Genomic DNA, 57671 nt, shown 5'->3' with positions numbered 1-57671 from the left:
CAGAAGCTCTGGCTGGTTCTGGATGCTGGCACGATCGTTGATCCGGGTGGCGCACTGGCACAGACCGAGGGTGCAGCTCTATGGGGCCTGAGCATGGCGCTGTTTGAAGGCACCGAGATCGTCAACGGTACGATCAAGGACAGCAACCTCAACACCTACACGCCGGTACGCCTTCCGGACGTGCCGGACATGGACATTGAGTTCGTCCAGAACACCGAAAAGCCTACGGGCCTTGGTGAGCCGGGTGTGACGGTCGTGGCTCCTGCCATCGGCAATGCCGTGTTCAACGCCATTGGTGTGCGCCTGCGCCATCTGCCAATGCGTCCGGCAGATGTGCTGCGTGAACTGAACGGTCACAACAGCTAAAATCCGGCTTCACCACCGAAAAAAAGAAACGCCGCGCCCCGGATTGGGACGCGGCGTTTTTTATGGCTACATCAGCCGTTGCGGTAATAGTAGCTGTAGCCGTTCAGGGCCGGTGCGCCGCCCAGATGAACGTACAGAACCTTTGACCCGTCCGGGAAATATCCCTTCTTCGTCAGATCAATCAGGCCCTGCATGGATTTCCCTTCATAAACAGGGTCCGTCATCATGGCTTCCGTACGGGCCGCCAGTCGGATGGCTTCGTTCGTTTCTTCGGAAGGAACGCCGTAAGCAGGATAGGCGTAGTCCTCGAGGATAACGATCTCATCGTCCCGCACTGTCCGACCAAGCTCTACTAGCTCGGCTGTACGGTCCACGATCTCCCGCACCTGCTCGCGCGTCTGCTCCGGCGTTCCGGAGGCATCAATGCCAATGACCCGATCTGCACGGCCCTGCGCTGCAAATCCGACAATCATTCCCGCCTGCGTCGAGCCCGTCACGACACAGACGATAATGTAATCGAACGTGAAGCCGAGTTCCTTTTCCTGCTCCGCGACTTCTTCCGCAAAAGCAGCGTAACCAACGCCCCCATATTGATGAACGGATGCACCAGCCGGAATGGCATAGGGCTTGCCGCCAACATCCTTCACGGACTGGATGGCATCTTCCCAGCTCTGGCGGATGCCAATGTCAAAGCCATCTTCCACAATGCGTGACTCAGCTCCCATGAGGCGTGTCATGAGGATATTGCCCACACGATCATAAACAGCGTCATAATGCGGGACCCATTTCTCCTGCACGACAACGCATTTCATACCTAGCTTGGCGGCTGTTGCTGCGACCATGCGGGTATGATTGGACTGCACACCGCCGATGGAGACCAGTGTATCTGCGCCAGAGGCCAAAATATCCGGAACAATATATTCCAGCTTGCGGAGCTTGTTGCCGCCCATCGCCATGCCCGAATTGCAGTCTTCGCGCTTGGCATAGATCTGCACTTTGCCACCCAGGGCTTCGCTCAGACGTGGAAGATGCTCAATAGCCGTTTTTCCAAAAGTCAGCGGATAATGCTCAAATTTCTCAAGGTTCACAGACAGCCTCCCAAGGTGTTCACACCCGAAAGCAGTAATAAAATATTCTTCGAAGGTGCTTTCTAATTCAGGCAATAATTTCTGTATTTTATCCCTAAAATAGAATTTTAATGGATGTTTCTCTTATACTTTGAGGAAATAATGAAAGATTCCATCACACCAGATCTGGACGCGATCGACCTGAACATTCTTCGCCTTCTGCAAGGCAACGGGCGTATGTCCAATGCCGAGCTGGCCGAGCGTGTGAACGTGAGCGCCGCGACATGTCATCGGCGCACCCAAAGACTTTTTCAGGACGGTTATATCCGTGGCGTTCGCGCCGAGATTGATCCCGTCAAAGTCGGGCTGGGAACGATCGCTCTGGTCGGCGTCGTGCTGGACCGGTCCACTCCCGAGAGCTTCGCAGAACTGGAAGAGGCTGTGAAAACCATGCCCATGGTGCTGGACTGTCATCTGGTCGCGGGCGATTTTGATTATCTGCTGAAAATCCGTGTGGAAGACATGGCGGATTTCAATCGGCTTCACGCAGAAAAGCTCATTGCCTTTCCAGGGGTGCGACAGGCACGGACGTTTTTTGTCATCAAGGAAGTCAAGGACAACGGGCCACTCGCGTTCTAGAATTGCGTTCGCATGGAACGTCCTGTTGCCTCTGTGCAATGATTTCCTTTGCGGTATTGTCACGTCCTTGCCTGCCACCAGCTATGGAACCCTCTGCCCATGCCCCTTCACCCCACTGTCCCGAAGCCGGAACGTTTTAGAAAAACGCGGAAGGCCCTGCGCCGCACGCTGGCGCTTGGACTGGTCGCTGGCGGCCTGCTGGCAGCTTCCGCGCAGGCCAAAGCTGACCCACGCCTTGTCATTTTTGATGATGACGGCTTCAGCATCGCCCAGTGGATGATCATCAAGGCCCCCAATGTCCGCGTGCTTGGCATCACGACTGTCACGGGTGACGTTTGGCAGAAAGAAGCGACGAATGACGCGCTGCGGGGCGTGGAAGTGGCAGGCCGGGCAGACATTCCCGTTGTTCCGGGCGCAACTTACCCGTTCCTGAACTCGGAAAAGCTGACGGACCGCTGGGAAGCCCTTTACGGAAAGCTGATCTGGAAAGGGGTGTGGATGAAAAAATGGGTCGAAAAGACCGAGCAGCCACTTCCCTACTATCATGGTCCGGATGTTGTTCCGGACCTGCCATATGGCAATCCGGTCAAAAAGCCAGAAACCGAGCGCGCAGCTGACTTCCTCATTCGGATGGTTCACCAATATCCAGGACAAGTCAGCATCATTGCAACGGGTCCGATGACCAACATCGCACTGGCCCAGACGCTTGATCCGGAATTTGCGGGCCTTGCGAAAGAACTCGTTTACATGGGCGGTGGCCTGAACCCGCGCCAGACACGGCCCGGCGTAGTGGCACATCAGTTCGCGCGGGAATTTCTGAACAGCCCCCGTCGTGAATTCAACTTCCGTCTGGACCCGGAAAGCGCAAGTGCAGCTCTCCGCGCACCGTGGAAGCACATCGTGATGGTTCCGGCCGATCCGTCGACAGATACGGAACTGACGCCTGAATTCCTGAAGAAGCTGGAAGCGACCGGTACGCCCGTCGGACATGTCATGAAGTGGCATCTGAGCGGCTTTCCGCTCTGGGATGAAATTGCAGCATCCGTCTGGCTGGACCCAAGTATCATCACGGAAAAGCAGGATCTGTTTGTGGATGTGAACAGCCAGTTTGGCCCCGGCTACGGAGACGTTGTGTCCTGGACTCCGGGCTATGAGCCAGGTCTGGGCGAACGCAAGAACGAAGTTGTCCTGCGCATCAATGTTCCGAAACTTGAAAAGCAGATCCTTGATCTGATTGGCAGCCCACAGGCTCCTGTCAGCGGACATCCTCTCCCCTGAAACACAAAAGCCCCGCTGCCATCCGGCAGCGGGGCTTTTTTCAGACGGCGGGAAGAGCGACCTGCTCTTTGGGCCAGCGGCGATGAAGCCAAAGCCACGCTCCTGGCCTTTCGCGGATCCACCGCTCCAGCGTCTCGTTCATGGCGACGCAGATTGACCGAATATCCGCATGACGATCGCCCGTTCGTTCAGCCTGAAGCGGGGCTTCACACACCATACGGAACCGACCGTTCCCCAGTCGCACGATATGGACGGGTATGATGGGCAAATTAAAGCGCAAGGCCAATTGCGCCACCGCTGGCGCCGTCATGGCATCCCGTCCCAGAAACGGAATGGCGAGCCCGTCATTCATTTTCTGATCGACCAGAAAACCTAGTGAGCCACCGCTTTGAAGATGCGTTAAGGCCTGCCGGGCCCCTTTGGGTCCTTTAGGAAACATGGTCCCGGTCGGGCCTAGAGCCTTCTGTCGCATTGTCTGCGTCACAAGATCGATGACCGGATTGGACGAGGCCCGATAAAAACCCGCAACTGGCATACCCAGACTAGTTGCGATGGGCAGAATGAGCTCCCAGTTCCCCAGATGCCCTGAGAAAAACAAAGCCTGTGAGCCGTTCTCCTTCAGGGCATCAATATGCTCTTCACCCTCGATCTCCCATCCCGGTCCCATTTCCGTACGGGTAAAGGATGCAAGATGGGGGAGTTCTGTCACGTTCCGCCCCAGGTTCGTCCATACATCCCGGATAATCTGCTGTCGTTCCGGCAAGGATAAGTCAGGCAGAGCGAGTTGAAGGTTTCGATCCGCAATGCGGGTTGCCCGGAGCCTCATTCCGACATTCCGCATCAACCAGCCGCCCGCTGTCGAGGCGTATTGCGGCCCCACACTGCGCAGGAGGCCAATGACGCTCCATAGCGCTGCCGATTGCACATGCTGAGACAGACGGGACAGAACAGGAGCGATTGGTGCCATGCGACGATAGTCGCTTTAAAAGAAAGATAATCAATTCTTGTTTTGTATCTAATTAATACCTGAGTTTCTTAATTTATACTTTATTGGTAATTTTTCAGAAATAATAAAAAATATTTGAATTTTTTAATAAATAATAATCCCTGATTTTATTTTTAAACTTCCAGATTTATGCCCTGCGGCAGAGGGCATAAATCTCGGGGAAGTCGCTTTGCTCCACGTTCAGGATGACATCTCAACCCTATGGTTTCGCGCGAATGTTTCCAGTGCGTCGAGATAAAGCGCCCGCTCGTCGTCCGAAATCCAGGCCGCCTGAAAGGCATTTCGGCTAATCTGTATGAGTTCGTGCCGCGTCAGGTCCGCTGCACTTTGCGCCTTGGCGAAACTCTCCGTCATATACACGCTCTGCATGTAACCCGGGTCGTCGGAATTGATGGTAATTTTCAGTCCCGCTGCCAGCATGTCCCGAATATCCTGACGGGACCGCCCCGGCCTGATGACATCGTTCGGAGACGGACACAGCGTGAATGTCACGCCCTTGTCCCGAGCCATCGCAATCAGTTCGGGCTTTTCCAGCACATTCAATCCATGATCGAGGCGTTCGCTGCCCAGATCCTGAAGAGCCTGCCGGATATGCTCATGCGTATTCTGCTGATCGAGATCACAATGCATGGTCAAGTGAAGGCCCAGCGCTCTTGCGCGGGCGAATGTTTTCGCAAATTTGGCTGGCGGATTACCCTTCTCGTCTGAATCCAGACCCACACCAATGATGCGGCTCCTACCCGGTCTTTCAAGATAAGGAAGAGCCTGGGTAAAGGTCTCGTCGGCAGAATCCGCACTCATTTCACGTATGAAGCACATGATAAGGTGAGAGCGGATGCCGAAGTCCTTCTCTGCTTCCTCTTGAGCTGCATTGAAGCCCCGGATGACTGTCCCGAACGCTATCCCGCGACGGGTGTGAAGCTGCGGGTCAAAGAACATCTCAGTATAAAGAACATTCTGCTGCGCAACTTTTTTCAGATAGTCATAGCAGAGATCATGAAAATCCTGCTCGGTCTGCAGAAGCTCGACGCCTTCGTAATACAGCGTCAGAAAAGAGGGCAGATCATGGTAGACGTAACCCTGTCGAATTTCTTCAGCAGAGCTGGACCTGAGAGGATGATTATTCCGCTCAGCCAGCTTGATTTTCAAGTCCGCTTCCAGCGTTCCTTCCAGATGAACATGAAGTTCAGCCTTAGGGAGCTTTTCAAGAAATTCCTGCATGCAGACAACGGACATGACCTGCTTTCCTTATCAGTCGTGATAAGCCCGCATCATGCATGTTTGCTGGAAAATTGAAACGATACCGACATGATATCTTTATTTTGAAACGGCATGGCATGTTACAAGTGCTTTGTCGTCCATCTCACTGGAAAAGAACGCGTCATTTCCCTTGTTCCACCAGACATACTGTGCCGCAGCATATTTGGCGCCATCCGCAGCAATTACGTTTGAAAACACCTGCGTGTGCCCTTCAATTGGCAGGACAGCCAAGCTGACGGCATCTGCATTGATATATTGAACCGCAACGCGTTTTTGCGGCAAGCGTGAGAGAAGCTCCTTGGCCGCATCACCGTTTCCCTGACAGGTATAAAGCACTGTCTGGCGGTCAACTGTTGTGGGAGAAGCGAGTTTAATCTGAAAACTAGTGACCTTTGATGCAAAAGCCGGGTTTATCCCCAGACAAAAAACAGCCATTAAACCAAACGAATATTTTCTCATCACTTGACCCTTCCCAGCAGATTGAAGCCTTCAGTATTGCCTGAGACATCTCTTTCAGTCAGATTGAGCCGCCATTCTGTCAGCATGATGACAACTGCCCAAACCAAGGACGGACTGTGAGCTGGTTTTACGAAGAACACGGAAGCCGCAAAGGCCCGCTTTCTGAAGATGGTATGCGTGCCCTCATCTCGACCGGCAGTATTGAGCACTCAACTCTCTGCTGGACCGAGGCCTTCGGTGCGGAATGGCATCCGGCAGGCAGTTGCGCGTTCTGGCCGCCTCAGCCCGAAGGGGTCCCGCCTGCTCTGCCCCCCAGCAGGGTCTCGAACCGCTGGGCTTGGCTGAGTATTCTTGGTCCCTTTGTCAGCAGCATGATCGTCAACGTTCTGGCCTGGTTCGGCAACATCCCTGACCGCCAGTCCAGCATCATCGCCGTTCTTCTCAGCTTTGCGATCATCTTCACGTCCATGCTGACAGATCGCCGCGCCCTGATTGCTGCAGGATTCCGTCCCGGCTCTGCATTCTGGATCCTGATCCCGCCACTCTATTTCTGGCGGCGTATCCAGTTTGTCGGTAAAGGAATGCTGCTGTTTTTCCTGTCGCTGCTGGTCTTCCTGTTCCAGTTCGTGCCATCTTTTTCAGAAAGCTGGCACATCATGCACAACCCGAATGGCCTCTCCAGCTACGTCTCCAAACACTACGATCTCTGATCGCGATACTCAGCAGAAACGGCGGTAGAACTGCTCTGTCTTGAGGGCCTGCTCTTCCAGCACATGGAAGGACAGGTCCCATGTTCTGCCAGGCTGCTGCCTCAGGCGCACAAGCCCGGCGGCAAGTGCGTCGATACAGTCTGGCTTAACCAGACAGTCGGATACATTTTCAAGAATATCCAGAACACCGCCTGCTGCTGTCGCGCACACCGGTAATCCTGCCGCCATCGCTTCCAGCAGTACCAGCCCGAACGGCTCCCGTCTGGAGGGCAGAACAAATCCGTCAAAGGCACAGAACACGTCCGGCACATCTGACCGGTAGCCCGCGAAAATGATGCGATCCCTGTAGCCTGCGCAGACGTTTTCAAGCCGCGCACGTTCTGGGCCGTCACCAATCAGAACAAGATACGTGTCAGGTGGCAGAGCGGCCTGTCTCCAGGCCTGAAGGAGACAATCAAACCGTTTCTCTTCCACCATTCTTCCAACGGCACAGATCACAAAAGCTTCCGATGGAAGGCGATGCTCCTGCCGGAAGCCTTCCCGAAGCTTGGTACGCTCCGGATGGCAGAGGACGGAAGGAATGGTCCAGTTTGCAATCACTGCGCTCTGGTTTCGACAACCTGCTGGCAGGCTGGCCTGTTGCCACCGGGCGATGCAGATCAGGCCGTCATGTTTTCCATAAGTTCTGGCACGATAAGCATTGTGGAGCGTACCGATGACGGGGGTCTCACCCATCAGTCCCAGAGTCTTCAAAACCCCTGCCCGGATCGACGCCTTACCCAGATGAGTATGGATGATATCGAAGGTCTCGTTCCATACCAGCGCCGTCAATGTCGGCAGATATCCTGCGCGATAAGCCCTTACGATACGGACTGAGGATGAAAAGTGATGCGCAATATCTCCGCCTGTTCGAAGATCAGCGGTATGGCGCTCCAGAAGCACCGTCACGTCATGTGTCAGAGCCTGCTGGTTCGCGAGCTCAGCAACGTGACGCTCAGTGCCCGCGAACTCCCGCGTTAGAAGACAGTGAAGGATTCTCACTGCCCGTCTCCTTCAGCGAATACTACCGTTCCCGGCCCAGACGCCTTCAATGATAGGGCCTCTCCGCGAAGACATCCGCTGTCGGGGTGGCTGAGGCTGGCAGGCCACAAAATACAGACCGATCACAAACGTCAGCTGAGACAGCGTCATGAGCTGGGACAGAATCCAGCCAATTCCAACCCCGTCCACGCTGCGGAAAAGCTGATAGATGAGGAATGCCATGGCGATCATCCTCATGCTCAGCATCATGGGGCGAAGGGGATTCAGCATGTTTGGCCGAATCATCGGGATCGTTTTTTTCATGCCCAAAAAGAATGCAAGGTTCATGAACCAGATCAGCGATGTATCCACCACGCCGCCCATCGTTGCGCCAAACAGCACAATCGGCAGAAGCAGCGCTGCGCCGTTCAGCATCAGCGAGCCAAGCTGAAAGCTCATGCCCAACTGCACGACGGGAAGAACTGACGGCAGTCTGTTCGCGACGGGCTGAAAGAGCCGGTCAATCAGCCAGTCATCAAAGCGGACGATAAAATTGGAAGCGGTCATAGTAGTTTTGTTCTTAGCGGCCTCTGATTGACCGCGTCACATGATTTTTTATTCATCCTTCAGCAATCCTCCCTCGGTAGACAGCATCCCTGACAGTCGATTTACTGCCTGGCAGAACATTTTACCCGTAGGAAGTTAATAACCTATGCCCGGTTTCTCCCGCCTGACCCGTGTGACACTGCTCGCAGCCTCCATGCTGGCCCCGCCTCTCCTGACGGGCGCACATGCTGCCCCTGCGGTGCCTCAGGCTGCCACGGCAGCACCGGCCTCCGTCACCCGTGCCACCTTGCCCAATGGCCTGCGTGTCGTGATTGTGCGGGATACTCTGGCACCCGTCGTACAGACGATGCTCAATTATGAAGTGGGCTCCGTCAACGCACCCAAGGGTTTTCCGGGAACGGCACACGCCCTTGAGCACATGATGTTCAACGGCTCCGAAACACTCTCCCGGGACCAGCTTTCCACCATCAGCGCCCAGCTCGGCAACAATGATAACGCCGACACAACGTCTGACGTCACCCAGTACTATTTCAAGGCCCCCGCTGCGGACCTTGATGTTCTTCTGCGGATCGAAGCCGGTCGTATGCGCGGGCTGAACATCACAGAGAAAGAATGGGCCCATGAAAGAGGCGCCATTGAGCAGGAAGTCTCACGCGACCTGTCGAGCCCCATCTACCGCTATCTCTCTCAGGTGCGTGCCGCACTTTACGCCGGCACACCTTACGAGCATGACGCACTCGGGACGCGTCCCTCTTTCGATGCCACGACTGCCCCGCTGCTGAAGCAGTTCTACAACTCCTGGTATGCTCCCAACAACGCCATCCTCGTCATTACGGGCGATGTGGACCCGCAGGACACCCTGAAGAAAGTTCAGGCAGCCTTTGGCAATATTGCAGCGGCTACACTTCCTGCCCGCGCTGCTGTCACACCCACGCCCGCCAAGGCACAGTCCCTGTCGTTGGATACAGATCTACCGATCGGCCTTGTCACCATGGCCTGGCGGATGCCGGGACAGCGTGACCCGAACTATGCTGCCGTAACCCTGCTGGCCGATGCCATTGCCAGCCAGCGCAGTGTCCTGTTCGGTCTGGTTCCGGACGGTAAGGCTCTGGACGCAGGGTTCATGTATGACCCGGATGCGCAGGCTGGCCTCGCTGTCGCCTACGCAGGATTCCCCAAGGGAGCAAACCCGGACGAACTCCGCCGGACGCTTGCGTCTCTCATGGATGGCTTTCGCAAAGACGGAATTCCCGCGGATCTGATCGAAGCCGCCCGTCGCAAAGAGATTGCGTCTCTGGAGTTCAATGCGAACAGCATTTCGGAACTCGCAGAGAACTGGTCCCAGGCTGTCGCCATCCAGCATCTTGAAAGCCCGGATGATATGATCGCGGCGTTCCGGAACGTCACGAAGGCACAGGTGGATGAGCTGGCTAAAACGCTCCTTGATCCACAACACGCCATCAGCGCCACCCTGACGCCGAGTGAAAAGGGCAAAGCTATTGGCGGTAAAGGATTTGGTGGCGCAGAGTCTTTCAACACGCCACCATCAGGCAAAGTCAGCCTCCCCGCATGGGCGGAAGAAGCCCTCGCACGGTTGAGCATTCCGGCCGCCGCACCTCTTCCCAAGGCCTATACGCTTTCGAATGGTCTGCACCTTCTGGTCCAGCCCGAGCATGTCAGCCATACGGTCGAGCTGATCGGCTCCATCCGGCAGAATGCATCCCTGCAGCAGCCTGCTGGCAAGGAAGGCGTCGCGGGCCTGACATCTGACATGTTCCTGTATGGCAGCACCTCCCATGACCGTCTGGCCCTTGCCAGCGCGCTTGATGACATCTCGGCAGACGAAAGCGCTGGCCCTGGCTTCAGTCTCAGCACACTCACCCAGAATTTCAGCAAAGGTCTGTCCCTGCTGGCAGAGCACGAACTGCACCCTGCCTTCCCGGAAAAGGCCTTCCATGTCACGCAGATGGAAGCCCTTCAGGCCCGTGCGGGTGAGCTTCAGTCTCCAACCTACCGCTTTGGCCGTGCCACGCGCCGGGCACTCGTCCCTGCAACTGACCCGACCCTTCGCGAGGCCACTCCAGCCACGTTAAGCAAAATTACGCTCGCTGACGTCAAAGCCTATTACACGGCCACATATCGCCCGGACCTGACGACGATTGTGGTTGTCGGGGACATCAGCCCTGAAGATGCTCATGAACAGGTTGAAAAGGCTTTTGGTAGCTGGAAGGCTGAAGGCCCTGCCCCTGTCGTTGATCTGCCGTCCATTCCTCTCAGCAAGGCCTCTCAGGCTGTTGTCGCAGATCCAGGACGGTCACAGGATGACGTGAAACTCGTGGAGACCATTGGCATGAAGGTCACGGACCCGGATCGTCATGCTCTGGCTGTCGGAAACGAAATTCTTGGGGATGGGTTCTCTTCCCGCCTGATGCAGGATCTGCGCGTTCGCACAGGCTATGTGTACGGGGCAGGAAGTGCCTTCAGTTACTCCCGGACCCGCGGCTCCTTCGGCATCAGCTTCGGTGCGGACCCGGACAAAGTGAACAAGGCACGCGCCCTTGCAATCAAGGATGTGGAGGATATGCGCAGCCAGCCTGTCTCTCAGGAAAGTCTGGATCTGGCCAAGGCGTCTCTGCTGCGTCGCCAACCCATGGCACGCGCCAGCTTTGGCGCTCTCGCTGGCAGCTATCTGGATCTGATTGATCTGGGACTGCCTTTGAATGCGCCAGCAGAAGCAGCTCAGGCGATTTACGACATGACACCTGCGCAGGTGCAGGCCGCGTTCAGCAAGTGGGTTCGCCCAGATGATCTCGCGCAGATCGTCCTTGGCCCACAGCCGAAGTAAACACTCTAACTTCAGGCCGGGATATTATTTTCCGGCCTGATCCCTTCAACGCCAGACGGTCATCAGAACACCGCCTGAGACGATCAGCAGTCCACCGATGCAGACAGGTAAGGTCAGGGTCTGACCAAAAGCAAAATACGCCACGACCTGAGCTGCGATAAAAAACAGTGCAACATAGACGCCCATCAATCGCCCGAAGTCCCAGTCGGGAAGATTGACGGTTATTCCGTAAATCAGCAGCACAAGCGCACCGGCTGATATAAAGCCCACACGCCCCAGACCGGCTGTATGCAGGCCAGTTCGCACGAGGGCATCACCACCGACCTCCAGAAATGCAGCGATCAGCAACAACGCCATAAGCCAGATGGTTTGCATTTCCGAATATCCTTACAAAAAAGCCGGGCACAACAGCCCGGCTTTTAATAAAATCACAAATTCCAGTCGCTTTTCAGCCAAGGAAGCCCTCAGCCTGAAGAACCGACAGGGCCTGCTGGATACGGTGCTTGTAAAGATGCTGCTCCATCGTTCTGGCCTGTGCCTTACGGCTCATAGCCAAACGGGCTTCATCATCTCCGATGTACTTCTCCACAAGCCGCTCAAAATCGATCCGGTTTGAGAAGACCGGAATTTCGTCTGCATTATAATACCGACGAAGCTCATGCGTATCTTCATGAAAGACCTGGAACGCGCCTGCCAGAGCAGCCTCGAACGTCCGCGGGCCAGGCGTGGAAGGAGCAATCACAAACCGCTTGTTCTCGAAGTGGAGTGAACGGCCAAGGTTCAGCACCAGCTTGGAACGGCGATACAGCTCAACCAGCTGGGATTTTTCAATACGGGCATCCGAGAAGCCAATGCCCAGCTCGCCCCAGCCAGGACCAACAATCTTGATGTTCAGGTTTCGCAGAACCGGAAGCAGATTGCGGACAATGTCCTTACGGCTCGTGAACGCCACACCACAGAACAGAACATCGATCGTCTTTTCGACATTCTCTTCAATCGGCATGTAATGCAGGCTCGGGCTTGCAGCCAGCGGCAGATGGAACACCAGATCACGCTGATAGAAGTTATGGCCCCAGCGATCACAGGAGAAAACGACATCGAAGTCATCGGCGATGCGATAGTTCGCATCCTGCTCATAGGGATCTTCTGTGGCCCAGAAAACCGTGACAGCGCCAATCTTCTTGGCCTCACGGCAGACCTCACCAAAATAGGTGCTTTCCGGCAGATATGACCCGATGGCGAAAACAATCGTTGGCTTCAGGATCTTGATGGACGCTGCTGCCGCAGAAATGTGAACAGCCGTAACGTTCTCTTCGCCAAAGCACTCACCCCATCCATCCATGATCGATTCACGGATCTGGGCATTGGCCTGACTTTCATAGCGGCCGCCACTGCACACCAGAACACGTCCGGTCAGGCCAGACACTTTCCGCTCCGTTTCAGAGGAACGATCTTTCACTTCTGTCGACATAGCCTCACCTGTTTCCTTAAACTTCATGCCCCGGGTGCGTGGCGTCTTCAAGCTATACACGCCTCAAGGATCTTGGACAGATCCTGTCGGAACCGCGCCGGTGCGCAATCCCGCTCCACCGCCTTCAGCGCTTCACTTCTCAGTCGGGCCCAGAGTGTACTGTCCTGATAAAGACGGGCGACATCAGACGCAAATTCTTTGGCATCATCCGCAGGCGCAGACAGCAATTCAACATCGTCTGTCCAGCCCACCTGCCCCGCCAACAAGGTCGTTACAACCATCGGCACGCCAAATGCGGCAGCTTCCTGCACTTTAAACGGTAAGCCACCGGCAAACCGCGTAGGCGCAACGAAGACGCGATGCCTGTTGAACAGCGGCGCAAGATCATGCACCGGACCAACAATATCCACACGAGGATGCCGCGCAAACGCACTCACATCCACCGAGGGATGAATGAAGCCCGCAATCGTGAACCGAACATCTGACGGCAGAAGATCATCCAGAGCGGGGAGAACCTCCCCTAAAAACCACTCCAGACTGTCATGATTCGGCGCACCTTCATCATGCAGTGCACCGAGGAAAAGAATATCTCGCCGGGCATCGAATGTGGCCTTCGTCGGACGGGTCCGCATTTCATGTCCCAGAACGGAAACATTTTCGTACCCGGCGCGACGCACCAGATCTGCGTCCTGCTCAGTGACCGCGACGATCTGCTGGCAGTAATGAGCGCATTCCAGTTCCCGGCGTAGCATCTCATCAAAGCTTAATGCCGGCTTCGGCAGATCGAGCACCTTGATGCGCTCCAGCGTGCGTGGCGTGGAAATCACTTCCGTATCCAGCACCGCACCCGCTGTCGGCAGATAGCGGCTGGCCTCGTTCATGATAGGCAGGAGGCGCGCCATGTTGTGCGTGCGGCCAACCCATACCAGATCGTAATATCCAGCACGCGCCTGAATAAAATCTGGAAAGGTGGAAAGATGCTGATCCGCGATCAGCTCTACCGTCTCCGGGAAATCTCCAAACAGGTCCAGTTCACTCTGGTCCCTTGGGAGAAGGGGAAACACAGTGACCTGATATCCCAGCCCCGCCATAGCCCGCACCACGTCATTGGAACGGACATACCCTGAACCCAGACGCCTCAGAGGAAGGCGATCTTCAATGAACAGGATATGCTTGCGATCTGAACGACGCTCCCGCGCCTGCACAGCATTTCGAATATGAGCCGGCTGCTGATGTCGCAGAAAATCCTGATGCACACGCGAAAAAATGCGCAGATTGGCGTGGATCAGCGTCTGAGATCCCACAGAGCCGGAACTGCCGTACTCAAGGTGCTCCACCACGACATTAGGATCATAAACAATCCGTGCGCCCATTTTGAGAATGCGGACACACAGATCCGTATCTTCAAAATAAGCAGGACGGTACCGCAGGTCGTAGCCACCCAATTGAATCAGAATGGACGACCGCACCATCAGAAATGCTGCCGAACAGTAATCCACGTCCCGGACAAAGTTTGCTTCAGGAAGGTTCGGACTGTCTTCCCGGCGATATCCATAAGTTGCGCCATCACGCCAGATGATGGAGCCTGCTTCCTGCAAGCGCATATTCGAACGAATGAGCTTGGCACCAACCGCACCAATATCATCACTTGAACGCAGACGCTGCAAAGCGTGTGCAACACTGTTTGGATAGAGCCGTAGATCGTTGTTCAGATAAAGAACAAACGGCGCATCGACTTCTGCAAGACCAATATTGCAGCCTTCCAGATACCCAATGTTATATCTGAAGCGCAGGATTTTAGCGCCATGAACCATTTCGTCGAGACGACGTGTCTGATCGTGTGACCCAGAGTCCACGACGATAAGCTGGATGGCCCCGGAATAATTTGCGCGCAATGAGGCCAGAGCCTGCATTGTCAGCGCGATCCGGTCATAGACCACGACAATGACACTGAGTTCCGGCACGCCCACGACGGTGAAATCCAGCGGATGGCGAGCCAATGCCGGAAGAAGTGCTTCTGCTTCCCGCTCGAACACCTGCCTTGACTGGCTTTCCTCAATCTCAGGGGTTTCGACCAGCGAAGCACGTTGCCCCTCGCCCATTCTGGCCGCAACCAGATGAGCAAAAGGGCTGTCATAAAGATGGTTCCGCACGTCGTTACGGACCTGCGGACGGCTCAGATGAGCGGCGAGATCCACATCGGCTTCAGGCGCACGCCCCTCATGTGCCCCGAACAGCAAAAAATGCTCATAGCCATTGCGGAAAGAGCCCATGTCCAGACAGGCAACCACATCTGGATGAGTGTCTGCGTAGAAGCGTTCAGAGAACATTTCCTGCGGATCAAAGAGCCGCGGCGTTTCATTGGTGAGATAATGATGAAGCGCACTGCTATAGCGCCCTTCAGCAATATCACGCCGAACGTCCGGATAGCGCTCCAGATACCAGACCGGATCAAAATACCAGGAGACACGCCCAGCATCCGCGATATCGGACGGGAGGCTGAGCCACGATGCAAACAGGCCAATCCGGCTGTCAAAATAATCGGGATAACGTAAGGCAAGCCGGCGACAGAGTTCATCGTCGAAAAAACGATGCCCGCTGTAGTAGCGCGCTTCGCCAACTTCAAGATAATGATCATAGCCGTTGGAGAACCCCTGCTCCTGCAAGGAGCGTCGGGTCAGTTCCGGATAACGGCGAAGATAATCGACTTCGTCAAACAGCCAGTGTGCCGAATGACCATGATAGCCCTCGGCACAATAGTGCTCAAAGCCTGACCGGTATTTTTCCTGGATCAGGTCCCGGCGGACATCCGCATAGGTTTCCCGATACCAGATTTCGTCAAAATACCGGTTAGGAGAATGGCCGTAGCGCTGGCCCGTCTCAAGATAAAACGCATGAAGATCCTGATGGCCTTCATCGCGCATCCAGTCCCCAACCTCCGGATAGCGCAGCAGATACCACTGCGCATCAAACTGGCGCCAGCGAGGCTCGCGCGCAGCGGGAGAAGACTCAGGAACCGGATCGGACATGGAAAAACTGACCCCCAGGTTCAGGCTATGGCTTTCTCATTCAGAAGCCGCTCCGAACGCTCAGCCTGTTCCGGTGTTAGACCTTCACGGCCTGTCGATACAATCCGTCCACCATCAAACGTCGCAACCAGATCCGTAATATGCGTGCCGAAAACATCCCCGGTCACATTGATCAGCGCGACACGATAGACGCCATCCATCGGGCGAGCATACCCCTGCATCGGGCTTAGTGTGCCCGAGAAACCTGCGCAGAGCGGAGCATCACGATGCACGCCTGCCACGTCCTGACGCGCAATACGGTCTGTCGCAAACAACGTCACTTCGTCACGCTCCGTTTGAATCAGGCCAACATAAATTTGCCCTGCGCGAGACAGGCTCTTCAGGAAAGCCCAGCCGCGAACATAGATGCTTCCAAACGGCTCAATCTCCTGAACCGGCTCTCCAATGACGCCTGTAAATTCGTCAATGAAGTTTTCCAGCATGCCACTGCCATACGGATGCAGTTCATTCTTCTGGAAACCAGACAGCTTGATACCGCGAAGCAGCCCATCACTGTGAGAAACACGATTGAAGTCAGAGAGGATCACGTCGTTCGAAGGCGCTGAGCGATGAATCGCGTCAATCTTGCCGCCCTCAACTTCGATCTGAATAGACGTCAGCTGGAAAGCTGCCTGACCGTTGATGACATTGATCAGACCAACACGGAAACGACCTTCACACCATTTTCCACGCAGGGCTGTCTTACCAGAGAACCCTGAACGACGCGGAGATCCGTTGAACATTTCAACAATGTCGCCACGAATTTCACGTTCGCATTCAAGGAAGATCAACGGACTGTCCGCGCCTTCTTCAATCAGCACAGTCAGCATACGTCCAGCAGTGCTGACGCCTGGAAGCAGGAACCAGCCACGAATATGGAACTCATTGGCGCCCTTGAAATCTTCGTCTTCGTTCGTGGCAAAGACATGATGACAAACGTCGTCAATGTAGCATTCGGCGCCCTGGATGGAGAACCAGTCCGATACGGGAATGGGGAGCTCGACAGAGAGATCACGCGTGGTCGGCGGATCAAAAATATGACGCGGCGGAGCCTGATGACGCCATGATGCGTGCGGCAGAAGATGCACCTGCCCTGCATCCAGGCGAAGATCCGCAACGCCCATCGGACGACGTGGCACGACATCCTGATAAAGTTTCAGCAAGCCGTCCGCATAGTCACGGGCATGCGTCCAAAGATGCGGGCCAATGTTTGCCATAATCTTTTTACGCACAGGCTCGGAAGAACGCAGAAGTTCGAGACGTTCCAGAACCATGCTTGGGCGATTGATGGGGACCTTGAAACCGTTGACACCGTCTTCAACACGATCCCCCAGAGCGCCAACATCGGTCACAATGGGAATCAGACCGTTCTGCCAGGCCTCAGACAGGGAAATGCAATATGTTTCCGGCCAAATCGACAGGTTGAGCGCGACATCAGCCTTTTTCAGGGCCTCGATGTCACCCATGTCATAACGGCCATAGAGCTTCACATTCGAGCGGCTGCTTGCGTTCAGAACAGCTTCATACTCGGGGTGCACATAACCGAAGATGTGGAAGACAAAATGATCTGGGTGAGCGATCTCGATCAGGCTCAGGATCGTATCTGCACCCTTGGTTCTCAGGAAGTTACCGACAATCGCAACGTTCAGAGGCGCGTCACCCAACGGAGCATAGCTCTTCGGCTTGACGGGCACAGTGTTCTCAGGGCTCGGGATACCCGTGATCAGACTGATTTTTTCGTTGAGGATCGGATAGATCTCATGCGTCAGATCACGAGAATGTTGCGTCCCGAACATGATGGCATCAACAGAGTGAAGCATCTTGGCGACAAAGGCCCGACGCGTCTGTTCACCACCATGATCAACATTCTCAGAAGCCTTCAGCGTGATATCTGCTGACAGGACTGACCGGACCTCATCTTCCACATAACGCAGTTCGTGGTTCAGCAGGTTGTAACGAGCCGAGACCAGCCAGAAGTCATGCGCGGAGAAAACCACGCCCACACCATTGGCCTTGGCGATGATGGGCAATGACAGTGCGTGATGTCCAAGATGCTGGAAATGGACAATGTCCATGTTGTACTGACTGATTACGCTCGAAAACGCCATTTCTTCAGGCGCGTCGCACATCGCGTCCTGCCAGCCCACTTCCGGCACGTCAAAGCGCTCGAGCTCCTGTCCACTCGCAGTCGTCAGACGGCAGAACGTGCCACGACGCAACCAGTAGAAAAACTCAACGTCGCGTCCAAGCAGGGAACAAAGTGCCTGCTGGTAGACTTCAACACCGCCCCACGCCTGCTCATGAATTGTGGAATGCGTGCACATCAGCACCCGCAGACGACGGCGACGCTCGACCGGCACGATGTCGGCGGATTTGCGGCGGCCAAAATCAGCCCCCGTAATATCACGCATTTTCTCGAGACGATGCTCGTACAGATGATGCGCCAGTACTGACTTCTGGGACGCCTGCGCCGCTTTGCGGCGCGTGTTCTTGTTGTTCAGGATACGGGCAACGGCATCCACGACGCCATCGGGATCACGCGCAAGGCTAATTCCTTCGACCGTATCGAAATGCTCGCTGCCCATGCTTTCCGGCGCTTCGACAACCTGTGCCGTACCGCCCAGAGCAAGTTCGAAAAAGCGTGGCCCCGGAGCTGTCGCCTGGCTGACGTCGCCATGACTGGCGTAATCACGGAACATCGTCAGAGTGACAGCACTGACATTCGCGAAGTCAATAAACGCTTCGTGGCTGATCGGGCGCTGGATCGCAAGAGCCGCAAGATCTGCGGGGAGCGGCGGCAGATATTCGTTACCAGGGCAAACAAGCTTCAGCTTGGCATCCGGAAAGGCAGCAATCACGCGTCGCAGGGTTTGAACGCGGTTCGGCCACATCGTGCCAGCAAAAAAGATATCATATTCCAGCTCAGCAGCCGGAAGAACCTTACGCTCATGAATGGAGCGGCTCGCTGCCAGAGGCAGGTAGTGCCCCTTGCCGTGGTAGTATTCGGCGCAGGACGGATCGTTCGTAAAGACGAAATCAAAAAGACCGGCATTTTCAACATTGAAGTCCCGCATGAACGGGTCTTCAAACGTCCAGAGAATCAAGGTCTTGAATGCAGGTCGAACGCGACGGATCAGTGGAAGATTAATCCGCTGCGCATCCAGGCAGATCAGAACATCATGTTCACCAGAAGCAGCAATACTGCCCAGGGACATATTGTCAGCGACAACAACCTGGTCATTACCAAATAGAGATCGGGCCGCCCGTTCGACCGCCAGCGTAAGGTAGGAATTGGGATTGTGGGTATAATTTGTGTTGTAAATAACCGCCATCAATCTCCTGAGCGCAAAGCGCCCACTCCCATCTCAAACCGACGCAATCAGTCTTCCGGGCAAGAGACCACAAGACCGCTGCCATCACGATACTCAATTCTTACCTGAAGGTTTACAGCAACAAAAGCCCCTGACAAGAAAGAAGATCATTACATCTCAAATACAAAAAAGGGCCGCTTGCGCGGCCCTTTTCTAAAATCATGACAACATAGAGTTATCTGATTTTCAGTCTCTTCAGACGTCTGTAGTACGACGACGGATTGCCGCACCCAGAATGTCACCCAGGGAAGCGCCCGAGTCAGAAGAACCGTATTCGCTGATCGCAGCCTTGTCTTCCTCGACCTCACGGCCGCGGATCGTCAGCGCGAGCTTGCGGGAAGCACGGTCAACGGAAACAATCTTCGCATCGACCTTTTCGCCAACTGCGAAACGCTCCGGACGCTGCTCAGCCTTGTCACGAGCCAGCTCTGCACGACGGATGAAGCCGGTCAGCAGATCGTCGACCTTCACTTCGATACCGTTTGCCTGAACTGCCGTCACGACGCAGGTCACAACAGCACCCTTCTGGATGCGGGACAGGGTGTCGGCTGCCGGATCTTCCTGAAGCTGCTTGATGCCCAGGGAGATACGCTCCTTTTCAGGATCCACGTCGAGGACCTTGGCCTTAACGACCTGACCCTTCTCGTAGTTCGCCATGGCTGCTTCGCCAGCTTCGTCCCAGGACAGGTCGGACATGTGAACCATGCCGTCGATGTCTGCGGAGAGACCGATGAACAGACCGAACTCGGTGATGTTGCGGATTTCGCCTTCGATGACAGAGCCAACCTTGTGCTCTTCTTCGAACTGCTCCCAAGGGTTGCGCTGAACCTGCTTGAGACCAAGCGAAATACGACGCTTGGAGCTGTCCACGTCCAGAACCATGACGTCGACTTCCTGGGAAGTAGCGACGATCTTGCCCGGATGGACGTTCTTCTTCGTCCAGGACATCTCGGAAACGTGCACCAGACCTTCGACGCCCGGCTCCAGCTCGACGAATGCACCGTAGTCGGTGATGTTCGTGACGCGACCCGTGAAGCGGGCACCAGCTGGGTACTTGATGGCGACGTTTTCCCACGGATCAGCTTCAAGCTGCTTCATGCCGAGGGAGATACGCTGCGTGTCCGGGTTGAAGCGGATGACCTGCACGCGAACCGGCTGACCGATCTGCAGAGCTTCGGACGGATGGTTGATGCGCTTCCATGCGATGTCGGTGACATGCAGGAGGCCGTCAACGCCGCCGAGGTCAACGAACGCACCGTAGTCGGTGATGTTCTTGACGACGCCGTCAAGGATCATGCCTTCCTTCAGGCCCTGGATCAGCTCGGAACGCTGCTCTGCACGGGTCTCTTCAAGAACGGCACGACGGGACACAACGATGTTGCCACGTGCGCGATCCATCTTCAGGATCTGGAACGGCTGCGGCTGACCCATCAGCGGGCCGACGTCACGAACCGGACGGATATCAACCTGGCTGCCCGGAAGGAACGCCATTGCGCCGCCGAGATCAACCGTGAAGCCACCCTTGACGCGACCATAGATCGTGCCGTTGACGCGCTGGTTGTTGCCGAATGCACGCTCCAGAGCGGTCCATGCTTCTTCACGACGAGCCTTCTCGCGGGAAAGAACGATGGAACCGTCACGGTCTTCGTAACGCTCGACATACAGCTCGACAACGTCGCCCGGCTTTACGTCCGGAGCAGCGCCTGGCGGGCCGAATTCCTTAAGGGAAACGCGACCTTCGCTCTTGAGACCAACATCAACGATAGCGAATTCGTCGGTCAGACGGATCACGCGGCCCGTGACGACGGAGCCGTCAAAACCGGTGTCGCGGCCCAGGGTCTCTTCGAGGAGGGCTGCAAAATCTTCCATGCCGTGAGCGGCAGGGGCCTGTGTGGCTGAAGCCATGTAAATACAATATTCCCGGATTTTCGGCCTGAAACCGATCATCCACGTCTGCGCCACGCGGATCGAAATCTGGCATGACGACTCCCCGCTGCCTCAAAAGGTCAGACCGGGTCCGTTAAATTATGGCCCGCACGCAAAACGCATGACGGACGACACTTTCCCCCTTCGGGCAACGTGCTAACCCGCAACAACACCTTCCACAGGCGCTCTGTCAATAAAAAAACAGGTGTCAGACGGGCAGATACCGCAACTCAGATCCGAGTTATGCGCCGCCTGATTTCTTCATGCGCCTTTTCAAGCACTTGCTCTGCAGAAAGCTCATCCGTCTCAATCAGAAGCGCATCTGCGGCCTGCACCAGAGGCGCAGTATCCCGCGAAGAATCCCGCGAGTCACGCGCGATGATCTCAGCGACTGCAGCGTCCAGTTCCGCCTCTGCAATCGCTGCGTCCCCGTGCACTTGGCGATGGCGACGAAGGGCCCGCGCCCTAGGGGAGGCCGTGATGAAAAACTTTACGTCCGCATCCGGGAAAACAACTGTGCCGATATCCCGCCCGTCAACAACGGCCCCTGTCTGGGCGGCGAACACACGTTGACGCTCCAGAAGAGCCTCACGCACAGCAGGCTGGCTAGCTACCAGTGAGGCGCCGCGGTCGATTTCCGGAACGCGCAAATCGGTTCTCCGCAGATCCTCCTGCTCTAGCGCTTCCGCCTGTGCAGAAGCATTTCCCGCAGGGTCAAGACCTGCATCAATCATGCGCCTTGCAACTGCACGATACAGGAGGCCCGTATCCAGATAGGGCAAGGACAGCCGGGAGGCGAGCGCCTTGGCCAGCGTCCCCTTTCCGGCAGCGGCCGGCCCATCAACGGCAATGACCAGCGGACGGCTCATGCCCGGATATCCGCACCCAGACCATTCATGAGATCAACGAAACCGGGGAAGCTGGTTTCAATGAAGGCCGTATCATCAATATGGACCGGCTTCTGCGCCGCCAGACCAAACACGATCCCACTCATGGCCAAGCGATGATCCATGTGCGTTGTCACGCTTCCGCCACCCAGTTGGCCCTGAAAACCACGGACAATCAGGTCATCGCCAACCACTTCGGTTTCAGCGCCATTCACATTCAGCAGGGAAACCGTAGCAGCCAGACGGTCACTTTCTTTCACCCGAAGTTCTTCCAGACCACGCAGGCGGGAGGAACCTTCCGCAAAAGCGCAGGCAACGGCCAGAACGGGATATTCGTCAATCATGGACGGTGCGCGCTCTGGCGGAACATCCACACCTTTCAGCTTGCTGTATCGTGCGCGAAGGTCGCCCACAGGCTCCCCGCCCTCAATGCGCTCGTTTTCAATGGTCAGATCAGCACCCATTTCGAGCAGGGTAGTGAACAGACCCGTCCGAAGCGGGTTCAAACCAACATTTTCAATCAGCAGATCGGACTCAGGAACCAGCAGCGCAGCCACAAGGGGGAATGCAGAAGACGATGGATCACCCGGAACTGTCACGTCCCGCGCAGTCAGCTTCACCGGTCCGGTCAGCTCGATTCGGCGTCCACCAGCATCCAGAACGGAGACATCAACATCCACGCCAAAATGACGAAGCATATTTTCCGTATGGTCGCGGGTGGCGACTGGCTCTTCCACAACCGTACGGCCAACCGCATTCAGCCCGGCCAGAAGAACTGCTGATTTCACCTGCGCAGAAGCAACTGGCAGACGGTATTCAAGCGGTTTCGCCTGACCATTGCCACGCACGGCCATCGGCAAACGGCCGCCCTCACGGGACAAAAATTCGGAACCGTTCTTCGAAAGCGGGTCCATCACCCGACGCATTGGACGGGAGCGCAGGGAGGCATCCCCGGTCATGACGCTGTTCATCTGGTGGGAAGAAAGAATACCGGACAAGAGCCGCGCTGCTGTCCCGGAATTCCCCATATCCAGCACGTCTGCCGGTTCCGTCAGCTCACCGACGCCACGACCATCAATGGTCCAGACGGCACCGTCACGCGTGATCGCCGCACCCAGCGCGCGCATGGCGTCTGCGGTGCGCAGAACGTCTTCACCCTCCAGAAGGCCGTAAACCTTCGTACGGCCATGTGCGAGGGAGGCCAGCATCAGCGAACGATGGCTGATGGATTTGTCACCCGGTACGAGGGTACGGCCGGAAAGTCCCTTCGGGGACGCGGAAACTGTCAGAGGTCGCGCTTGCATGTGCACTTTCATGCGAGGGTCATTCCTGTGTGTCAATCACCCTGAAATACGTCCCCTCATGCAGATTTCGGGACACTTGGAGTTTGACATGGCGGAAACAAGCTGGCATGGCCGCGTTCCTTATCCGAGGCATTGGCAGGCTTGCGCAACATGGCAAAACCCGAACTCGGTCTAAAACGGACGTGCGTTGAGTGCGGCGCCCGCTTCTATGACCTGAACCGCGTCCCTACGGTGTGCCCGAAATGTGGCACCACCCAGCCGAACGATATCGGCCGTCTCAAGCGTAGCGAAGGACCGCTGCCTGAGGAGAAAGATCCGAACGCTCCGAAGGACGAGAACGAGGATGATGTAGACGTCGATCTGGACACGGACGATGATGCAGATGACGATGTCATCGCAGCAGACGACGATCTGGATGATGACGATGATCTCTCGAACGACATCGAAGTTTCGACTGACAAGGACGACCGCGACGACCACTAAGGTCGTCCGTGCTCTTTCCTTTGCAGCAGTATTGAGCGGCTGTGCCGGTCCGGGAGACGCCTTGTCCCCGGATGGCGCAGCCGTTCGTGCATTAAAGGACCGCCTGGAGCGCCATCCCAGCGCAACAGCAGTTCTTCAGGAGCACTGCTCCGTTCCCATTCGCGTTGTGCGCCTCCCCGTTGGAGAACAGCTTTCACAGGAAACCCTGCGTCTTCTGGAGGTCTCAGACCCTCGGCAGGTTCGCACACGTCACGTTCAGCTTCTGTGTGGGGATGTCCCGCTCTCTGATGCCTGGAACTGGTATGTGCCGGAACGTCTGACAGATGACATGAACCATCTGCTGGAAACGACGGATACGCCTTTTGGCAAAGCTGTCTCGAAGACGAATTTTTATCGCCAGCGACTCGAAACACGTTTTCCAGATAACACCACAGGAATCGTGCTCGAAAACCGTGCGGTCCTCAGACGCGCTTCAGACAACGCACCAATTTCTCTGGTTGTGGAAGATTATCTGCCTGGTGCGCTGAAACCTCAGCCCTGATTTATCGCGCAGGCGACCAGTTCAGGTGTTGCCCGCCATCCATGGCCAGCATCTGCCCCGTGACGGACGGGAGAGAAAACAGCGCGAGCGCGGCTTCAGCGATTTCTTCGGGAGACGACCCACGCTTCAGAGGCGTTTGCGCACACATCCTGTCAAAATGCTCCTGAGACTGTCGGCCTACTGTTGGCAGAACAGGCCCTGGGCCAATGGCATTAACGCGAATACGCGGCGCCAGTGCCAGCGCAAGCGTTTGTGTCAGTGTCCACAAGCCTGCTCGGGACACGGTATAGCTGATAAAATGTGGCGTCAGATTCCACACGCGCTGATCCAGCATGTTCAAAATCAGCCCTTCAGCCTCTGACGGCAGGGCTGCTGCCATCGCCTGAGAGAGGAGGAACGGAGCCCTCAGATTCGGCTCAAGATGCTGGTCCCAGCTTTCGCGAGTTACAGTCTCGACTTCATCACGAATGAACGCTGAAGCGTTGTTGATGAGCACACCGATCGGACCAAGCTGCTGAACTGCTTCAGCAGCCAGCCTGTTCACATCCGCTTCACACGACAGATCTGCGCCAATTACACATCCGCGGCCGCCAATGTGATCGAGCAGATCCAGCGCTTCTGTTTTGCTGTCGCGATAATGAATGGCGACAGAAAAACCCTGCCCGGCCAGCATTTCAACCAGCGCCCGACCGATCCGACGCGCGCCACCGGTCACAATCGCCGTACGGGGGACCAGAGCGGAAATCATAATGCGCGTCGTGCAATCAGGGCGGCTGCCAACGTGCCATCATCGAGCACATCCAGAGCGCCCCCCATAGGAACACCATGTCCGACACGGCTGACGACCACGCCCGTTGATGCCAGTTTTTCCTGAAGCCAGTGCGCTGTGGTCGCCCCCTCGACTGTCGCGCCAAGAGCGAGGATGACCTCTCTCACGCCACCTTCGGCAATACGGTCCAGCAGGGATGAGACATTCAGATCTTCGGGCCCGAGACCGGCAAGCGCCGATAATGTCCCACCCAGAACCTGATAGACCCCGCGATGTACGCCAGCACGTTCCAGTGCCCACAGATCACCCACAGTTTCGACCACGCACACCAGGCCGCCGTCACGGGTTGAATCCGTACAGATGTGGCAGGGATCAATGGTGTCGAGATTGCCACAAAGGGAGCATGTGCGGACGCTTGTGGCAGCCCGTTCCATGAGATGTGCCAAAGGCAACATCCGCGCCTCTGGCTGCCGCAGCAAACTGAGCGCAGCGCGACGGGCTGACCTAGGGCCGAGCCCCGGCAGGCGAGACAGCATGGAAATCAGCTGCTCGATGTCATTGCTGATCATCATGATGTGACGCCCGCAGAAAAACTATTCAGATCAGAACGGCAGCTTCAGACCCGGCGGCAGATCCAGACCGCCCGTAACGTCGCGCATGGCTTCAGAGCTGGCTGCTTCAGCCTTGTTCTTGGCATCCGTATAGGCTGCCACGATCAGGTCCTGCAGCATTTCCATTTCATTCGGATCGGCCAGCTTCGGATCAATTTTCAGACCCCGCATTTCGCCTTTGCCCGTAAGTTGAAGCGTCACGAGACCAGCGCCAGCCGAACCATCTACCGTCAGATTTGCCAGATTTTTCTGGGCCTCTTCCATTTTGGACTGCATCTGGCTGGCCTGCTTCATCAGTCCTGCAAGGTTCTTCATAACGTCTCCTGGTCTTTCAGTTCAGATCATCTTCATCAAGGAAATCAGCGTCCAGAGGCGCGAATTCCAGATCCGGAGGAGAGTCCTCCGTCAATGGTGCGGTTATTTCGGGTGGAAGACCGTATTCATCAAGAGAGTGGTCTTGCACATCGCCGATTTTCGCACCGGGGAAAGCATCAAGAATGGCTTGGACCAACGGGTGTGCCTCAACCATTGCACGGTTGATGGCCACCACCTCCGCACCCTGTTCATCCAGGGTTGGCTCACCTTCGGCTGTGGAAAGACTGATTCGCCACTGGCCGGGAAACACCTCTTCAAGAAAATTCTGAAGGAGACGGTCCGCCTTGGTGTGCGGGTCTTCCAGACGAACCTGCACATCTGGGGGTGAAAAACGTACCAGATGCACCGACGAGCGCAGAACCCCATGCAACTGCGGCTGCTTGTCCCACACCAGAGCGACCATCTCGCGCCATGTTCGCGGCGGGGTCGGAGGAAGTTCGGGTTCCGGGGGCAGCTCAGGAGCGGCCTCCGCATAACCCGGCTCAATAATTTCGCCGCCATTGGCCACCAGACGGACATGCGCACGAGGGCCACCCGTGTCAGTTGGCGATACGGACGTCGACAGCACAGGCGCAGTCTGCAACCCAGACGACATCTCTCCGGACGGAGCAGCTCCACCCGAAGGGCCTGATGGCAAGGAGAGATCGACCCCGCCTTCAGTCAACTGACGGATCAGACGGTCAGGCGTCGGTAGAAGGCTGGCGTGGCACAGTCGAATCAGGACCATCTCAGACGCCTGACGACGATCCGGCGCGGATTCGACTTCGTTCACACCCTTCAGAAGAATCTGCCAGGCTCGTCCCAAACTGCTGGTTGAGAGCCTGTCTGCCAACACGCCACCACGCAGTCTTTCGGCTTCTGGAAGGTCCCGGCTTTCACGAAGACCCGGCATCGCCTTGAGACGGGAAACAAGATGCAGAAGATCCAGAAGATCCGTCAGGAGAACGCCGAGATCAGCACCACGCGCATAGGCCTGATCGGTCAGGTCCAGAGCCTCTGCTGCCTTGCCGGCCATAAGGGCATCAAGCAGATCAAAGACCAGTCCACGATCTGCCAGACCCAGCATGTCTGACACGGCATCGGCGTCGCTCGCACCCTGTGCAATCGCCTGATCCAGCAGAGATAGTCCGTCACGGACCGAGCCATCAGCTGCACGGGCAATGAGCGCCAAAGCGTCTTCGGAAAGAGTGGCTCCTTCCTTTTCAGCAATACGTCCGAAATGTTCGGTCAGCAGCGCCTGAGGCACGCGCCGCAGGTCAAACCGCTGACAGCGGGACAGCACCGTCACCGGCACTTTCCGCAACTCCGTCGTGGCAAAAATGAACGTGACCTGTGACGGAGGCTCTTCCAGCGTTTTCAGCAGAGCATTGAACGCATTGCGCGACAGCATGTGCACTTCATCAATGATGAAGACTTTCATGCGCGCCTGCATCGGACGAAAACGGGTCGCCTCAATGATTTCACGCACATCATCAACGCCCGTGCGAGACGCTGCATCCATTTCCAGAACGTCCGGATGCCGGTCCGCGAGGATGGCAGTGCAGTTTGCACAGACGCCACACGGCTCCGCGGTCGGTCCACCCTTCCCGTCTGGCCCAATGCAGTTCAAGGCGCGGGCGATAATTCGGGCAGTCGTGGTTTTCCCCACACCGCGCACACCCGTCAGCATGAAGGCATGCGCCACACGCTTCAGCTCGAACGCACGACGCAGGATTCGTACCAGCGAGTCCTGACCAATCAGGTCATCGAGTGTCTGGGGGCGATATTTTCGGGCAAGGACACGATAAGGCGTGCTTTTTTCTGCCTGAACAGGAACTGGAACCTGCTCGGCCGGGGCTTCACCAAAGAAGCCACCACCGCTCTCAGGCGGCAGGGGAAGGTCGTCGATATCGTCAGTCATGAAACTGGAAAGCCGTCAGAGCGGGGAATGAGACCGCACTCTGTCGGTCTTGCACCGGGGCGCCTGGCAGTAAAACTGCCGCGCCCACAGGCTGCACTAGGTAGGAGGCCGGACATTTAACCCGGATAAAACTCACTGCGGCTGCTTCCTTCCGGACCTGACCGGGTTGGCAAGGTATCCGTCCAAAGCCGACCTCCCGGCGCTCTCCTAACACGGAGATAGGGGTGTCTGACAACCCCCTATCATTCACCCGCGGCTTCACCCCCTGCATGACGCGGATCAGCAGCCCCATAAATGAGCCCGGTTTTGTGTGCAGAGAGGCTTGGACGGTCCGCAAGAATACCTTCTGCTACACCCCATGGGCGGTGCAGAGACAGCGCATATCCTTCAGATTTCAGCTTATCCATGACGTCGTCCGTCAGGGCACCTGGTTCCAACTCCACAGCAGATGGTTCCCACTGCTCGTGGATTCGCGGCAGATCCACGGCCTGCCGGATGTCCAGCCCGTAATCGAGCACGCCCAGAATGGCCGAGAGTGTGATCGTCGGAATGCGGGAACCACCGGGGCTGCCGATCACCATAATCACCTTGCCATCCTTGGAGACAATCGACGGTGACATGGACGACAACGGCGTCTTGCCAGGCGCAATGGCGTTGGCTTCTGAACCCACGATCCCAAACATATTGGATGCGCCCGGCTTGGCCGAGAAATCATCCATCTCGTCATTGAGCCAGATGCCGGTGTTGCCACCCATGACACCCGAGCCGAACCACCCGTTCAGAGTATATGTCGCGGAAACGGCCATGCCGCTCTTGTCCAATACCGAGAACTGGGTCGTCTCGTGCTTTTCCTGCGTGTCAGGAGCAGCCTGGGCAGCTTTAACCGGAAGCGCCTCACCAGCGCGGAGGGTGCTGGACGGCAATGCCTGATCAAGCGGGATCCCTGCCCTGACCTGTGCGGCATATGCCGGATCATTCAGGTGCTCGATCGGATTCTTGACGAATGCCGGATCCCCGAGATCGCGTCGATCCGAGTACGCATGTCGCATGGCTTCAATTTCACGCTGCGCAGATGCCGCCGTGTGCAGGCCAAGGGCGTGCATATCGTAGCCGGAAAGAATGTTCAGAATTTCGCATAACGCAATGCCACCACCACTCGGAGGGGGTGCCGTGTCGATCGTGTACCCACGATAGGTGCAGCGGATCGGCTCAAGAAACCGGATATGATAGTTCGTGAAATCTGACGGCTTCAGAAGGCCACCACCTTCTTCACTGGCCCGCACGATTTCAGCGGAAATCGGACCTTCGTAAAACGCTTTCGGACCATTCTTAGCGACCAGCTCAAGAGAATTGGCCAGATTTTTCTGAATCAGCCGGTCTCCAGGCTGAAAGGACGATCCGTCCGGGCGCAGAAAAATAGAACGTGCGTACGGATCCTGACGGAAATACTTCGTGGACGTGTCGAGAAGTTGCACGTCGCCTTCATTGAGCACAAATCCATTACGGGCGAGCGCTATGGCTGGAGCCATGACTTTTGCCCGTGGCAAACGCCCCCACTTCTGAAGGATCGTATCCAAGCCTGCGACAGTCCCCGGAACGGCAACTGCTTTCCAGCCTTCCGTTGAAAGCCCCGGAATGACTTTGCCAGACGCATCCTGATACATGGTAGCTGTCGCAGCACCCGGGGCGTGCTCCCGGAAGTCCACAAACACTGTCTGCCCGGATTTCAGGCGGATCGTCATGAAGCCGCCACCGCCGATGTTCCCTGCAGCGGGATAAACGACAGCAAGCGCATAGCCAACGGCCACCGCAGCGTCGATGGCATTGCCACCTTCCGCCAGGATTTTGGCACCAGCATCAGAAGCGAGATGCTGGGCAGAAACCACCATGCCATGCTTGCCAGAGACCAGAACGCCCGGAGAGGTATGATCCGGACCAAAGGCCAGTGGATCATGGGCAGAGCTCAAAGGGGCTGCCGTGGGAGCAGCCAGCGCCGTGCCCCCCGTCAGGCCCGCGACAATCAGGGCAAAGAGTTTTTTCATGCGCCAGCTCCGTATGGGGGCTTGTTGTAACCTTTCGGGGACAGCGTGAAGATTTCACATCCGTCGTCCGTCACACCAATCATATGCTCGAATTGTGCAGACAGCGTCCGGTCACGCGTGACAGCTGTCCAGCCATCATCAAGAATTTTCACTTCAGGTTTGCCGATATTCAGCATCGGCTCAATGGTGAAAACCATTCCCGGTACGAGCTTTACGCCCTGCCCTGGCTTTCCGTAATGCAGAACATTCGGAGCGGCATGGAAGTCCCGGCCAATGCCATGTCCACAGAAATCGCGCACGATGGAGAAGCGGTTCTTTTCCGCATGGGCCTGAATGGCATGACCAACATCGCCCAGCGTCTTGCCTGGCTTGACCTGCTCAATACCAAGCATGAGGGACTCATACGTCACCTCAACCAGTTTTTCAGCTTTCTTGGGGGCCTTACCGACGATGTACATCCGGGAATTATCCCCGTACCAGCCATCCAGAATGGACGTGACGTCAATATTGACGATATCGCCGTTGGCCAGCTTCTTCTCACCGGGGATGCCGTGACACACAACATGGTTGATCGAAATGCAGCAGGATTTCGGGAAGCCATGATAATTCAGGGGAGCCGGCGTGGCGCCGTGAGCCAGAGTGAACTCATGAATAAGAGTGTTGAGTTCTTCCGTCGTAACGCCCGGCTGCACATGCTCGGTGATCATATCCAGCGTTGCCGCTGCAAGATGACCGACCGTTCTTAGATGTTTGAAATCTTCACTGTCATAAAGAACAATCCCACGCGAACTATCATCCATGTCTACCGCCCGATCCTCAATCTCAAAACTGGTCGGGACAAAATGCGACCGTCACGAGCGGATCGCAAGGCACGGAGGCGAGTTTTTCACCCGCGTGGGTGACGACCTGCCTTGTGATGGGCAGCAACATGGTGCGCACTGACCATGCGAACCGAGACAGCATGATGCGCAACACGCCCATAACGACGTGGTGACGTTGGCGCATCCGCCACTTCAACAGGACGGCTGGATGCAACCATCGTCCCATGATGAGCGAAACGACTACCACGACGCGCAGACGCGATCATGACAGTGCGCGGCGCGACCGGATGAAGAAGAGGCTGTGGCGCGACGCCTTCTGAAGCAAAACCATCATCCAGAATGGACGCCATTTCCATGGACCGACGCGCATTCGAGGACGACCCGAGCACCACACCAATCAGGCGAACGTTTCCACGGATGGCAGACGTGACGAGATTCCGACCGGCGGCGTCGGTGTAACCCGTCTTCATGCCGTCAGCGCCCGAATAGATTTTCAACATCGGATCATGGTTGGGAACCAGATGACGATGGAAATAGAAGGAAGGCACGCCGAAATAGTGATAATACTGCGGAAAATCGTTGATCAGGTGCTGTGCAAGAAGCCCTAGATCATGCGCTGTCGTAACCTGATCAGGGTCAGGCAAGCCGGAGGCGTTGCGGAACGTCGTGTTGGCCATGCCCAGCGCACGCGCCTGCTGCGTCATGAGCTGAGCAAAACGGACTTCGTCGCCGCCACCCAGGAACTCACCCAGAGCGCAGGCAGCGTCATTCGCTGACTTGGTGACAAGCGCCAGAATGCCCTGCTCAACGGTCAGCCGGGTACCCGGAACCAGTCCAAGCTTGGACGGAGCCTGCATGGAAGCATGAATGGAAACCGGGACTTCCTGATCCAGCGTAATCTGATGTGCTTCCAGTGCACGGAAGGTCAGATACAGCGTCATGAGTTTTGTCAGGGATGCAGGATACCGCTGAAGATCGGCGTCCGACTGGGACAGAACGGCCCCTGAATGTGCATCCATCACGAAACTGGACGTGTGGCCTGCGTATTGTGCCTTGGCAGAGCCCGCACCAACTGCAGTCAGAGCGCATAACAGAAGGGCCTTGCGGACAGGGAAACGCATTATGTGGCAGCCTCTGAACAAAACATTGAACGCTGGAAACATCGGACTGTTTAACGCAGTCCTTAATCCCGTTACTCTAGGCGCAACAAAAAGCGCCCGTCCACAAGGTTTGGGGCAGTTTGCTTAATTTTTCGTAAGCATGACCCAAACCCGACCAGAACATGTCAGGAAGATGGCGATATTCACGAAATGTACTCATCCTTACCCCCTTCTCAAGTCGGGGGAAGCGTCCCATATCATACCAGTCATGTCTTCTTACGATCTCCCTTCACCAGCCACCTCCCATTCTGAAGCCGAGTCCATTTTCGGACCAGTCAGGATGGGGCCGGGATCATCGGACCCAAAAGGTCCGACAAATCCACGCCTGCCCGATGACGAAGATCTTGAGATCAGCGTTGTCGTTCGCCCTCGTACACGAACGCGCAAGCCGTCGATGTACAAGGTTCTCATGCTCAACGATGACTACACACCGATGGAGTTTGTCGTGCACGTGCTGGAGCGGTTTTTCTCCAAGAACAGGGAAGAGGCCACCACCATCATGCTGCATGTGCATCAGCGGGGCGTAGGGGTCTGCGGCGTCTTCACCTACGAAGTTGCGGAGAGCAAAGTCGCTCAGGTTATGGATCTGGCCCGCCAGAACCAGCATCCGCTTCAGTGTACGATCGAAAAAGACTGATTTCCCGCCACAGTCATACAGGCATCGGACAATTTCTTGTTCAGCCTTACGTTTCTGACTGGCGTTACGTGTTGCACCACGACAAGATACCTCTTCCACGAGAGGTCGAGAGGAGCGCCACCCTATGCTGTCCCGTACGCTCGAACAGACGCTCCACCGCGCCCTGACATTCGCAGGTGATCGGCGTCATGAGTATGCCACCCTCGAACATCTGCTGCTGGCTCTGACAGAAGATGCCGACGCACTGACGGTTTTCCGCGCCTGCGGGATTGACCTCGACAAGCTGCGCTCGGACCTGACGGACTTTCTGGACAAGGACCTTGCCGGTCTTGCATCCGACCGTCCGACAGAACCAAAACCAACAGCGGCTTTCCAGCGCGTAATTCAACGCGCGGCTATCCATGTGCAAAGCACAGGCCGCGATGAAGTTACGGGTGCCAACGTTCTCGTTGCGCTCTTTGCGGAACGTGAAAGCCACGCCGTGTACTTCCTGCAATTGCAGGACATGACGCGACTCGACGCCGTGAACTTCATTTCGCATGGCATCGCCAAAGCGCCGGACCGTGGCGCTGGCCGTAAGGCTGCCGCTGCATCCAAGGATAATTCCGAGCGTGAAGAGCGCAAGGAAACAGCCAAGGACGGCGCACTCGCGACCTATTGCGTCAATCTGAACGACCGTGCCCGTGAAGGGCGGATCGATCCACTGATTGGTCGCGATCAGGAGATCGAGCGCACGATCCAGATCCTGTGCCGCCGCACCAAAAACAACCCGCTGTATGTGGGTGACCCGGGCGTCGGCAAGACTGCGATCGCGGAAGGCCTGGCAAAGCGTATTGTTGAGAAAGACGTGCCTGAAGTCTTGCAGGACTGCACGATCTACTCTCTCGACATGGGCTCCCTGCTAGCTGGGACACGTTACCGCGGTGATTTCGAAGAACGCCTCAAGGCTGTCGTGACGGAAATGGACCAGACGCCCGGTGCGATCCTGTTCATTGATGAAATCCACACAGTCATTGGCGCGGGTGCGACGTCTGGTGGTGCGATGGATGCATCGAACCTGCTCAAGCCAGCTCTGGCTGCAGGGACGCTGCGCTGCATTGGCTCCACGACATACAAGGAGTTCCGTCAGCACTTCGAGAAAGACCGTGCACTGGTCCGGCGCTTCCAGAAGATTGACGTCCCTGAGCCGTCAGTCGAGGACACGATCAAGATCCTGCGCGGCCTTAAGGGCAGCTACGAGAAGCACCACAAGGTTCGCTATACCGACGAAGCCCTGCGTGGCGCCGTCGAACTGGCGGCCCGGTATGTGCATGACCGCAAACTACCCGATAAAGCCATCGACGTCATTGACGAGGTTGGTGCGGCGCGGATGCTGGTGCCTGAGAACAAGCGCCGCAAGACCGTGACGCTACGGGATGTGGAAGATGCAATCGCCAAGATTGCCCGCATCCCACCCAAGAGCGTCACGGCGGATGATCGCGAGACCCTGCGCCATCTGGAGCGGGATCTGCGGAACATGGTGTTTGGGCAGGACAAGGCAATTGACGCACTGGCTGCGGCAATCAAGCTGTCCCGTGCGGGCCTGCGTGATGCTGAGAAGCCGATTGGCAACTACCTGTTCTCCGGCCCTACGGGCGTCGGCAAGACGGAAGTTGCGCGTCAGTTGGCGTCGTCTCTCGGCATCGAACTGATCCGCTTTGACATGTCCGAATACATGGAGCGTCATTCGATCTCCCGTCTGATCGGTGCGCCTCCGGGGTATGTCGGGTTCGATCAGGGTGGACTGCTGACGGATGCGATCGACCAGCATCCTCATGCCGTCCTGCTGCTGGACGAAATCGAAAAGGCCCATCCGGACCTTTACAACGTCCTGCTTCAGGTCATGGATCATGGCCGTCTGACAGACCACAACGGCAAGACAGTCGATTTCCGTAACGTGATCCTGATCATGACCACGAATGCGGGCGCGGCTGACCTGTCCAAGGAAGCGATCGGTTTTGGCCGGACCAGCCGTGCCGGCGAGGATGAAGAGGCGATCAAACGCACCTTCACACCTGAGTTCCGCAATCGTCTGGATGCGATCATTCCGTTCGCTAACCTGACGCCGGAAACCGTAGGCCGTGTGGTGGAGAAGTTCGTTCTCCAGCTCGAAGCCCAGTTGGCTGACCGTCACGTTACGATCGAAATCTCCTCTGCCGCCAAGGAATGGCTGGCCGAGAAGGGTTATGATCGCCTGTATGGCGCACGTCCTCTGGGACGCGTCATTCAGGAGCACATCAAGAAGCCGCTGGCCGAAGAACTGCTCTTCGGTCGACTGGCCAAAGGCGGGGCCGTCAAGATTGGCCTCAAGAACGACGTGCTGGACTTCGAGATCATTGAAGGGACCGGCGTCAAAGGCGACAGCAGCGCCGAGAAGAAAGACGAAGCGACCAACTAGACCGCCCGTCACGAAAAAGCCCGTAGGACATTCCTACGGGCTTTTTTTTATTCGTAGCGGTGTCCGTTAACGGTCACATATCCGGGCCAAGGCCATTTGCGGCTGGTGCCGTGATGCGTCCAGTCGACCCCCTGCTTGCGCAGGCTGTCGTAGTAGTACCGTCCCTGAACCTCGACGGTGTCGCCCTTCTGCACCCAGGGCCATTGGGGGGCAGTCATTTCATCCAGCCCGGAGACAATCCGGATGGACACGCCCTGCCCTACATCCAGGTAGAAATAGCCATGCCAACCGCTGCGGGTCCGCTTCGCATGCGGTGCAATGGCGATGACGCGCCCGCAAATATGCTCGGGAAGATCCGTCCGGGTGGCGCCACGTTGCTCGAAGGTCTGCTGGTCACTCAGGAATTTTGCATTGTCACAGCTTGCCGGCATCGGCGCTATCGCCTGTGCCAGAGCAGGAAGTGGCGCACCAAAACACGCCATCGCAGCCAGAAGTCTCAGACGGGACATCATCAAAAGCACTCTCCAGTCAGGAAAGTGCTTTTATGCGCCGAAACACATCCTGAAACAAATGCCGTCGTCCGTTTACAGGGAACCGAACAGAAAAGCTGTATCGATCATGCGGTTCGAGAAACCCCATTCATTGTCATACCATGAGCAGACGCGAACCATTCGACCACATTCCATGATGGCCGTCTGCGTGGCGTCAAAATTCGAGGATGCAGGCGAATGGTTGAAGTCGCTACTGACCAATGGGGCGCTGCTATAGGCCAGAATACCTTTTAAGGCCCCCGAAGCCGCTTCCTGCATGACGCGATTGACGTCCTTGGCCGTTTCCGGTGGACGGCGGGACAGGAAGTCGAACGATACCAGCGAAACATTGGGCGTTGGCACACGGATGGACGTTCCATCCAGACGACCCTTCAAATGCGGCAGAACCAGCCCAATTGCCTTGGCCGCTCCCGTGGACGTAGGCACCATGTTGAGCGACGCGGCTCTTGCCCGGCGAAGGTCCTTGTGGCGCCGGTCAACGATCTGCTGATCTCCGGTGAAAGAGTGGATCGTCACCATGTATCCGCACTCGATACCGTAATTGTCGTCGAGCACTTTCACGAGCGGCGCCAGACAATTCGTTGTGCAGGAGGCATTGGAAATGACCGTCATGTCCGGCTTCAGCATGTCATTGTTCACGCCGTAGACGATGGTCGCGTCCACATCCGTGCCAGGCGCTGAAATCAGGACCTTCCGGGCACCGGCCTGAAGAAGCGTAGAAGCTTTTTCCTTGGTGGTGAACAGTCCGGAACATTCAAGGGCTACATCAACGCCGTCAAATGGCACCTTCGACGGGTCACGCTCGGATGAAATGCGAATGGGACCGTAAGACCGCCCGTTATGGGTCAGGGTCAGCATATCGCCTTCGACGTGGACTTCCCCTGGCAGGCGGCCATGCACGCTGTCATATGTCAGCATGTGAATCTTGTCTTCAACTGACCCCGGGCCATTGATGGCGACGGGCACAACGTCATCCCGGCCGCTTTCAAGAATGCTGCGAAGGGCCAGTCTGCCAATACGGCCAAAACCGTTAATGGCGATCTTTACTGTCATTGTCTTTGGTCTCCGTCAGGGAAAACCGCCGCAAAGGCGGTTTGTCCCGGCAGGTGTGAAAGCGCCGGGACAGTCGTGCCGAGGGGCAGGATCACAGACCGATCCGGTTGAGTGGCTTGCCCGCCATCAGGTTCCGCTCGATTTGCTCAAGAGAAACACCACGGGTTTCAGGCACAAATTTCAGGGTGAGGTAGATAAAGAACGCATTGAACGCCGCGTACATCCAGAACGTCTGGGCATTCCCGATGGTGTTCAGGAGCGTCAGGAACGTCAGGCCGACGATCATGTTCGTGACCCAGTTCGTGAAGGTGGAGCAACCGATGCCGAAATCGCGCCCTTTGATGGGCTGAACTTCCGAGCACAGGATCCACACCAGCGGACCGGCAGAGAACGCAAATCCGACGATGAAGGCCAAGAGCATGATCACTGCGCCATATCGCGCAAGTTCGCTATTGCCGGTTCCGAAGTAGAGCAGCGTCCCGACTGAAGCCATGCCGATCGTCATGATGATGAAGCCGGCAATCAGCATCGGGCGACGGCCCCATTTGTCCACGAAGCCAATGGCAATGAACGTCGACAGCACATTTACCAGACCGACAATGGCCGTGCCCCACATGGCTGCGTTATCGCCAAAACCTGCGACTTCGAAGATGCGGGGGGCGTAGTACATCACCACGATGATGCCCGTGAACTGCTGCATGGTCTGAAGCAGGATGCCCAGAAAAACAGAGCGGCGGAAATTCGCGTTGGCCTTGAACAGACCGTAGCCGCCCTCAATCTGCGCAAGCTGCTCTTCAATGTCCGAGATCTCGGCGCGCGCATCACCTTCATGGCCGCGCAGCTGATGCAGAACCGTAAAGGCTTCGTCCTTACGGCCCCGGAGTACGAGCCAACGGGGACTGTCAGGTAGCAGCAGCACGCCAAGCAGAAACACGACGCCTGGAATAGCGACGATGCCGAGCATCCAGCGCCATGAACCGGAATAAGCCAGCAGCGCATCAGAGATGAACGCTACAAAAATCCCGACCGTAATCATGAGCTGGTAAACCGAGATCAGAGACCCACGGTAGTGCTGATGCGCAATCTCGGAGATGTAAAGTGGAGCGGTAAAGCTTGCGATGCCAACAGACACGCCAAGCACCATACGCCCCACAATCAGCAGCGTGACGGATGTTGCCAGCGCGCACAGCAGCGACCCGAGAACAAACAGGACAGCTGAAGACAGCAGCAGGCGCTTCCGGCCAAAAAGATAGGACAGGCGCCCACCGCAGACGGCACCTACCGCCGCACCAACCATCATCGATGAGACGATGCACTCCTTGCCGAAGTCCGTGACGTTGAATTCCAGACCGATGAATTTCAGAGCCCCTGAAATCACACCCAGATCGAGACCAAACATCAGACCCGCAACAGCAGCCAGAATTGCCGTCAGGACACTTTTACCATTCAGAGACACTGGCGGCGGTGGTGCCGAAAGGTCGATGCCACTCATTGCCTTATTCCTTACTTCAGATTCCCATTATGGGAATAGTCTTTCAACGCAGCATGTTCTCAGGTTGTTTATTCAAGTAAAATCAAATAAAAGAGACGAGTTATATTTCTTTTTATTTGAATTTACATGTTTGGATAGTTCGGTCCATCACCTCCCTGCGGCGTTGTCCAAACAATATTCTGGCTTGGATCTTTGATGTCGCAGGTTTTGCAATGCACACAGTTCTGGAAGTTAATCTGAAACCGTGGCTGTTCATTCTCTGGACGCAGAACCTCATACACGCCCGCCGGGCAGTAACGCTGGGCAGGCTCAGCGTAGAGAGGCAGGTTCACCTGGATTGGGATGGATGGATCACGGAGTGTCAGATGGCAGGGTTGGCGTTCTTCGTGGTTGGTGAAGGCAAACGCCACATTGGTTGTGCGATCAAAGCTGAGTTGCCCGTCCGGCTTACGATATTCAATCGGCTTGAAACTGGCAGCCAACCCCGTTGCCGCGGCATCGGACTTTCCATGCCCGAGCGTTCTGAAGGGAGAGAGTCCCGTCAGAGTTGTCATCCACATATCCAGACCACCGAGCGCAACACCGCCCAGAAGGCCAAACCGCTCCCACAGAGGTTTGACGTTACGGACGGCCTTTAAGTCTGTCCCGACAGGGCCGTTTCGCAGTTCGTCCTCATAATCCGTTAGTTCGTCCTGAGCGCGCCCAGCCGCCAGCGCTGCGCGTGCCGCATCGGCAGCGGCAATGCCTGAGAAAATGGCGTTATGGCTGCCCTTGATGCGCGGAACATTCACAAGCCCGGCGGAACACCCGAGCAGAACGCCGCCAGGGAAAGTCACTTTCGGAATGGACTGCCAGCCACCTTCGGATAGCGCACGCGCACCATAAGCCACGCGTTTTCCGCCTTTCAGCAGTTCGGCCACCATCGGATGGTGCTTGAACTCCTGAAACTCACGGTAAGGGTCCAGATACGGGTTTTCATAGCCCAGATGGACGACAAACCCGACGCAGACCTGATTGTTGTCGAGATGGTAGATGAAGGACCCACCGCCCGCCTTGCTGTTCAGCGGCCAACCCATGGTGTGTGTGACCGTGCCTTCATGATGCTTGGCGGGATCGATCTCCCAGATTTCCTTGAGGCCCAGTCCGAATTTCTGCGGGTCCTTGCCCTCGGAAAGCGCGAAACGATCCATTAGCTGACGAGCCAGTGATCCCCGCGCACCTTCGGCGAAGAACACGTATTTCCCGCGCAGTTCCATACCCGGCTCGTAGGCATCACCCGGCGTTCCATCCGGGTTTTTACCGAACTCGCCAGCCACCACACCCGCAACGCGACCCTGATCGTCATAAACGACTTCGCTTGCCGCCATACCGGGGAAGATTTCCACTTCCAGACCCTCTGCGACCTGTGCCAGCCAGCGGCAGACATTCCCCAGCGAGACAATGTAATTCCCGTGGTTGTCCATAAGCTTTGGCATCAGAACATTAGGCAGGCGGATCTGGCTCTTTTCCGTCAGCAGGAAGAAATTGTCTTCCCTTACCGGCACGGTGATGGGCGCATCCATGGTCCGCCATTCGGGAAGCAGCACATCCAGCGCGCACGGATCAATGACCGCGCCTGACAGGATATGCGCCCCGACTTCAGACCCTTTATCCAGTACGACCACGGAGAGGTCCGGCTCATTCTGTTTGAGCCGGATCGCCGCGGAGAGACCGGCAGGGCCAGCGCCGACGATGACAACGTCATAGTCCATGCTTTCCCGTTCGATCGTAGTCATGATCTTTCTCCTCCCTGCAGGCCGCCGGGGCCTGTCAGAGTTTTGCCGTCAGTTCGGGAAGGATGGTGAAGAGGTCTCCCACCAGCCCATAATCCGCGACCTGGAAAATCGGGGCGTCTTCGTCCTTGTTGATGGCGACGATCACCCGGGAATCCTTCATGCCCGCCAAATGCTGGATCGCACCGGAAATGCCGACCGCGATATACAGATCAGGCGCCACGATCTTGCCCGTCTGCCCGACCTGCCAGTCATTCGGCGCGTAGCCTGCATCCACAGCCGCACGGCTGGCGCCGATGGCAGCGTTCAGCTTGTCTGCAAGCTTGGCGATGGTGTCGAAGTTCTCTTTCGATCCGACGCCACGACCACCTGAGACGATATTCTTGGCAGCCGTTAGCTCCGGACGTTCGGATTCAACTGCCTTGTCTTCCACCCAGGACGACAGCGCCGGATCAGCGGGAACGGAGACATTTTCCACACTAGCTGAGCCACCTTCGCCGACAGCCGAGAAGGCCGCCGTACGAATGGTGAAGACCTTCACCGGATCAGAGGACTGCACCGTCTGGATCGCATTGCCGGCATAGACCGGACGATCGAACGTCTCGGCATCCTTCACGGCCGTTACGTCTGACAGGATCATGACATCCAGAAGAGCGGCAACGCGTGGCAGAACATTCTTGGAGAACGCCGTCGAGCCCGCAGCGATATGGCTATACCCGGATGCCAGAGACACAATGAGGGCGGCGACAGGTTCAGCCAGTTCATGAGCCAGAGACGCATCATCCGCCAGCAGGACCTTGGAGACACCCTCAAGCTTTGCAGCTTCGGCGGCAGCTTCCGCGCCGTTCTGGGTAGCAACAAGAACCGTCACATCGCCCAGCGCTTTGACGGCAGACAGGGCCTTGGCAACGGTATCGGTTACGAGGTGGCCGTTAACCACTTCAGCGAGCAGCAGAACAGACATCAGATCACTCCTGCTTCATTTTTGAGTTTCGAAACCAGCTCATCAACGGAACTGACCTTCACACCAGCCTGACGCTGAGGCGGTTCAGCCGTGCGAATAACCTTCAGACGTGGCGCAATATCCACGCCGAGGTCAGACGCCTTGCGTTCTTCGAGCGGCTTCTTCTTGGCCTTCATGATGTTGGGCAGCGCGACATAGCGCGGCTCGTTCAGGCGCAGATCGGACGTGATGATGGCGGGCAGCTTCACGCGGATGGTCTGAAGACCACCATCAACCTCACGGCTGACGGTTGCACTGTCGCCCTCAATCTCGACGGATGATGCGAAGGTGGCCTGGCCCCAGCCCAGCAGGGCGGCAAGCATCTGACCAGTCGCGTTCATGTCATTATCGATGGCCTGTTTGCCTGCGATGACGAGGTTTGGTTTCTCATCCTCAATCACCTTCGCCAGCAGTTTGGCGACAGCGAGAGGCTCAATATCCACATTCACATCCGTCGTTGCTTCGACGAAAATGGCACGGTCCGCGCCCATGGCGAGCACGGTGCGCAGTGTTTCTTTCGCCTGCGGCACACCAATGGAGACTGCAACCACTTCCGTGGCGATACCTTTTTCCTTGAGGCGGACGGCTTCTTCGATGGCGATTTCGTCAAACGGATTGACTGACATCTTGACGTTCGCAAGCTCGACCCCAGATCCGTCACCCTTTACGCGGATGCGGACGTTGTAATCGACGACACGTTTGACAGGGACGAGGATCTTCATGATGCCCTCCGATGGGTCAGCAGACAGTGCGGAAGCGTTCGACCATCGTGTCCAGCACGTCAGCCGGGTGGCGCTTCCACCAGTTGTTCGCGGAAAAGATTTCCACCTCGCAGAAGCCGGAATACCCGGCGGCTTCCACCTCCCTGCGGATCCCCCGCAGGTCTGCAACGCCGTCCCCCATCATCCCGCGGTCAAGCAGGATGTCGGTTGTGGGAACAAGCCAGTCACAGAGGTGAAAGCCCAGAATGCGGTTTCCCGCACGAGCGAGCTGGCGTGGCAGGTCCGTGTCCCACCACACATGGTAGATATCGATCGCAACGCCCACGCTATCCGACGCCAGAAGGTCGCACAGATCCAGGGCGTCACGGGTGGTCGTGAGGCAGGAGCGGTCTCCGGCATAGGCCGGATGCAGCGGCTCCAGCGCGAGTTTCACGCCACAGGCTTCAGCGTAGGGAATGGCCTTCGCCATCCGGTCCGCCACGATGTCCAGGCTGTGAGCCACGCCCTTCGTGCCGGTTTCCACACCACCGACAACGATGGTCAGAACATCGGTTCCGAGCGCGGCTGTCTGATCGATGGACTGACGGAAATCCGACAGGATTGCCTCTTCGCTCTGAAGCCCCAGCGGACCGACCAGAAAGGGCGTCCGGCACAGGCCGACAACCTTCACCCCAGCCTGACGCGCCCGGTCTCCAATTTCCGCAGCCCGGCCCTCGATCTCCCGCCGCCAGAACACGATCCCGCCGATGCCACGTTCAGCACAGGCGTCAATCGTCTGTTCCGGTGACCACCCTGCCCCGACACCCGGCACATTATGGCCAAGCGTTGCGGTATTGAGGGCGAGAGCCGAATGATCGTGGCGAAAGTCCCGCATGATCAGGCCCCGTACACCGACAGAAGGGACTTCATGCGGTGCACAGCCAGATCCGGGTTCCGCAACAGGCCGCAGCCATCTGCGAGACGGAAGATCTCCGTGAAATGCTGGAGGGACCGCATGGACTGCGCACCATTCAGCATGACGAAGTGATCCTGAAAGCCATTCAGCCAGGCCAGAAACACCACACCCGTCTTGTAGTACTGCGTCGGGGCCTGAAAGATCACACGAGCGAGTGGAACAGTCGGGTCGAGAGCGTCGTGAAAGCCTTTCACGTCCCCCTCGCCGAGCAGTTTCACACCACGAGCAGCAAGCGGTGCAATCGGATCAAAAATGCCGAGAAGTGCGTGGCTGTAGCCCTGCTCGTCACCAGCGATCAGTTCCGGGTAATTGAAGTCATCACCCGTATACATCCGCACGCCCTTTGGCAGGCGGCGGCGCATGATTATTTCCTTCTCCTTGTCGAGAAGGGAAATCTTGATGCCGTCCACCTTCGCGACGTTTTCTTCAATGATGCTCAGGACTGTTTCCAGCGCCTCATTGAAATCATCCGTGCCCCAGTAGCCTGCCAGAGCAGGATCGAAATCTTTGCCCAACCAGTGCAGAACGACAGGCTCATCACAAGCAGAGAGCACCTCGCGGTAGACCCGCTTATAGTCCTCAGCACTGGACGCCACGCGGACGAGGGCACGACTGGCCATCAGAATGACGCGTGCGCCAACTTTCTGGATCGCTTCGACCTGTTCCAGATATGCTGCAAGCACATGATCGACGGAGCGTGCATCCTTCGGGTCCAGATGGTCTGTCCCCGCACCGTTCACGATCATCGCATCGGGCAGTTCGGCCTTGGTGCGACGGATCAGATCCAGCGCACCGGGCCAGTCCAGACCCATGCCGCGCTGGGCCGTGTCCATCGCTTCAGCAATACCGAGGCCCATGCCGACGAGATAGCGACGGAACTCAAGCGTCTTCTTCCAGTCGATCGTAGCGCGGCCGGACGGTGCATTATCCGTAAACGGATCAGCGACGACATGGGCCGCCGAATAGACGATCCGGGCCGGATTGGCAGGAAGGACACTGCGAGGAACAGGGGTACCGATCAGATGGTAATCCATCTTCCGGCCGGTTTCGTCGGGCAGGATGATCTTCATAACCGTTTCTCAGAAGCGCGGCACAAGCATTCCGGCATCCGCCGAAATAACCTGGCCTGTGGTGTAGGGCAGTTTCCCGGTGGCAAGGGCCGCAATGATGCGCCCCATGTCCGAGGGCTCTCCAACACGCGGAAGCAGGGTCAGCCCCTCTTCCGCGCGCTGGCGGTAGTGCTGGATGACGGCAGCCGTCATTTCTGTAGCGATCAGGCCAGGCTGAACGTCATAGACCGCGATATTCTCGATCCCGAGACGCACAGCCAGAGCCTTGGACACCATGGCCGCCGCAGCCTTTGACGCGCAGTATTCAGACCGTTGCACCGCCACAGCCGTCGCGTTCGACGATGTGACGTTGACGATCGAATGGAACGCATCAGCTGACCGTTCCCGGCTCAGAAGGCGCTTTGCAAAAGCCTGTGAGAGGAAGAACACCGCCTTCGCATTGATCGTCAGGCAGCGGTCCCAGCTTGCTTCGGACACATCCAGCAGGTCACCCCGCTGGAGAACGCCGACGCCCGCATTGTTCACCAGCGTTGTCAGCGGGCCGAGTTCGTCTTCAATCCGCGCCAGAACACCCTCATGGGCGCTGATGTCGGACACATCGAACGGGGCGGCTACAACCTTGGCGCCCAGCCCTTCCAGACGGGCCACGGCTGCACGCAGTTCTGCATCATCAACCGGTCCATTTACCGCTAAAGAAAAGCCTTCTTTAGCGAGCGCTTCCGCGGCGGCCAGGCCGATCCCGCGTGAAGAGCCGGTGACGAGAGCGACCTGTCTCATGTACGGGCGCCCTTCTTGAGCAGTTCACGCGCTATGATCATGCGCTGGATCTGGTTCGTACCTTCATAGATCTGTGTGATCTTGGCATCGCGATACAGACGCTCAACTTCAAAGCCACGGATGTAGCCGGAGCCACCAAAGACCTGCACAGCATCCGCCGTACGGGCCACAGCCACGTCACCAGCAAAGCATTTTGCCATGGAGCAGGAGCGCGTGGCGTCCTGACCGTTATCGATCTTCACCGCAGCGGAATGAACCAGCAGACGGGCCGCTTCGATGTCCTTGGCCATATCGGCCAAAAGCCACTGAACCCCCTGGAATTCGGAGATGTGCTTGCCGAACTGCTTGCGCGTTCCGGCATAATCGACAGCGGCTTCAAGACCAGCCTGTGCGATGCCAACAGCGAGCGCCGCGATGCCCACGCGTCCCTTGTCCAGCACGCTCATCATCATGTGGAAGCCACGGTTCATCTCGCCCAGAAGAGCATCCGGGCCGAGGCGCACATCGGAGAAATCAAGCGCACCAACCTGGCTGGCCCGCTGACCCATCTTGTGCTCTTTCGGGCCGCGCTCAACGCCCTTGGCATGCAGGTCCACAATGAAAATGGACATGCCACGGTTTCCGGCTTCCTTGTCCGTCCGTGCCAGAACGAACCCGAGATCCGCCACCGGGGCGTTATGGATCCAGATCTTGCCGCCGTTCAGAATCCAACCATCGCCATCACGTTCAACTGTGGTGCGAATACCGGACACGTCCGTGCCGGCTTCCGGCTCGGTGATGCAATAAGCAACCTTGCGCTTCATGGAGAGAATGTCTGGCAGCAGTTTCTTCTGCTCATCCGTGCCGTGACGCACCAGGAGCGTGGAAATCAGTTCCACCAGGCCACACTGATCGGCGATGCTGGCATAGCCGCGGGACAGTTCTTCCATCACGACGGCATAGGTCAGGGTATCGAAGCCAGGCCCTCCCAGCTCTTCCGGAACTGCAATGCCGAACAGGCCAAGACGGCCCATTTCTTCGTAAATTTCGGCCGGAAAGCGTTCTTCACGGTCGAGGGCCTCAGCAGCAGGGCGGATGACTTCATCCACGAAGGACCGTGTGGTCTCGCGAACCTGCTCCTGCATTTCATTGAGAAACATAACCCGATTCCCTTAATTAGTAACTAACCAGTTAGTTAGTATAATGACTGATCTGTTTTCAAGGCCATTCTGCGTTTTGAAATCAAAAGAACTTGATGTTCATAATACCCAGAATGAATTCGTTCTCGTTAAGGAACAGTTTTTACTTCGCCATCTTTTTCTACCTCAGCAGAATAGCGCGAAAATCATTGACGTTTGTCCCGGTAGGACCTGGCACAAATAGGTCATCTAGTGCCTCAAAGGCAGTATAGGCGTCGTTTTCCGCCAGCAGGATGGACGGATTGATCCCGCGCGCGCGCAGTCTTCCCATACTTTCGCCATCTGCAAAGGCACCCGCATTGTCCTCAGACCCGTCAATTCCATCTGTATCCGCAGCGAGTGCGGAAACCGGAAGGCCCTCAGCCGCGAGCGCAAACGACAGGAGAAACTCCGTGTTGCGACCACCCCGTCCACGTCCACGCAATGTCACCGTTGTTTCTCCCCCCGAGAGGATGACAACCGGCTTCTGGAATGGCTGATTACGAATAATCACTTCACGCGCGATCGCTGCATGGACCTTCCCGACATCCCGGGCTTCCCCTTCAATCGCGTCGGACAGGATAACAGCAGAAATTCCAAGATTCCGGGACGCTGCGGCTGCCGCCTCAAGAGACAGATGAGCCGACGCCACGATACGCACTTCGTTCCCGGCAAATGCCGGATCTTCCGGACGCGGCGCCTGCCCCAGCTCTCCGTCAAGCCATGCCTGCACTTTAGACGGCAGTGCGAGCTTCCAGGCCTTGGCCATATGCCGCGCGTCTTCGCGTGTTTTCGTATCAGGCACGGTTGGTCCAGAGGCCACCTGTGCCGGATCATCGAACGGTACATCCGAGACTATGAGTGAAACGACTCTCGCCGGGGAAGCCGCAGCGGCCAGACGACCGCCCTTAATCCCCGAAAACTGCTTGCGGATGCTGTTCATGACAGAAATCGGCGCGCCAGAAGACAGGAGAACCCGGCTGAGCTCCGCTTCATCTTCCAACGTGAATCCTTCTGGCGGACATGGCAGCAAGGCTGACCCACCTCCGCAGATCAGAGCAACGACCAGATCATCCGGACCTAATCCGCGCACCGCCTCAAACAAAGCCGCCGTTGCAGCCAGACCGGCTTGATCCGGAACAGGATGGGAAGCCTCCAGAACGCGGATCTGTTCTGTAGGGTAGCCATAGCCATAACGGGTGACGACAACGCCTTCCAGCGGACCATCCCACACGCGCTCAAAGGCTGCGGCAAGCTGGGCTGCCCCCTTCCCGGCCCCAACCACGACCGTCTTGCCTTTCGGGCGTTCCGGCAGGTTGGCAGCCAGCACGAGGTCTGCATCGGCCGCGGTAATGGCGGCATTGAACAGACCTGTCAGGAAACTGTGATCGTCGACTGTCATGGCTTCTTTCAGACTCCACTCACGGAAAGGACGGCCTGGGGCGTTCAGAGCTTGAGCCCCATCACGGCATCCTTGAACAGAACGGCATCCATTTCCTTCAGTTCAGGCGAAACCTTTAGCGTAGTGGACGCCTGATCGAGCACGTCTTTCTGCAAGTCGATGCCCGGCGCGATTTCCGTGACCGTCAGTTCACCGTTCAGAAGCTTGAGAACACAGCGTTCCGTCACGTAGGTGACGTCCTGGCCTGTTTCGGTGGCTCTGCGCCCTGAGAAGCTGACCTGATCCACCTCTGGCACGATCTTGGAAATCTTGCCTTCCCGATCAATCACGAGCCGGCCGTCCTCAATGTGCATCTTGGCTCCGGCATTAAAATTGCCTGAGAAGATGATGCGCTTGGCCCGTGCCGTAATGTCTACGAAACCGCCCGCCCCTGCCGTCCGATGCGGCGTGGCAGCAAGGCGGCTGACGTTAACAGACCCATCAGCCCCGATCTCAAGGAAGGACAGCAGGGAGCAGTCAAAACCGCCCGCCTGGAAGTAGCTGAACTGATGGGGAGAAGCGACGAACGCCTCGGCATTACTGGCGCAACCGAACTTGAAATCCAGCAGCGGAACGCCGCCAACCGGCCCCTGTTCGATGACCCATGTCACGCTGCCATGCAGGCCTTCTTCCAGCAGGATGCGCGGCACATTGGCGGAAATCCCGAAGCCAATGTTGACCGCCCAGCCATCCTTCAACTCCTGCGCCACACGTCGCGCAATCACCTTGCCCGGATTGAAATCCGGAATAGCGAAAGACGACAGAGGCCGAAAAATCTCGCCAGAAATTGCTGGGTCATAAGGTGTGGCAGTGGTCTGAAGCTGATCCGGGGCTTCCACAACAACGTCCACCAGAATACCCGGCACTTTGACGTCATGCGGCTTCAACGTGCCCTGTTCTGCCACGCGGCGGACTTGCGCGATGACCAAACCACCATTGTTATGAGCCGCCAGAGCCATTTCCATGGCACCCAGCGTGGCGCCTTCCTGTTCGAACGTCAGATTGCCATTTTCGTCCGCAGTCGAGGCGCGAATGATCGCAACGTCCGGCTTCAGCGCCGAGAAATACAGCCAGTCTTCGCCCTCGAAGTCCATATGACGCACGATGGGATTGGAGCGTGCGGTCTCATTCATCGCACCGCCTTCCCGCTTCGGGTCCACGAATGTATCGAGACCAACTTTCGTCAACACGCCAGGACGCAGAGCCGCACCTTCGCGCAGCATGTCGAAGATAACGCCAGATGGTAGGTTATAAGCGGCGACGTCCTCGGCCAGAATGCGCTGCCAGATAAGCGGTGGCTCAGCATTGCTGGGACCGGACGGGTAAGACCCGCCGATGATCTTTTTGATCATGCCAGGCTGGGCGATGTGATCCACGCCTTTGGTCCCGAACATGTCACCCGTCGCGATCGGATGGATCGTCGTCAGGCTCTTCGGGGCCGCTTCCTTTTCAAAACGTTCCCCGAGCGCCTTCAGAACGTCGTCGGGGCACAGAAGCCCGGACGATGCGTTGATCGCAATGGTGGAGCCATCCTTGATAAGACTGACGGCTTCCGCTGCGGTTCTGGTCTTGGTCATTGCCTTTGATCCACTATAACTATCTTGTTAGTTACTTATGATCTTGTAAAAATCGCGATGCATGAGGCGCCGCTTGAGAAGGTTATCGTTCTCAAGCATTCCCCAGAATAAAGTCCGCCGCTCGTTCACCAATCATGACCGTTGCCGCATTGGTGTTAGACCCAAGCAGCGATGGCATGACCGAGCTATCGCAAATCCGGATGCCCTCCAGGCCATGCACATGCAGGCGTGGATCAACAACGGCCATTTCGTCCCTGCCCATTTTGCACGTACAGGTCGGATGATAGGATGTGCGACCCTGCTGACGAGCATAATCCTCATATGCCTTGAGCGTACGCCCACCGCCTTCTGGCAGGCAGACCTTGCTGATGTATTTTTGCAGCGAGTGGCTGCCGAACATTTCATAGCTCAGGCGAACGCCCTCAGCGGTTGTCCGCAGATCGTCCGGGTGACCCAGAAAATTCGGATCCACAACCGGTGCTTCCCGAGGGTCAGACGAACGCAACGTGACAGACCCGCGCGCTTTTGGACGGAGCGTATAGCTGTTGAGCGTGATGCCAGACGTCCCTTTCGGAACAGAGGCCACACCCGCTTCCGCGCCAGCGCCCGCCAGGAAGTGGAACTGAAGATCCGGGCAGCTTGCAGCCGGATCGCCGTACCAGAAAGCTCCGCCTTCCACGACGTTCGACGCCACTGGACCACTTCTGAACAGCGAATATTGCAGGCCAGCCCACATCATCCACTTGTACTGGTTGTACTTGTCGAAACTGTCATGGCCTTTCAGCTCAGCAACGATATCGACACCAAAGTGATCCTGTAGATTCTGACCCACACCCGGCAGATCATGAACAACGGGAATACCGTGCTCTTTGAGATGCGCAGCCGGACCAACGCCAGACAGCATCATCAGCTTCGGCGTACCGATTGCACCGGACGTGACCAGCACTTCCTGCTCAGCACGCGCAGTGTGCATCTGCTTGTCCGCAATGTACTGCACGCCGACTGCGCGCTTCCCCTCGAAGACAACCTTCAGAACCATCGCACCAGTAATAACCGTCAGGTTCTTACGCTTCAGAGCGGGACGCAGATATCCAACGGCCGTAGAGCAGCGCCGGTTATTGCGCACCGTCAGCTGGTAAATACCAGCGCCCTGCTGAACTGGACCGTTAAAGTCAGGGTTATACGGAATTCCGATTTCCTGGCAGCTCTGTACGAAGGCGCGGCTGACGGGATTGGGGCAATCCAGGTTCGACACGCCGAGTGGACCATCCGTTCCGTGCCATGATCCGGCAAGAATGGAATTTCCCTCAGAGCGGATGAAGTACTTCTGGATGTTTTTGAAGCCCCAGCCGTCAGCTCCCTCCTGCTCCCACCGATCGAAATCAGACGGATGGCCACGTGTGAAAACTTCGGCATTGATGGATGAACCACCACCAAGAACACGCGCCTGCACATAAGGAATCTGGCGGTTATTGGCGTGCTTCTGCGGTGTGGTGACAAGCCCCCATGTCAGGGGGCCTGTCGTCATTTTCGCAAAGCCAACCGGCATGTGAATGAGCGGATTGGTGTCACGCTTGCCTGCTTCGATCAGGCAGACGCGCACCGCCGGGTTTCGGGAGAGACGGGCGGCAAGAACACATCCTGCCGAGCCGCCACCAACGATAACGTAATCGAAACCAGTCATCATTATGCGATCCAGTGCGTCCGTTTGCCGAGATCTACGTGAACGGATTTGATCTGGGTGTATTCTTCCACCCCATACATACCCGCTTCACGACCCCAGCCAGACTGCTTGAAACCACCCAGCGGCATTTCAGGGCCGCCAGCCATGATCGTGTTGACCCAGAAGCGCCCGGCCTGAACCTTACGCGTCACCTTCAGGGCCTTGCTGATGTCCTTCGTCCAGACAGACGCGGCCAGACCATAAACCGTGTCATTGGCCAGGGAGATCGCTTCCTCAAGCGTGCTGAACCGGAAGACGGACAGCACAGGGCCAAAGATCTCGTCAGTCGCAATGGACATATCTGGCTTCACATTCGTGAAGAGCGTTGGCGCAATGTACTGCCCACGACCCAGATCGACCTTGTTACCGCCACACAGAACGCGCGCGCCTTCGGCCTTCCCCTTCTCGATATAGTCGAGAATGGTTTTGTTCTGAGCATCCGTCGTAATGGCGCCAATCTGCGTTTCCGGGTCAAACGGGTCGCCCACGCGGATCTTTTCCATCTTGGCGACAACAAGCTTTTCAAACTTGTCAGCTACAGACTCTTCAACGATCAGACGGCTGGACGAGACGCAGCATTGCCCGGTGTTGAAGCTGATCCCAAAGGCTACCGCATCGGCCGCATCTTCCAGATCGCTGTCCGCAAAGACGACAATCGGGTTCTTGCCACCAAGCTCTAGGCCAAGCTTCTTGAGGTTGCTGTCTGCGGACGCATGGATACAGGACCGGCCAACACCCGTGGAACCAGTGAAGGACAGCATATCCACATCCGGATGCTGCGTCAGAGCCTGACCGACACTCTTTCCGGTGCCCGTCACGACGTTATAGACGCCCTTTGGCAGGCCCGCTTCCGTCAGAATATCGGCAAGCATCAGCGTGGTTGCGCTGGTGACTTCCGCTGGCTTCACGACGACCGTGCAGCCAGATGCCAGAATGAACGGCACGCGCTCACACAGAATCATGAACGGGAAGTTCCAAGGCGTGATGAGGCCAACGACACCCACCGGCTCGCGCAGAACCATTCCGAACAGGCTTTCGCCCAGATTGTTGAAGCTGTCGCCGTGCAGAAGGCGCGCGGCACCGGCAGCCATCTCGAAACAGGAAATACAGTTGTCGATCTCGGCCTTGGCCTGAGAAATCGGCTTGCCGTTTTCCAACACTTCCCAAAAGGCGATGTCATCGCGACGCTGCCTCAGAAGCTCAGCCGTTTTCAGCAGGATCGCACTGCGTTCTGAGCTTGCCAGACCAGCCCATGTGCCGTTCTCAAACGCACGACGCGCGGCGACTACGGCATCATTCAGATCCTCTTCCGTGCAACGTGCAATTCGCGTGACAATAACATCATGACTGGGAGACTTGCGCTCGAACATCTCACGTCCGTGGCGCCACTCACCATCGATGAAAAACCCAAAGTCACGAGCCACTCCGGATGGAGCCAGTTTCTGTGCCATCTTGTTCATTGACGGCTTCTCCCTGTCTTTTTTGACGAGCGCTCAATGACGCATCGTCGTTTCAGATTGTCCCGTGAGCAGACGGTCAGCGCACCAGGATTGTTTAACGGTAAAGATACTGTCGAACCGCCTGCCGTAAGCGGTGCGCTGGAAAGGGATTTAACTCTTACCCAGGCATTGGTTTGAAAATATTACTCTCCACAAGAAAGCCGCCCCTTCGAAAATGTTTCCGAAAAAACCGCTACCGCGGAATATTTTTCTCAATCCTGCCCCCTGGTTTCGCCCCTCCACAATGGAGAGATCAAAGCGCCTTTCGCACCATCTGGTTACTTTGGTAGCGCAGAATGGAAAATCTCATAAATCACGTTATAGTGATAAGTAAATCTCTTTTATATGTTATTTTTTATGTGATGTTTTGACGTCTGCGCGTTTCCGGCCATAAAGCGGGAACTTCAGGCCCGGCTCCAGCAAAAAGCGAGATTTCCCGTTGAGTGCACAGTCCCCAGACACACAGTCGCCCCGCCCTCGAATCCGCGACGCAGAAGCTACAAAAAGCCGGATTCTAGAGGCCGCAAAAAAAGAGTTTGCAAAAAACGGCCTTGAAGGGGCCCGCGTCGACGCAATCGCGCTGGAAGCCAATGCCAATAAGCGCATGATTTATCACTACTTTGAAAGTAAAGAGAAACTCTTCCAGACAGTTCTGGAAAATGCCTATTTCGATATTCGCGAATCTGAGAAAAAGCTGGATCTGGATAGTTTAGATCCTAGAGAAGCCCTTGAACGACTCGTCCGTTTTACCTGGAACTATTACATCCGGAACCCTGAATTCATTTCACTGGTGAATAGCGAGAATCTAGCACAGGCCCGGCATTTAAAGTCTTCAGAAACCGTCAAGATTGTCAGCAGGCGCTTCGTCGGACTCGTGGACACGATTTTAAAGCGCGGTGTGGCGCAGGGACTTTTCCGAGAGGGCGTTGACCCGGTCCAGCTCAATATCACTATAGCAGCCGTCAGCTACTACTACTTCACCAACCAGTATACAGGATCGATCATTTTTGAACGGGAACTGATGTCCGAGGCTGCTCAGGCAGAGCGCATTCGCTTTAACATCGAGACGATTTTGAGAATTGTTTCTCTGTGAGCCTTAGCCCCAAAATTCACGGAGCGAGAAAACGCGTTTTCTGGGCCAGTTAAGCCTAAGAATTTTAATTAAGCATCATATTTCAAGAAGAAAAGACTGGTGCTGCTGGACAGGATTGAACTGTCGACCTCTCCCTTACCAAAAATGTGCTCCATAGGAAAAACAGCCATTTTCTGAGGGAGCTACAGTCCAAAAATCTCGGTTTAGTCGATGCATGACGATAGTTTCCTGTGCCAATGGCACAGAAAGCTATGTCCGCTTTAGCATGATGACTTTCTAAGCATTTGAAATCTTTGCATTAGATAAAAACGTTTCAAATTTCATTTGACGTAGCCTCCTTTGTTCTCTTTCTGTTCTCACCAAGCAGGAGGAGAACATGGCGTATCAAGGCGACCGCACGACGGGTTTCGCATCACCGGCAGCTGACAACATCGAGGGTACCATCGACTTGATGGCCGCCGTCCTAGATCTGCGTCAGCCAAGCCGTTATCCCGTTCGCGTCGAAGGTGATGCCTTGGTCGGACGCGGCATCAAGCACGGCGATATTCTGGTGGTCGATTCTGCCCTGGCCCCAAGGGCCGGTGTCGTCGTGATAGCCAGCGTTGGGGATGATCTGCGCGTCTGCGAGCTGACACAGCGTCCCGACGGTTGGTGGCTTCGCCCGGCAGGTGCCAAAAAACCTCTTCAGGTGGATGATGACACTGACGTCTCAATCTGGGCCGTAGCGACCGGCCTAGTCCGCACAGACGTCTGATGCCTGTCTTTGGCCTGATTGACGGCAATTCGTTCTACTGTTCCTGCCAGCGTGCTTTTGAGCCACGCCTGAAGCGCAAGCCGGTCGTGGTTCTCAGTAATAATGACGGCTGCGCTATAGCCAGAACACGCGAAGCGAAAAGCCTTGGGATCAAGATGGGCGATCCCTGGCACTTCGCCCACAAACGGCCTGAAGCTCGACCGGTCGTCTGGTATTCGTCCAATTATGCCCTTTATGCCGACATGTCCCGCCGGATGTATGAGGTTCTTCAGGCACGCGTTCCTGCTGTCGAGCCATATTCGATCGATGAGATGTTCCTCGATTTAACAAGCCTGCCAGGTGACTTGTATCAGCGCTGCAAGGATATCAGGGAGGCTGTCTGGCAAGAGGCGAAAATTCCGACCTGCGTCGGGTGGGGACCAACAAAGACGATCGCCAAGCTGGCGAACGGGTTAGCCAAGGATCATGCGCGTCTCGACGGACTGTGCGATCTAACAGACCCGCTTGTCCGGACCGAATGGTACGCTGTCACCAGCATCGAGGAGGTCTGGGGAATTGGACGGCAAACTGTGAAGAAATTGCAGGCCATGGGTGTTGAGACGGTGGCAGACTTTGTGTCACTGGATCCGAAAACAATTCGCAGCGTACTGACCGTCGTCGGGGCTCGTGTCCAGGCCGAGCTGCGAGGCCAGTCCTGTCTTGCGCTTGCAGATGTGTCGCCTACCCGCAAGAGCATTGCCTCAACACGGACCTTTGGACGCCTTCTGACAGAATGGTCCGATATCCGTGAAGCTGTTGCACACTACGCAGCCAGGGCTGCAGAGAAGCTACGCGCCGAGCATCTTGAAGCTGCTCATCTGTCCGTTCTTATCCAAACGAATCCTCATAATGGTGATCCCTGGTACGCCAAGCATGTTGGTGCAGGGATTGACCCCACGGCTGACACCCGGGATCTGATCCGACATGCCACCCAGCTTGCAGAAGCTATCTGGCTTCCATCATATCGCTATTTCAAAGCAGGAGTGATCCTGACAGACCTTAGACCAGCCGGACAGCAGTCTCAGTTTTTTTTAACGCGAGATCCAAAAGTCTCATCTGCCGCTATGGCTGCCATGGATGCAATCAATGCGCGGTTCGGGGCTGGGATGATCCGTTCGTCTTCCACGGGGCTGAGTCGAACTTGGCGTCCAAGAGCATCACTGCTGTCCGGTCGTTACACGACTCATCTTTGTGAAATTGTGCAGGCAAGGAGCTGGTGACAGTGTATCAATAAAAAGTAACTACCTAATATATAGGAAATGATAGAAGTGTAATAAGTTATTTTCGAAATAAGGGATTTTTAAAATATGAGTTGGTCTACTATCCAAACTCTCTCTGGATGGGGAGGGGCAATCTTAATTTTCTATGCAGTTGCCTCAAACTTTTTTGAAGATTTTTGGCGTTCGAAAAAAGCAAATAGAATTACAAAAAAATCTAATCCATTATCGGAGACCGCTTCTGTAACGGATCGGGTTGGAGATAAAAATGTTAAATCTCGATATTATTATTTACATACTTATCTGCCTCTAATTTTTTCACTTTGTTTTGCAGTATTGAGTCAGGTGGCATCTCAATATGTAGGGGACGAACAAGAACATAGATTTACGAACATCGAGACCAAAGAGGCAGGTAGATCACTAACAACTAAAGCGCAGGAAGATTTATATTCAAGAGTAATATCGATTAGTTCCAATCCGCAAAAAGTTATTTTTATGATTTCTTCTTGTCCTGATTGCTACCAATTTGCAGAATCTATAGCCTCCCCCTTAAGAAAGGCGGGATGGGAAATAGTTTTTTATCCAGCAGTTAGGATGAATAGAAAAATATTTTCCCATGGCATTTCGTTTATGGCAAGATCTGATAATGCTATTCTTGAAGCTATTTGTTCGTCATTATTGATGTATGGATTTGACAATTTGGAGGGTGAGGCAGGTGAACCTGTAGATAATGGTGACATACAAATTTTTATTTATCCTGATCCAGTAAAAAATCCTACGAAATAAAGAGTTTTTATTTTATGCATTCTCGTACTTGGTCGCGAAGCCCAATGTAGTCTCCGATCCAGTGTATGGTCTGAGCGTGTGGATTTGCATGAAGCTCGTTAGCCAACGCCGTTTGATCGTCTTTAGAATAATGCACTATTGTAGGGCACGGTACATAGTGGGCGGGGGTACAGCCGGCGACTGTCAGAGTAAGTGCGATCCACTTCATGCGTTACCTCTGTTTAATCTCGCTAAGACATCGCTCTCAGTTGCTGGCTTATCCGTTTCAGCCTGGGCCATAGCGGAGGCCCGATTGAGAGCAGCTTGCGCATCTTTCACGTCATGGTCAGCCGTATCGGCTTTCTGCGACTTACCTCCGGCTCGATAGAGCCCGAGGGCCGACGCCACGCCCACAAGGAGCATGACGCCAACAATCGCCAGATTGGCGGTACTCACTGGGCAGGCTGGTTGAGGTCAGCAGCTTCGGCTGCAGAAGCCTGCACGACCGGACCGGCTGCTAGAACGCGCTCCAGTTCCGTAGCCCCTTCCAGCGTCTTGGTCAGAGCAGCATCGAGCGCGTTCACATCCACATGCCCAGCTAGACGGGAAATGCTAGCTGCCAGAACGCCCTGAAGCACAAGGCCGCCGACGCTGATGCCTTGCTGGACCGCAGGGGTGTCAGCCTTGCCCAGAGCCTGATTCACAAGACCTTCAAGGGCCGTCACAGAGTTAAAAGCCATACGTGTTTCTTCCATAAAAAAAGCCGCCTCGATGGGCGGCATTGCATCCGACGGTCTGACAGCTGGGGGGCTGCCTCCTTCGGAGATCTGAGGAATGAGAATGATCGATCCAAGACCAGCTGACGGGGCCAGTCAGGTCGGCGCTTTGGGCTTGCCCTTGCTGTCGAGGATCTGGACCCCACTGTCCACGCCAGCCTTTTTTAGAAGCGGCGCTTCAGCCCGTGTCGTCAGAACGGCCGTCATGCCGATCTTATAAATCGCAGATGCGTATTTCTGCTCAAACGCCAGAATGCTCATGATCTGGTAAAGGCGTGTCCACCTCGAACCGGGATCCGGCGGTGGAATTCTGGAGCGGAGGTATCCGCAGACATTCAAGAGGATTGATATGCTCACCAAGATCAGACCGACGCAAAAAAGATAAGCCGGAGGAACAAACCTCAGCAATGAAGCAAGATCCACAACGGTGTCTCCACATATGGAAAAACCGCCCCTCTGGGACGGCTTTTGATAAGACCGATGAAAATTTAAGATGCTCGCAGAGCGGGGCTGCCAGTGGCGACTATGGCGCCAAAGGCGTACCCAGGAGGACAGGAACCCATTGCCCCCCAGAGTAGATCACTGGCTGCGCATTCCCCCCGGCACAGTCTGAACACAGAGCCATGCCACCCTCCGCCCCCTTCACCTTCGATAGAAGCGTCGATTTTGTATAAGCCTGCATAAGCAACTGGCCGCCGTATGTGTTAGCGGCTGTTGCATCGCCGATCAGGATATTATGGGTCGCCGGATCAGAGTTGAAATATGCAAGATTGGTGTAGGATGCAGGGGCATCTGCTGTTGCCGGAACCGACGTTCCGAGGACAAGAGAGCTAGCCTGTAATGTCGTTTTTACGACAGCTAGACCATTGATATAAAAGACGCCCTTAGGCGGCGTAACCGAAGTCAATGCCTCATTTGAAATATTACTGAGGTTGACCGTTGTGGAAGAACCTACATACGTATTGTAAACATTATTACTACCATTCCAGCTGCCAGAAATACTGATCGCACCAGATTGCCAGCAGTTGTTATTGGATATTGTGCTTTGAGACACCGTATCTGTAGGAGAAACTATCGTCATACAGCTCCCATGCCAGATGCCGGACGTCTGATTCCCTGTAACCACAGATCCGTCAGAAACATACAACTGATATACAGGAGTGGTCTGGGAGGACGAGCCACCGAGTGAGTTTGCGCCGTTATCCGTGAATGTGG

The 57671-nt window shown here is 56.2% G+C and carries 51 protein-coding genes and 1 other RNA gene (1 of these 52 running past the window's edge); 13 read left to right on the top strand and 39 right to left on the bottom strand.

The annotated features are described in order from the left end of the window. Positions 1–366, top strand: partial view of a molybdopterin cofactor-binding domain-containing protein gene (locus R5H23_RS04825; RefSeq protein WP_317214653.1) — the end only. 1947 nt of this gene lie to the left of the window's left edge; only the last 366 of its 2313 coding nucleotides appear in the window; its start codon lies beyond the left edge, outside the window; it ends in the stop codon at positions 364–366. A 71-nt stretch (positions 367–437) separates the two neighbouring features. Here the strand turns inward: R5H23_RS04825 and R5H23_RS04820 are convergent, their stop codons facing one another. After that, on the bottom strand, positions 438–1454 hold the full coding sequence (locus tag R5H23_RS04820) for a 1-aminocyclopropane-1-carboxylate deaminase (RefSeq protein ID WP_317214651.1): 1017 nt from the start codon (positions 1452–1454) through the stop codon (positions 438–440). A 141-nt stretch (positions 1455–1595) separates the two neighbouring features. Here R5H23_RS04820 and R5H23_RS04815 point away from each other — a divergent pair, with 141 nt between their 5' ends. Both R5H23_RS04815 and R5H23_RS04810 read left to right on the top strand, forming a co-directional pair. Continuing rightward, a complete protein-coding gene (locus R5H23_RS04815) occupies positions 1596–2072 on the top strand; it encodes an Lrp/AsnC family transcriptional regulator (RefSeq protein WP_086633753.1) in 477 nt (158 codons plus the stop codon). Positions 2073–2171: 99 nt separating this feature from the next. Continuing rightward, positions 2172–3350, top strand: coding sequence for a nucleoside hydrolase (locus tag R5H23_RS04810; protein WP_046900120.1), 1179 nt, complete (start codon positions 2172–2174; stop codon positions 3348–3350). Between the two features lie 40 nt (positions 3351–3390). On the opposite strand, the gene R5H23_RS04805 is transcribed toward R5H23_RS04810, so the two are convergent. From R5H23_RS04805 to R5H23_RS04795, 3 genes are all read right to left on the bottom strand, one after another. Next, entirely contained in the window at positions 3391–4317 is a 927-nt protein-coding gene (locus tag R5H23_RS04805; protein WP_211498795.1) for a lysophospholipid acyltransferase family protein, read from the bottom strand. A gap of 219 nt (positions 4318–4536) precedes the next feature. Next, a complete protein-coding gene (add, locus tag R5H23_RS04800; RefSeq protein ID WP_317214648.1) occupies positions 4537–5592 on the bottom strand; it encodes an adenosine deaminase in 1056 nt (351 codons plus the stop codon). An 81-nt stretch (positions 5593–5673) separates the two neighbouring features. Further along, on the bottom strand, positions 5674–6075 hold the full coding sequence (locus tag R5H23_RS04795) for an MliC family protein (protein ID WP_249206668.1): 402 nt from the start codon (positions 6073–6075) through the stop codon (positions 5674–5676). A 116-nt stretch (positions 6076–6191) separates the two neighbouring features. On the opposite strand from R5H23_RS04795, the gene R5H23_RS04790 reads away from it, so the two are divergent. After that, on the top strand, positions 6192–6785 hold the full coding sequence (locus tag R5H23_RS04790) for a DUF4339 domain-containing protein (protein WP_064273616.1): 594 nt from the start codon (positions 6192–6194) through the stop codon (positions 6783–6785). A 9-nt stretch (positions 6786–6794) separates the two neighbouring features. On the opposite strand, the gene R5H23_RS04785 is transcribed toward R5H23_RS04790, so the two are convergent. Continuing rightward, positions 6795–7826, bottom strand: coding sequence for a glycosyltransferase (locus R5H23_RS04785; protein WP_317214645.1), 1032 nt, complete (start codon positions 7824–7826; stop codon positions 6795–6797). A 12-nt stretch (positions 7827–7838) separates the two neighbouring features. Continuing rightward, entirely contained in the window at positions 7839–8372 is a 534-nt protein-coding gene (locus R5H23_RS04780; RefSeq protein ID WP_317214644.1) for a hypothetical protein, read from the bottom strand. Positions 8373–8517: 145 nt separating this feature from the next. Here R5H23_RS04780 and R5H23_RS04775 point away from each other — a divergent pair, with 145 nt between their 5' ends. Further along, the gene (locus R5H23_RS04775; protein WP_317214643.1) at positions 8518–11217 is read left to right on the top strand and encodes a pitrilysin family protein; all 2700 of its coding nucleotides are present in this window, start codon (positions 8518–8520) and stop codon (positions 11215–11217) included. A 45-nt stretch (positions 11218–11262) separates the two neighbouring features. Here the strand turns inward: R5H23_RS04775 and R5H23_RS04770 are convergent, their stop codons facing one another. From R5H23_RS04770 to aroA, 7 genes are all read right to left on the bottom strand, one after another. Next, entirely contained in the window at positions 11263–11592 is a 330-nt protein-coding gene (locus R5H23_RS04770) for a hypothetical protein (protein ID WP_046900128.1), read from the bottom strand. 73 nt (positions 11593–11665) lie between these two features. Continuing rightward, the gene (locus R5H23_RS04765; protein WP_086633807.1) at positions 11666–12688 is read right to left on the bottom strand and encodes a glycosyltransferase; all 1023 of its coding nucleotides are present in this window, start codon (positions 12686–12688) and stop codon (positions 11666–11668) included. A gap of 47 nt (positions 12689–12735) precedes the next feature. Then, positions 12736–15717, bottom strand: a complete 2982-nt coding sequence (locus tag R5H23_RS04760; RefSeq protein WP_317214642.1) for a glycosyltransferase — start codon at positions 15715–15717, stop codon at positions 12736–12738. A 20-nt stretch (positions 15718–15737) separates the two neighbouring features. Next, positions 15738–19088, bottom strand: coding sequence for a glycosyltransferase (locus R5H23_RS04755; RefSeq protein ID WP_211498789.1), 3351 nt, complete (start codon positions 19086–19088; stop codon positions 15738–15740). Between the two features lie 234 nt (positions 19089–19322). Continuing rightward, entirely contained in the window at positions 19323–21032 is a 1710-nt protein-coding gene (gene rpsA, locus R5H23_RS04750) for a 30S ribosomal protein S1 (RefSeq protein WP_086633806.1), read from the bottom strand. Positions 21033–21283: 251 nt separating this feature from the next. Further along, positions 21284–21922 (bottom strand): (d)CMP kinase, encoded by a 639-nt coding sequence (gene cmk / locus R5H23_RS04745; RefSeq protein WP_317214640.1) that lies wholly within the window; start codon positions 21920–21922, stop codon positions 21284–21286. Then, the gene (gene aroA, locus R5H23_RS04740) at positions 21919–23244 is read right to left on the bottom strand and encodes a 3-phosphoshikimate 1-carboxyvinyltransferase (RefSeq protein ID WP_317215071.1); all 1326 of its coding nucleotides are present in this window, start codon (positions 23242–23244) and stop codon (positions 21919–21921) included. Before aroA ends, cmk begins: the two co-directional genes overlap by 4 nt. Before the next feature lie 150 nt (positions 23245–23394). Between aroA and R5H23_RS04735 the strand changes: the two genes are divergently transcribed. Both R5H23_RS04735 and R5H23_RS04730 read left to right on the top strand, forming a co-directional pair. Next, complete coding sequence (locus tag R5H23_RS04735) at positions 23395–23727, top strand: TIGR02300 family protein (protein WP_046900134.1); 333 nt, start codon at positions 23395–23397, stop codon at positions 23725–23727. After that, entirely contained in the window at positions 23669–24268 is a 600-nt protein-coding gene (locus tag R5H23_RS04730) for a hypothetical protein (protein WP_317214639.1), read from the top strand. The genes R5H23_RS04735 and R5H23_RS04730 overlap by 59 nt, the downstream gene beginning before the upstream one ends. A 1-nt stretch (position 24269) precedes the next feature. On the opposite strand, the gene R5H23_RS04725 is transcribed toward R5H23_RS04730, so the two are convergent. From R5H23_RS04725 to R5H23_RS04690, 8 genes are all read right to left on the bottom strand, one after another. Next, entirely contained in the window at positions 24270–25016 is a 747-nt protein-coding gene (locus tag R5H23_RS04725; protein ID WP_317214638.1) for an SDR family oxidoreductase, read from the bottom strand. After that, positions 25013–25606: a recombination mediator RecR gene (gene recR, locus R5H23_RS04720; RefSeq protein ID WP_167386111.1), complete on the bottom strand. Its 594-nt coding sequence runs from the start codon at positions 25604–25606 to the stop codon at positions 25013–25015. The genes R5H23_RS04725 and recR overlap by 4 nt, the downstream gene beginning before the upstream one ends. 33 nt (positions 25607–25639) lie before the next feature. After that, positions 25640–25963 carry a YbaB/EbfC family nucleoid-associated protein gene (locus tag R5H23_RS04715; protein WP_046900138.1) on the bottom strand — a complete coding sequence of 108 codons (324 nt, stop codon included), beginning with the start codon at positions 25961–25963 and terminating at the stop codon, positions 25640–25642. 16 nt (positions 25964–25979) lie between these two features. Continuing rightward, positions 25980–27923 (bottom strand): DNA polymerase III subunit gamma/tau, encoded by a 1944-nt coding sequence (locus R5H23_RS04710; protein ID WP_317214637.1) that lies wholly within the window; start codon positions 27921–27923, stop codon positions 25980–25982. Positions 27924–28024: 101 nt separating this feature from the next. Further along, an RNA gene (gene ffs / locus R5H23_RS04705) (signal recognition particle sRNA small type) lies at positions 28025–28119 on the bottom strand. A gap of 46 nt (positions 28120–28165) precedes the next feature. After that, positions 28166–29965, bottom strand: coding sequence for a gamma-glutamyltransferase (ggt, locus tag R5H23_RS04700; protein WP_317214636.1), 1800 nt, complete (start codon positions 29963–29965; stop codon positions 28166–28168). Continuing rightward, on the bottom strand, positions 29962–30765 hold the full coding sequence (gene map, locus R5H23_RS04695) for a type I methionyl aminopeptidase (protein ID WP_046900141.1): 804 nt from the start codon (positions 30763–30765) through the stop codon (positions 29962–29964). The genes ggt and map overlap by 4 nt, the downstream gene beginning before the upstream one ends. A gap of 86 nt (positions 30766–30851) precedes the next feature. Continuing rightward, entirely contained in the window at positions 30852–31907 is a 1056-nt protein-coding gene (locus tag R5H23_RS04690; RefSeq protein WP_317214635.1) for a D-alanyl-D-alanine carboxypeptidase family protein, read from the bottom strand. 247 nt (positions 31908–32154) lie between these two features. Here R5H23_RS04690 and clpS point away from each other — a divergent pair, with 247 nt between their 5' ends. Then, on the top strand, positions 32155–32583 hold the full coding sequence (gene clpS, locus R5H23_RS04685; protein ID WP_232309080.1) for an ATP-dependent Clp protease adapter ClpS: 429 nt from the start codon (positions 32155–32157) through the stop codon (positions 32581–32583). A gap of 124 nt (positions 32584–32707) precedes the next feature. Beyond that, complete coding sequence (gene clpA, locus R5H23_RS04680; protein WP_099210941.1) at positions 32708–35020, top strand: ATP-dependent Clp protease ATP-binding subunit ClpA; 2313 nt, start codon at positions 32708–32710, stop codon at positions 35018–35020. A gap of 47 nt (positions 35021–35067) precedes the next feature. Here clpA and R5H23_RS04675 read toward each other — a convergent pair whose 3' ends face one another. The 14 genes from R5H23_RS04675 to R5H23_RS04610 form a co-directional block, all read right to left on the bottom strand. Continuing rightward, positions 35068–35532: a DUF3465 domain-containing protein gene (locus tag R5H23_RS04675; RefSeq protein ID WP_202206259.1), complete on the bottom strand. Its 465-nt coding sequence runs from the start codon at positions 35530–35532 to the stop codon at positions 35068–35070. Positions 35533–35604: 72 nt separating this feature from the next. Beyond that, the gene (gap, locus tag R5H23_RS04670; RefSeq protein ID WP_317214634.1) at positions 35605–36624 is read right to left on the bottom strand and encodes a type I glyceraldehyde-3-phosphate dehydrogenase; all 1020 of its coding nucleotides are present in this window, start codon (positions 36622–36624) and stop codon (positions 35605–35607) included. A gap of 91 nt (positions 36625–36715) precedes the next feature. After that, positions 36716–38116: a sugar porter family MFS transporter gene (locus tag R5H23_RS04665; RefSeq protein WP_099210947.1), complete on the bottom strand. Its 1401-nt coding sequence runs from the start codon at positions 38114–38116 to the stop codon at positions 36716–36718. Between the two features lie 122 nt (positions 38117–38238). After that, complete coding sequence (locus R5H23_RS04660) at positions 38239–39891, bottom strand: electron transfer flavoprotein-ubiquinone oxidoreductase (RefSeq protein WP_317214633.1); 1653 nt, start codon at positions 39889–39891, stop codon at positions 38239–38241. 34 nt (positions 39892–39925) lie between these two features. Beyond that, entirely contained in the window at positions 39926–40852 is a 927-nt protein-coding gene (locus R5H23_RS04655) for an FAD-binding protein (RefSeq protein WP_317214632.1), read from the bottom strand. Beyond that, a complete protein-coding gene (locus tag R5H23_RS04650; RefSeq protein WP_203548268.1) occupies positions 40852–41613 on the bottom strand; it encodes an electron transfer flavoprotein subunit beta/FixA family protein in 762 nt (253 codons plus the stop codon). The genes R5H23_RS04655 and R5H23_RS04650 overlap by 1 nt, the downstream gene beginning before the upstream one ends. A gap of 16 nt (positions 41614–41629) precedes the next feature. Next, positions 41630–42487, bottom strand: a complete 858-nt coding sequence (locus R5H23_RS04645) for a sugar phosphate isomerase/epimerase (protein WP_203548267.1) — start codon at positions 42485–42487, stop codon at positions 41630–41632. 2 nt (positions 42488–42489) lie between these two features. After that, positions 42490–43638, bottom strand: coding sequence for a dihydrodipicolinate synthase family protein (locus R5H23_RS04640; RefSeq protein ID WP_317214631.1), 1149 nt, complete (start codon positions 43636–43638; stop codon positions 42490–42492). Between the two features lie 9 nt (positions 43639–43647). After that, on the bottom strand, positions 43648–44415 hold the full coding sequence (locus R5H23_RS04635; RefSeq protein ID WP_046900153.1) for a 3-ketoacyl-ACP reductase: 768 nt from the start codon (positions 44413–44415) through the stop codon (positions 43648–43650). Then, positions 44412–45554 carry an acyl-CoA dehydrogenase family protein gene (locus R5H23_RS04630; protein ID WP_046900154.1) on the bottom strand — a complete coding sequence of 381 codons (1143 nt, stop codon included), beginning with the start codon at positions 45552–45554 and terminating at the stop codon, positions 44412–44414. Before R5H23_RS04630 ends, R5H23_RS04635 begins: the two co-directional genes overlap by 4 nt. A 160-nt stretch (positions 45555–45714) precedes the next feature. Further along, positions 45715–46974: a glycerate kinase gene (locus R5H23_RS04625; RefSeq protein ID WP_317214630.1), complete on the bottom strand. Its 1260-nt coding sequence runs from the start codon at positions 46972–46974 to the stop codon at positions 45715–45717. 44 nt (positions 46975–47018) lie between these two features. Then, positions 47019–48590: an acyl CoA:acetate/3-ketoacid CoA transferase gene (locus R5H23_RS04620; RefSeq protein WP_317214629.1), complete on the bottom strand. Its 1572-nt coding sequence runs from the start codon at positions 48588–48590 to the stop codon at positions 47019–47021. A gap of 91 nt (positions 48591–48681) precedes the next feature. Continuing rightward, positions 48682–50274 carry a GMC family oxidoreductase N-terminal domain-containing protein gene (locus R5H23_RS04615; RefSeq protein WP_317215070.1) on the bottom strand — a complete coding sequence of 531 codons (1593 nt, stop codon included), beginning with the start codon at positions 50272–50274 and terminating at the stop codon, positions 48682–48684. A gap of 2 nt (positions 50275–50276) precedes the next feature. Further along, positions 50277–51773, bottom strand: a complete 1497-nt coding sequence (locus R5H23_RS04610; protein WP_317214628.1) for an aldehyde dehydrogenase family protein — start codon at positions 51771–51773, stop codon at positions 50277–50279. A 478-nt stretch (positions 51774–52251) separates the two neighbouring features. Between R5H23_RS04610 and R5H23_RS04605 the strand changes: the two genes are divergently transcribed. The 4 genes from R5H23_RS04605 (at position 52252) to R5H23_RS04590 (ending at position 55701) form a co-directional block, all read left to right on the top strand. Beyond that, positions 52252–52905 carry a TetR/AcrR family transcriptional regulator gene (locus tag R5H23_RS04605; RefSeq protein WP_211498774.1) on the top strand — a complete coding sequence of 218 codons (654 nt, stop codon included), beginning with the start codon at positions 52252–52254 and terminating at the stop codon, positions 52903–52905. Between the two features lie 376 nt (positions 52906–53281). Next, complete coding sequence (locus tag R5H23_RS04600) at positions 53282–53659, top strand: S24 family peptidase (protein ID WP_317214627.1); 378 nt, start codon at positions 53282–53284, stop codon at positions 53657–53659. Next, entirely contained in the window at positions 53659–54918 is a 1260-nt protein-coding gene (locus R5H23_RS04595) for a DUF4113 domain-containing protein (RefSeq protein WP_317214626.1), read from the top strand. The genes R5H23_RS04600 and R5H23_RS04595 overlap by 1 nt, the downstream gene beginning before the upstream one ends. An 87-nt stretch (positions 54919–55005) precedes the next feature. Then, on the top strand, positions 55006–55701 hold the full coding sequence (locus tag R5H23_RS04590; RefSeq protein WP_317214625.1) for a hypothetical protein: 696 nt from the start codon (positions 55006–55008) through the stop codon (positions 55699–55701). Positions 55702–55905: 204 nt separating this feature from the next. On the opposite strand, the gene R5H23_RS04585 is transcribed toward R5H23_RS04590, so the two are convergent. The 4 genes from R5H23_RS04585 to R5H23_RS04570 form a co-directional block, all read right to left on the bottom strand. Then, positions 55906–56136: a hypothetical protein gene (locus R5H23_RS04585; protein WP_317214624.1), complete on the bottom strand. Its 231-nt coding sequence runs from the start codon at positions 56134–56136 to the stop codon at positions 55906–55908. After that, positions 56133–56420, bottom strand: coding sequence for a hypothetical protein (locus tag R5H23_RS04580; RefSeq protein ID WP_317214623.1), 288 nt, complete (start codon positions 56418–56420; stop codon positions 56133–56135). The genes R5H23_RS04585 and R5H23_RS04580 overlap by 4 nt, the downstream gene beginning before the upstream one ends. 132 nt (positions 56421–56552) lie before the next feature. Then, entirely contained in the window at positions 56553–56717 is a 165-nt protein-coding gene (locus tag R5H23_RS04575; protein WP_317214622.1) for a hypothetical protein, read from the bottom strand. A 262-nt stretch (positions 56718–56979) separates the two neighbouring features. Further along, positions 56980–57671: hypothetical protein (locus tag R5H23_RS04570; RefSeq protein ID WP_317214621.1), on the bottom strand; the 692-nt coding region annotated here is incomplete at its 5' end.

The sequence above is a fragment of the Gluconobacter sp. GP1 genome (genome assembly GCF_032913585.1).
Taxonomy (GTDB): Bacteria; Pseudomonadota; Alphaproteobacteria; order Acetobacterales; family Acetobacteraceae; genus Gluconobacter; species Gluconobacter cerinus.
The sequence above is the reverse complement of the archived record's forward strand: the minus strand, read 5'-3'. Positions and strand labels throughout refer to the sequence as shown.

Bases quoted from the DNA above. Each gene is read 5' to 3' on its own strand.
- R5H23_RS04760 (WP_317214642.1), bottom strand. From the start codon at position 15,717: ATGTCCGATCCGGTTCCTGAGTCTTCTCCCGCTGCGCGCGAGCCTCGC.
- R5H23_RS04590 (WP_317214625.1), top strand. From the start codon at position 55,006: ATGAGTTGGTCTACTATCCAAACTCTCTCTGGATGGGGAGGGGCAATC.
- clpA (WP_099210941.1), top strand. From the start codon at position 32,708: ATGCTGTCCCGTACGCTCGAACAGACGCTCCACCGCGCCCTGACATTC.
- clpS (WP_232309080.1), top strand. From the start codon at position 32,155: ATGTCTTCTTACGATCTCCCTTCACCAGCCACCTCCCATTCTGAAGCC.
- R5H23_RS04770 (WP_046900128.1), bottom strand. From the start codon at position 11,592: ATGCAAACCATCTGGCTTATGGCGTTGTTGCTGATCGCTGCATTTCTG.
- R5H23_RS04690 (WP_317214635.1), bottom strand. From the start codon at position 31,907: ATGCGTTTCCCTGTCCGCAAGGCCCTTCTGTTATGCGCTCTGACTGCA.
- R5H23_RS04660 (WP_317214633.1), bottom strand. From the start codon at position 39,891: ATGACTACGATCGAACGGGAAAGCATGGACTATGACGTTGTCATCGTC.
- R5H23_RS04735 (WP_046900134.1), top strand. From the start codon at position 23,395: ATGGCAAAACCCGAACTCGGTCTAAAACGGACGTGCGTTGAGTGCGGC.
- map (WP_046900141.1), bottom strand. From the start codon at position 30,765: ATGGATGATAGTTCGCGTGGGATTGTTCTTTATGACAGTGAAGATTTC.
- aroA (WP_317215071.1), bottom strand. From the start codon at position 23,244: ATGCAAGCGCGACCTCTGACAGTTTCCGCGTCCCCGAAGGGACTTTCC.
- R5H23_RS04575 (WP_317214622.1), bottom strand. From the start codon at position 56,717: ATGAGCATTCTGGCGTTTGAGCAGAAATACGCATCTGCGATTTATAAG.
- R5H23_RS04675 (WP_202206259.1), bottom strand. From the start codon at position 35,532: ATGATGTCCCGTCTGAGACTTCTGGCTGCGATGGCGTGTTTTGGTGCG.
- recR (WP_167386111.1), bottom strand. From the start codon at position 25,606: ATGATCAGCAATGACATCGAGCAGCTGATTTCCATGCTGTCTCGCCTG.
- R5H23_RS04780 (WP_317214644.1), bottom strand. From the start codon at position 8,372: ATGACCGCTTCCAATTTTATCGTCCGCTTTGATGACTGGCTGATTGAC.
- ggt (WP_317214636.1), bottom strand. From the start codon at position 29,965: ATGAAAAAACTCTTTGCCCTGATTGTCGCGGGCCTGACGGGGGGCACG.
- R5H23_RS04795 (WP_249206668.1), bottom strand. From the start codon at position 6,075: ATGAGAAAATATTCGTTTGGTTTAATGGCTGTTTTTTGTCTGGGGATA.
- R5H23_RS04765 (WP_086633807.1), bottom strand. From the start codon at position 12,688: ATGTCGACAGAAGTGAAAGATCGTTCCTCTGAAACGGAGCGGAAAGTG.
- R5H23_RS04640 (WP_317214631.1), bottom strand. From the start codon at position 43,638: ATGAAGATCATCCTGCCCGACGAAACCGGCCGGAAGATGGATTACCAT.
- R5H23_RS04755 (WP_211498789.1), bottom strand. From the start codon at position 19,088: ATGGCGGTTATTTACAACACAAATTATACCCACAATCCCAATTCCTAC.
- R5H23_RS04725 (WP_317214638.1), bottom strand. From the start codon at position 25,016: ATGATTTCCGCTCTGGTCCCCCGTACGGCGATTGTGACCGGTGGCGCG.
- R5H23_RS04610 (WP_317214628.1), bottom strand. From the start codon at position 51,773: ATGAACAAGATGGCACAGAAACTGGCTCCATCCGGAGTGGCTCGTGAC.
- R5H23_RS04645 (WP_203548267.1), bottom strand. From the start codon at position 42,487: ATGCGGGACTTTCGCCACGATCATTCGGCTCTCGCCCTCAATACCGCA.
- R5H23_RS04620 (WP_317214629.1), bottom strand. From the start codon at position 48,590: ATGACCAAGACCAGAACCGCAGCGGAAGCCGTCAGTCTTATCAAGGAT.
- R5H23_RS04775 (WP_317214643.1), top strand. From the start codon at position 8,518: ATGCCCGGTTTCTCCCGCCTGACCCGTGTGACACTGCTCGCAGCCTCC.
- R5H23_RS04715 (WP_046900138.1), bottom strand. From the start codon at position 25,963: ATGAAGAACCTTGCAGGACTGATGAAGCAGGCCAGCCAGATGCAGTCC.
- R5H23_RS04615 (WP_317215070.1), bottom strand. From the start codon at position 50,274: ATGACTGGTTTCGATTACGTTATCGTTGGTGGCGGCTCGGCAGGATGT.
- R5H23_RS04600 (WP_317214627.1), top strand. From the start codon at position 53,282: ATGGCGTATCAAGGCGACCGCACGACGGGTTTCGCATCACCGGCAGCT.
- gap (WP_317214634.1), bottom strand. From the start codon at position 36,624: ATGACAGTAAAGATCGCCATTAACGGTTTTGGCCGTATTGGCAGACTG.
- R5H23_RS04625 (WP_317214630.1), bottom strand. From the start codon at position 46,974: ATGACAGTCGACGATCACAGTTTCCTGACAGGTCTGTTCAATGCCGCC.
- R5H23_RS04810 (WP_046900120.1), top strand. From the start codon at position 2,172: ATGCCCCTTCACCCCACTGTCCCGAAGCCGGAACGTTTTAGAAAAACG.
- R5H23_RS04635 (WP_046900153.1), bottom strand. From the start codon at position 44,415: ATGAGACAGGTCGCTCTCGTCACCGGCTCTTCACGCGGGATCGGCCTG.
- add (WP_317214648.1), bottom strand. From the start codon at position 5,592: ATGTCCGTTGTCTGCATGCAGGAATTTCTTGAAAAGCTCCCTAAGGCT.
- R5H23_RS04630 (WP_046900154.1), bottom strand. From the start codon at position 45,554: ATGTTTCTCAATGAAATGCAGGAGCAGGTTCGCGAGACCACACGGTCC.
- cmk (WP_317214640.1), bottom strand. From the start codon at position 21,922: ATGAGCCGTCCGCTGGTCATTGCCGTTGATGGGCCGGCCGCTGCCGGA.
- R5H23_RS04650 (WP_203548268.1), bottom strand. From the start codon at position 41,613: ATGAAGATCCTCGTCCCTGTCAAACGTGTCGTCGATTACAACGTCCGC.
- R5H23_RS04805 (WP_211498795.1), bottom strand. From the start codon at position 4,317: ATGGCACCAATCGCTCCTGTTCTGTCCCGTCTGTCTCAGCATGTGCAA.
- R5H23_RS04815 (WP_086633753.1), top strand. From the start codon at position 1,596: ATGAAAGATTCCATCACACCAGATCTGGACGCGATCGACCTGAACATT.
- R5H23_RS04595 (WP_317214626.1), top strand. From the start codon at position 53,659: ATGCCTGTCTTTGGCCTGATTGACGGCAATTCGTTCTACTGTTCCTGC.
- R5H23_RS04710 (WP_317214637.1), bottom strand. From the start codon at position 27,923: ATGACTGACGATATCGACGACCTTCCCCTGCCGCCTGAGAGCGGTGGT.
- rpsA (WP_086633806.1), bottom strand. From the start codon at position 21,032: ATGGCTTCAGCCACACAGGCCCCTGCCGCTCACGGCATGGAAGATTTT.
- R5H23_RS04665 (WP_099210947.1), bottom strand. From the start codon at position 38,116: ATGAGTGGCATCGACCTTTCGGCACCACCGCCGCCAGTGTCTCTGAAT.
- R5H23_RS04730 (WP_317214639.1), top strand. From the start codon at position 23,669: ATGATCTCTCGAACGACATCGAAGTTTCGACTGACAAGGACGACCGCG.
- R5H23_RS04580 (WP_317214623.1), bottom strand. From the start codon at position 56,420: ATGGCTTTTAACTCTGTGACGGCCCTTGAAGGTCTTGTGAATCAGGCT.
- R5H23_RS04655 (WP_317214632.1), bottom strand. From the start codon at position 40,852: ATGTCTGTTCTGCTGCTCGCTGAAGTGGTTAACGGCCACCTCGTAACC.